General features: G+C 68.7%; 44 protein-coding genes, 3 tRNA genes and 2 pseudogenes (1 of these 49 running past the window's edge). 18 read left to right on the top strand and 31 right to left on the bottom strand.

Going from position 1 to position 57671, the window contains the following annotated elements; translation table 11 throughout:
- The 3 genes from ACFSNB_RS10495 to ACFSNB_RS10485 all read left to right on the top strand — a co-directional run.
- On the top strand, window positions 1-1116 hold the 3' portion of the coding sequence (locus ACFSNB_RS10495; protein ID WP_377316251.1) for a radical SAM protein. It extends 240 nt beyond the left edge of the window; the window shows 1116 of its 1356 coding nt (coding positions 241-1356); the start codon falls outside the window, past its left edge; the stop codon is at window positions 1114-1116.
- A gap of 92 nt (window positions 1117-1208) precedes the next feature.
- Complete coding sequence (locus ACFSNB_RS10490; protein WP_377316249.1) at window positions 1209-2873, top strand: S53 family peptidase; 1665 nt, start codon at window positions 1209-1211, stop codon at window positions 2871-2873.
- The gene (locus ACFSNB_RS10485) at window positions 2863-4659 is read left to right on the top strand and encodes a RiPP maturation radical SAM C-methyltransferase (protein ID WP_377316247.1); all 1797 of its coding nucleotides are present in this window, start codon (window positions 2863-2865) and stop codon (window positions 4657-4659) included. The genes ACFSNB_RS10490 and ACFSNB_RS10485 overlap by 11 nt, the downstream gene beginning before the upstream one ends.
- Window positions 4660-4746: 87 nt before the next feature.
- Here ACFSNB_RS10485 and ACFSNB_RS10480 read toward each other — a convergent pair whose 3' ends face one another.
- The 7 genes and pseudogenes from ACFSNB_RS10480 to ACFSNB_RS10450 all read right to left on the bottom strand — a co-directional run bounded on the left by ACFSNB_RS10480 (window position 4747) and on the right by ACFSNB_RS10450 (window position 10589).
- Entirely contained in the window at window positions 4747-5337 is a 591-nt protein-coding gene (locus ACFSNB_RS10480; RefSeq protein WP_377316245.1) for a hypothetical protein, read from the bottom strand.
- A gap of 114 nt (window positions 5338-5451) precedes the next feature.
- Window positions 5452-6162, bottom strand: coding sequence for a hypothetical protein (locus ACFSNB_RS10475; protein WP_377316243.1), 711 nt, complete (start codon window positions 6160-6162; stop codon window positions 5452-5454).
- 355 nt (window positions 6163-6517) lie between these two features.
- A pseudogene (locus ACFSNB_RS10470) lies at window positions 6518-6697 on the bottom strand (transposase); the annotation flags it as partial.
- Window positions 6698-6741: 44 nt separating this feature from the next.
- Window positions 6742-7509, bottom strand: a complete 768-nt coding sequence (locus tag ACFSNB_RS10465; RefSeq protein WP_377316241.1) for a reverse transcriptase domain-containing protein — start codon at window positions 7507-7509, stop codon at window positions 6742-6744.
- Window positions 7510-8257: 748 nt separating this feature from the next.
- Window positions 8258-9349, bottom strand: a complete 1092-nt coding sequence (locus ACFSNB_RS10460; RefSeq protein WP_377316239.1) for a toll/interleukin-1 receptor domain-containing protein — start codon at window positions 9347-9349, stop codon at window positions 8258-8260.
- A gap of 233 nt (window positions 9350-9582) precedes the next feature.
- Window positions 9583-9675 (bottom strand) — tRNA-Ser (locus tag ACFSNB_RS10455).
- Between the two features lie 107 nt (window positions 9676-9782).
- Complete coding sequence (locus ACFSNB_RS10450; protein WP_377316237.1) at window positions 9783-10589, bottom strand: NAD(P)H-dependent oxidoreductase; 807 nt, start codon at window positions 10587-10589, stop codon at window positions 9783-9785.
- Between the two features lie 105 nt (window positions 10590-10694).
- On the opposite strand from ACFSNB_RS10450, the gene ACFSNB_RS10445 reads away from it, so the two are divergent.
- A complete protein-coding gene (locus ACFSNB_RS10445) occupies window positions 10695-11594 on the top strand; it encodes a LysR family transcriptional regulator (protein WP_377316235.1) in 900 nt (299 codons plus the stop codon).
- A gap of 22 nt (window positions 11595-11616) precedes the next feature.
- Here ACFSNB_RS10445 and ACFSNB_RS10440 read toward each other — a convergent pair whose 3' ends face one another.
- The 6 genes from ACFSNB_RS10440 to ACFSNB_RS10415 form a co-directional block, all read right to left on the bottom strand.
- Window positions 11617-12405: an SPL family radical SAM protein gene (locus ACFSNB_RS10440; protein WP_377316233.1), complete on the bottom strand. Its 789-nt coding sequence runs from the start codon at window positions 12403-12405 to the stop codon at window positions 11617-11619.
- A gap of 213 nt (window positions 12406-12618) precedes the next feature.
- The gene (locus ACFSNB_RS10435; RefSeq protein WP_377316231.1) at window positions 12619-13023 is read right to left on the bottom strand and encodes a hypothetical protein; all 405 of its coding nucleotides are present in this window, start codon (window positions 13021-13023) and stop codon (window positions 12619-12621) included.
- A gap of 106 nt (window positions 13024-13129) precedes the next feature.
- On the bottom strand, window positions 13130-14548 hold the full coding sequence (locus tag ACFSNB_RS10430; RefSeq protein WP_377316229.1) for a hypothetical protein: 1419 nt from the start codon (window positions 14546-14548) through the stop codon (window positions 13130-13132).
- 4 nt (window positions 14549-14552) lie between these two features.
- A complete protein-coding gene (cysS, locus tag ACFSNB_RS10425) occupies window positions 14553-15932 on the bottom strand; it encodes a cysteine--tRNA ligase (RefSeq protein ID WP_377316227.1) in 1380 nt (459 codons plus the stop codon).
- A 42-nt stretch (window positions 15933-15974) separates the two neighbouring features.
- Window positions 15975-17315 carry a glutamate--tRNA ligase gene (locus ACFSNB_RS10420; RefSeq protein ID WP_377316225.1) on the bottom strand — a complete coding sequence of 447 codons (1341 nt, stop codon included), beginning with the start codon at window positions 17313-17315 and terminating at the stop codon, window positions 15975-15977.
- On the bottom strand, window positions 17312-18967 hold the full coding sequence (locus tag ACFSNB_RS10415) for an NAD+ synthase (RefSeq protein WP_377316223.1): 1656 nt from the start codon (window positions 18965-18967) through the stop codon (window positions 17312-17314). The genes ACFSNB_RS10420 and ACFSNB_RS10415 overlap by 4 nt, the downstream gene beginning before the upstream one ends.
- A 321-nt stretch (window positions 18968-19288) precedes the next feature.
- Between ACFSNB_RS10415 and ACFSNB_RS10410 the strand changes: the two genes are divergently transcribed.
- Entirely contained in the window at window positions 19289-20626 is a 1338-nt protein-coding gene (locus ACFSNB_RS10410; RefSeq protein ID WP_377316221.1) for a methyl-accepting chemotaxis protein, read from the top strand.
- Window positions 20627-20814: 188 nt separating this feature from the next.
- Here ACFSNB_RS10410 and glnA read toward each other — a convergent pair whose 3' ends face one another.
- A complete protein-coding gene (glnA, locus tag ACFSNB_RS10405; RefSeq protein WP_377316219.1) occupies window positions 20815-22227 on the bottom strand; it encodes a type I glutamate--ammonia ligase in 1413 nt (470 codons plus the stop codon).
- Between the two features lie 113 nt (window positions 22228-22340).
- Window positions 22341-22679: a P-II family nitrogen regulator gene (locus ACFSNB_RS10400; RefSeq protein WP_377316217.1), complete on the bottom strand. Its 339-nt coding sequence runs from the start codon at window positions 22677-22679 to the stop codon at window positions 22341-22343.
- Window positions 22680-23039: 360 nt separating this feature from the next.
- On the opposite strand from ACFSNB_RS10400, the gene ACFSNB_RS10395 reads away from it, so the two are divergent.
- The gene (locus ACFSNB_RS10395; RefSeq protein WP_377316215.1) at window positions 23040-25067 is read left to right on the top strand and encodes an elongation factor G; all 2028 of its coding nucleotides are present in this window, start codon (window positions 23040-23042) and stop codon (window positions 25065-25067) included.
- 194 nt (window positions 25068-25261) lie between these two features.
- Here the strand turns inward: ACFSNB_RS10395 and ACFSNB_RS10390 are convergent, their stop codons facing one another.
- From ACFSNB_RS10390 to ACFSNB_RS10380, 3 genes are read right to left on the bottom strand one after another with little or no spacing between them, the layout of a single operon-like run.
- Window positions 25262-27277, bottom strand: coding sequence for a putative bifunctional diguanylate cyclase/phosphodiesterase (locus tag ACFSNB_RS10390; RefSeq protein WP_377316213.1), 2016 nt, complete (start codon window positions 27275-27277; stop codon window positions 25262-25264).
- Window positions 27278-27287: 10 nt separating this feature from the next.
- Window positions 27288-28367: a phosphate/phosphite/phosphonate ABC transporter substrate-binding protein gene (gene phnD, locus ACFSNB_RS10385; protein ID WP_377316210.1), complete on the bottom strand. Its 1080-nt coding sequence runs from the start codon at window positions 28365-28367 to the stop codon at window positions 27288-27290.
- The gene (locus ACFSNB_RS10380; RefSeq protein WP_377316208.1) at window positions 28364-30112 is read right to left on the bottom strand and encodes a bifunctional diguanylate cyclase/phosphodiesterase; all 1749 of its coding nucleotides are present in this window, start codon (window positions 30110-30112) and stop codon (window positions 28364-28366) included. Before ACFSNB_RS10380 ends, phnD begins: the two co-directional genes overlap by 4 nt.
- Before the next feature lie 426 nt (window positions 30113-30538).
- Between ACFSNB_RS10380 and ACFSNB_RS10375 the strand changes: the two genes are divergently transcribed.
- The 6 genes from ACFSNB_RS10375 (at window position 30539) to ACFSNB_RS10350 (ending at window position 36621) form a co-directional block, all read left to right on the top strand.
- Entirely contained in the window at window positions 30539-31639 is a 1101-nt protein-coding gene (locus tag ACFSNB_RS10375; protein WP_377316206.1) for a sensor histidine kinase, read from the top strand.
- A 93-nt stretch (window positions 31640-31732) separates the two neighbouring features.
- Window positions 31733-32116: a hypothetical protein gene (locus ACFSNB_RS10370; protein ID WP_377316204.1), complete on the top strand. Its 384-nt coding sequence runs from the start codon at window positions 31733-31735 to the stop codon at window positions 32114-32116.
- A gap of 165 nt (window positions 32117-32281) precedes the next feature.
- Window positions 32282-33196 (top strand): transporter substrate-binding domain-containing protein, encoded by a 915-nt coding sequence (locus ACFSNB_RS10365; protein WP_377316202.1) that lies wholly within the window; start codon window positions 32282-32284, stop codon window positions 33194-33196.
- Window positions 33193-36132, top strand: a complete 2940-nt coding sequence (locus tag ACFSNB_RS10360) for a hybrid sensor histidine kinase/response regulator (RefSeq protein WP_377316200.1) — start codon at window positions 33193-33195, stop codon at window positions 36130-36132. Before ACFSNB_RS10365 ends, ACFSNB_RS10360 begins: the two co-directional genes overlap by 4 nt.
- Window positions 36133-36316: 184 nt before the next feature.
- Window positions 36317-36393: transfer RNA gene (locus ACFSNB_RS10355), tRNA-Pro, on the top strand.
- Between the two features lie 151 nt (window positions 36394-36544).
- A tRNA-Pro gene (locus tag ACFSNB_RS10350) sits at window positions 36545-36621 on the top strand.
- Between the two features lie 131 nt (window positions 36622-36752).
- Here the strand turns inward: ACFSNB_RS10350 and ACFSNB_RS10345 are convergent.
- The 3 genes from ACFSNB_RS10345 to aat all read right to left on the bottom strand — a co-directional run bounded on the left by ACFSNB_RS10345 (window position 36753) and on the right by aat (window position 39447).
- Window positions 36753-38111, bottom strand: coding sequence for a methyl-accepting chemotaxis protein (locus tag ACFSNB_RS10345; protein ID WP_377316198.1), 1359 nt, complete (start codon window positions 38109-38111; stop codon window positions 36753-36755).
- A complete protein-coding gene (locus ACFSNB_RS10340) occupies window positions 38086-38610 on the bottom strand; it encodes a PAS domain-containing protein (protein ID WP_377316196.1) in 525 nt (174 codons plus the stop codon). The genes ACFSNB_RS10345 and ACFSNB_RS10340 overlap by 26 nt, the downstream gene beginning before the upstream one ends.
- A gap of 162 nt (window positions 38611-38772) precedes the next feature.
- The gene (aat, locus tag ACFSNB_RS10335) at window positions 38773-39447 is read right to left on the bottom strand and encodes a leucyl/phenylalanyl-tRNA--protein transferase (RefSeq protein WP_377316194.1); all 675 of its coding nucleotides are present in this window, start codon (window positions 39445-39447) and stop codon (window positions 38773-38775) included.
- A 110-nt stretch (window positions 39448-39557) separates the two neighbouring features.
- Here aat and ACFSNB_RS10330 point away from each other — a divergent pair, with 110 nt between their 5' ends.
- The 4 genes from ACFSNB_RS10330 to ACFSNB_RS10315 all read left to right on the top strand — a co-directional run bounded on the left by ACFSNB_RS10330 (window position 39558) and on the right by ACFSNB_RS10315 (window position 44303).
- The gene (locus ACFSNB_RS10330) at window positions 39558-41039 is read left to right on the top strand and encodes a nicotinate phosphoribosyltransferase (RefSeq protein WP_377316192.1); all 1482 of its coding nucleotides are present in this window, start codon (window positions 39558-39560) and stop codon (window positions 41037-41039) included.
- Between the two features lie 186 nt (window positions 41040-41225).
- Window positions 41226-42545 (top strand): B12-binding domain-containing radical SAM protein, encoded by a 1320-nt coding sequence (locus ACFSNB_RS10325; protein WP_377316190.1) that lies wholly within the window; start codon window positions 41226-41228, stop codon window positions 42543-42545.
- A gap of 73 nt (window positions 42546-42618) precedes the next feature.
- Complete coding sequence (locus ACFSNB_RS10320) at window positions 42619-42903, top strand: hypothetical protein (RefSeq protein ID WP_377316188.1); 285 nt, start codon at window positions 42619-42621, stop codon at window positions 42901-42903.
- Between the two features lie 236 nt (window positions 42904-43139).
- Window positions 43140-44303, top strand: a complete 1164-nt coding sequence (locus ACFSNB_RS10315) for an OmpA family protein (protein WP_377316186.1) — start codon at window positions 43140-43142, stop codon at window positions 44301-44303.
- A 61-nt stretch (window positions 44304-44364) separates the two neighbouring features.
- Here ACFSNB_RS10315 and ACFSNB_RS10310 read toward each other — a convergent pair whose 3' ends face one another.
- The 10 genes from ACFSNB_RS10310 to ACFSNB_RS10265 form a co-directional block, all read right to left on the bottom strand.
- A complete protein-coding gene (locus ACFSNB_RS10310; protein ID WP_377316184.1) occupies window positions 44365-45192 on the bottom strand; it encodes an SDR family oxidoreductase in 828 nt (275 codons plus the stop codon).
- Window positions 45189-45734 (bottom strand): thioesterase family protein, encoded by a 546-nt coding sequence (locus ACFSNB_RS10305; RefSeq protein ID WP_377316182.1) that lies wholly within the window; start codon window positions 45732-45734, stop codon window positions 45189-45191. The genes ACFSNB_RS10310 and ACFSNB_RS10305 overlap by 4 nt, the downstream gene beginning before the upstream one ends.
- Window positions 45735-45924: 190 nt before the next feature.
- Complete coding sequence (locus tag ACFSNB_RS10300) at window positions 45925-47709, bottom strand: acyl-CoA dehydrogenase C-terminal domain-containing protein (RefSeq protein WP_377316180.1); 1785 nt, start codon at window positions 47707-47709, stop codon at window positions 45925-45927.
- A 101-nt stretch (window positions 47710-47810) separates the two neighbouring features.
- Window positions 47811-50189 carry a 3-hydroxyacyl-CoA dehydrogenase/enoyl-CoA hydratase family protein gene (locus tag ACFSNB_RS10295; protein WP_377316178.1) on the bottom strand — a complete coding sequence of 793 codons (2379 nt, stop codon included), beginning with the start codon at window positions 50187-50189 and terminating at the stop codon, window positions 47811-47813.
- Window positions 50189-51325 (bottom strand): thiolase family protein, encoded by a 1137-nt coding sequence (locus ACFSNB_RS10290; RefSeq protein WP_377316176.1) that lies wholly within the window; start codon window positions 51323-51325, stop codon window positions 50189-50191. The genes ACFSNB_RS10295 and ACFSNB_RS10290 overlap by 1 nt, the downstream gene beginning before the upstream one ends.
- Window positions 51326-51545: 220 nt before the next feature.
- Entirely contained in the window at window positions 51546-51932 is a 387-nt protein-coding gene (locus ACFSNB_RS10285; RefSeq protein WP_377316174.1) for a MerR family transcriptional regulator, read from the bottom strand.
- 125 nt (window positions 51933-52057) lie between these two features.
- Window positions 52058-53749, bottom strand: coding sequence for a long-chain-fatty-acid--CoA ligase (locus tag ACFSNB_RS10280; RefSeq protein WP_377316172.1), 1692 nt, complete (start codon window positions 53747-53749; stop codon window positions 52058-52060).
- Window positions 53750-53880: 131 nt separating this feature from the next.
- Window positions 53881-55176, bottom strand: a complete 1296-nt coding sequence (locus ACFSNB_RS10275) for an OmpP1/FadL family transporter (protein ID WP_377316170.1) — start codon at window positions 55174-55176, stop codon at window positions 53881-53883.
- Between the two features lie 186 nt (window positions 55177-55362).
- The gene (locus ACFSNB_RS10270) at window positions 55363-56010 is read right to left on the bottom strand and encodes a DUF6134 family protein (RefSeq protein ID WP_377316168.1); all 648 of its coding nucleotides are present in this window, start codon (window positions 56008-56010) and stop codon (window positions 55363-55365) included.
- 116 nt (window positions 56011-56126) lie between these two features.
- The gene (locus ACFSNB_RS10265) at window positions 56127-56432 is read right to left on the bottom strand and encodes an SCP2 sterol-binding domain-containing protein (protein WP_377316166.1); all 306 of its coding nucleotides are present in this window, start codon (window positions 56430-56432) and stop codon (window positions 56127-56129) included.
- Between the two features lie 415 nt (window positions 56433-56847).
- On the opposite strand from ACFSNB_RS10265, the gene slyA reads away from it, so the two are divergent.
- Window positions 56848-57306 carry a transcriptional regulator SlyA gene (gene slyA / locus ACFSNB_RS10260; protein ID WP_377316164.1) on the top strand — a complete coding sequence of 153 codons (459 nt, stop codon included), beginning with the start codon at window positions 56848-56850 and terminating at the stop codon, window positions 57304-57306.
- A pseudogene (locus ACFSNB_RS10255) lies at window positions 57303-57671 on the top strand (biotin/lipoyl-binding protein); the annotation flags it as partial. The gene slyA and the pseudogene ACFSNB_RS10255, both read left to right, overlap by 4 nt.

Raw genomic sequence — 57671 nt, 5'->3', positions numbered from 1 at the left:
ATCGCCAAATACGACCGCACCATCGCCGACACCGCGGCGGTGTCGCTGGTGATCGCGCCCAGCCTGCGCTGCAACATGAATTGCTATTACTGCTACGAGGGCAAGGACAGCGACAGCGCGCTGGGCGCGCACGACCTCGAATCCCTGCTGGCCTTCATCACCTCCCGCCTGACGGAGGGCGGCAGCCTGGGCATCACCTGGTTCGGCGGCGAACCGCTGCTGTCCAAATCCTTCATCGTCGCGGCCGCGAACCGGCTGCGCGAGATCTGTCACCGGATGGGGGTGACCTTCGCCTTCCGCATGGTCTCGAACTTCTATCTGCTCGACGAGAAGACGGCGGAGGAACTGGCCGCCTGCGGCATCACCTCGGTCCAGGTGACGTTCGACGGCAGCCGGGACGAGCATGACCGGGTCCGCCGCGCCAGCCAGGACGGGCAACCGCCGGCCGACTCGTTCGATCGCATCCTCGCCAACATCGCCGCCGCCGGCAAACATCTGCGCATCCTCGCGCGGGTCAACGTCAGCCAGCTCAACATCGATCGGGTGCCGACACTCCTGGCGCAGCTTGACGCGGCGGGGCTGCAGGATTGCCTGTCCGGCCTCTATTTCTACCCGGTCTTCAATTACAAGGCCTCGGATTCGGCCGCGAACTACCTGCCCAGGGCGAACCTCCACTTCTCGATGGAGGATTTCGCCCGCCGGGAACGCGCCTTGATCGACCTGGCCCGCGCGCACGGCTTCCCCCCCTTCACCCCGCTGATTTTCGAGGTCGGCTATCTGGGATGCTACGCGTCGGTCGCCAACGGCTTCGTCATCGACCACCGGGGCACCATCCTCAAGTGCGACCACGAATTGGGCGCCGGAGGCAGCGGACGCACCAGCATCCGCGACTTCTCGCGGATCGACGACGATCCGGACCTGTCCAAGTGGGGGGCCCAGCGGCCCGAAAGCAATCCCTCCTGCCGCGACTGCCCGTTTCTTCCGCTGTGCTACGCCCATTGTCCGCACAGCAATCTGGTGCTGACGGAGCAGGGCCCGAGATGCCCGAGCTACAAATACAATTGGCGGGATGTTTTCCCGATCTACCTGCGGGAGCGCCTCGGCGCGGAGGGCTGATGCCGGCCGCCCGGCGTGGGGGCGTCACCGTCTCGGCCGGTGCGGCCCCAACCCATCCCTTCATGCGCCGGGCAGGATGAGGAGCGTCGATCATGGAGAACCGAGTCCCACTCAACGGCAGCGAACCGCCCTCCCCTCCCGGCGCGGTCAGGATCGGCCCGGCGCCGGCCGACGAGCGGATCCGGCTCAACGTCTATGTGCGGCGTCCCGAGCCGGTGGGCGGGGCGCTCCCGGCCGACCGGTTCGCCTTTGCCGCCGTGGCCTGCCCCCCGCATCTGCGGCGGGAGGACTTTGCCCGCACCCATGCCGCCCCGCCGGCGAGCCTCGACCGGGTCGCCGCCTTTGCCCGGGACAACGGGCTCGCGGTGGACAAAATCGATGCCGGCAAGTGTCTGGTCACGCTGTCCGGCCCGGTCGCGGCGGTCAACCGGGCGTTCGGCGTCGAACTCACCCTGTTCGAGCGGCAGGGGGTGCGCTTCCGCAGCCATGTCGGCGCGGTGCAAATCCCCCGCGAGCTGACGGAGGTGATCACCGTGGTGATGGGGCTGGACAGCCACCCGATCGCCCGGCGGCAGGCCAGTCCGCGCCCCTCGGCCGACGCCGCGACGCCGCAGCCCGGGAGCCTCGCTTTGTACACCGCCCCCGAGCTGGCCCGGATTTACGACTTCCCCGCCGGCCAGGGCGAGGGCCGCTGCCTGGGCCTGATCCAGGGGGGAGCGGGCTTCCTGCAATCCGACCTCGACAGCTATTTCGCCGCGCTCGACCTCCCCCCGCCCCGGATCCTGGTGGTCGGCCCCAACAATCCCGGCACCATCGACAACCCGACCAAGGGCTACGGGGAAGTAGTGATGGACATCGAGGTCGCCGCCGCGATCGTCCCCAAGGCCACCACGGTGGTCTATTTCGCCACCGACGACACCCAATTGGGCTTCATGGAGGTCATCCAGGAAGCGATCCACGACAGCGTCAACCAGCCCGAGGTCCTCTCGATCAGTTGGGGCGAGCCGGAAACCGCCTGGTCCCAGGCGGCGGCCGACCAGATGCGACGGATCATCGCCGACGCCGCCCAGCTGGGCGTGACCGTCTGCGTCGCCTCGGGCGACGAAGGCGCCTCCGATGGCGCGCCAGACGGCAGGCTGGTGGCCGATTTCCCCGGATCGGTCCCGGAAGTGTTGTGCTGCGGCGGGACCCAGCTGGTCGCCCGGAACGGCCGGATCGAGCGCGAGACCGTCTGGAACAGCCCCTGCTGGTCTCTGGCGACCGGGGGCGGGGTCAGCGCCCGGTTCCCGATCCCGCCCTATCAGACCAGGGCCGGCATCGCGCCCGAACCGCCGCCCCCGCCCGGAACGCTGCCCCCGGGCTTCACCGGACGCGGCGTCCCCGATGTCGCGGCCAATGCCGATCCGCTCACCGGCTACCGCCTCTACATCCTCGGCGCCTGGCATGTCAGCGGCGGGACCAGCGCCGCCGCCCCGCTGTGGGCGGGCCTCGTCACCCGCCTCAATCAGGCGCTGGGCCAGCCGGTCGGCTTCCTCAACCCGTTCCTCTACGGCCTGCTGGGCACGCCGGACCAGGACGCCTGCCGCGACATCACCGAGGGCGACAACAATTACTACCGCGCCACCCCCGGTTGGGACGCCTGTACCGGGCTGGGAAGCCCGAACGGCACCGCTCTGCTGAAGGCCATGGCGGCGCGGCTGCGGCCAGCCGCCGCGATCGACCACGACCAAGAACAAAGGATCCCCGATGCACGGTGACACCGATAGCGCGGTCTTGCTGATCGTTCCCCCGTTCTATGCTTACGGCCATCCCAGCCTCGGCACGGCGGTGCTGAAGAGCGCCCTGAAGAAGAAGGGGATTTCCTCGGCGGTTCTTTATGCCAACGCGCTGTACGCCCGCCGGATCGGGGTGGAATTCTATCGTGACATCATGGCCGTGGTGTCGCCGGACGAGCTGTATCAGGAGCAGATCTTCTCGCCCAGCGCCCATGGCGTGGCGCCCGCCCCGGCCCCGGCCCCGGCCGCCCCGCGCGGCGAATCCTTCTACACCCGCTACTACGAATTGTTCGCCAACAAGCGGACCAGCCTGTCGGACCAGGAACTGGCCAGGGCGCGGGACGCCATCCCGGGCTTCCTCGCCGCCGTGGTCGAGGAGGTGCGCCGGGTCCGGCCCCGGATCGTCGGGCTGAGCAGCCTCTATTCCCAGGTCAACGCCTCGCTGGCGATCGCCCGGGCCGTCAAGCAGGCGTTGCCGGAGGTGACCGTGGTGATCGGCGGCACCAATTGCTACGGCGAGATGGGCCGGGAACTGGCACGGTTCGCCCATGTCGATTACCTGTTCGACGGCGAGGCCGACCTGACCTTTCCCGCCTTTTGCGAAAACCGGCTGGCCGGCGGCGAACCGCCCGCCGACAGGCTGATCCGCTGCGCCCCGGTCGAGTCCCTGGAAGATCAGGACCTCCCCGACTATGACGACTTCCTGGCGCAATACCCTCCCGACGAGCGCAAGGACATCTTCCTCTATCTGGAAACCTCGCGCGGCTGCTGGTGGGGGGTGAAGAACCGCTGCCAGTTCTGCGGCATCAGCTATGAGGGCATGTCCTTCCGCACCATGTCGCCCCGCAAGGCGGCGGCGCAGCTGTGCGCGATGCGCCGGCGTTATCCCGAATACAAGCTGTATTACGCCTGCGATTCGGTCTTCCCCGACGAATTTTTCGACGAATTCTTCGACGGGCTGACCGAGGGCGGATTTGACGGCAGCCTGTTCTATCAGATCAAGCCGATGTTCGACATCGACCGGCTCCGGAAGATGAAGGCGCACGGGGTCGACATGCTGGGGCCGGGCATCGAATCGCTGTCCACCCGCCATCTGAAGATGATGAAAAAGGGCACCACCGCCGCGACCAACATCGCCGTGCTGAGGAATTGCAAGGAACTCGGCATCGAGGCGAAATGGAACCATCTGGTCGCCCTGCCCAACGACGCGGCGGAGGATTACGACGAGATCTCCGACCGCCTGCCGCTGCTCCAGCACCTGGACCCGCCGATCATCACCCCGATCTACCTCCAGCGCTACAGCCCCTATTTCGATCGCCACGACGAGCACGGCATCACCGGCCTCCGGCCGATGGGCGGCTACGGCAAGTCGTTTCCCGGCGACATCGACCTGATGAAGCTGGCCTACAATTTCGATGGCGAGATGAACTCGGACGTCCGCAGCCACCCGGAGATCCTGGCCCGCTTCATGCTGGAGATCGGCAAATGGTACGACCGCTGGAGCGCGAATCCGGCCGAGCTGGTGGTCTTCCGGGAGGGGAAACGGCTGCTGGTCCGCGACACGCGCGACTGCGCCGTCGAGGAAGTCACCGAGATCGACGCGGCGGAGATGGAACAGCTCCGGGCCTGCCGCAGCTTCCGGCCGAGGACCCTGGTGGACGGCGACATGTCCGGGCTGGTCAAACGCGGTTTCGTCGCGGAAATCGACGGCGGCTTCCTGACCCTGGTCTGCGGTACCGGCGCCCTCGCCGAGCCGGCCGGCCGCTAACCCGGATCGGTCCCCGGGCCCCGCGTGCGGAGAGGCCCCCAGCCGCATGGCGGGAGGGGCCCCTCCGGGCCGCCTCCCGCCCTTTCCTCACAAAAGCGCCTCCGGCGCCGGCAGATCGGCGGCACGCCAGACCGCCCCCGACGCGCGCTCGTACAGCGGCACCGCCCCGGCCAGCAGATCGGGCATGGGCTGGAACGCCTCGAACACCTTGTTGAAGGGGATCGCGCCACAGCCGGGCGTCTCGCAGTCCCGCTTGCCTTTGGGGCATTGGGTGAACGCGCACAGCCGCCCGAGATAGCGGTCGCTGCCCGGCTCGAACAGGAACGTGTCCACCTCGTGGTTGGCCACCGAGATCCCGGTTCCGCTCTCGTAGGCCCGCCGCAGGGCCAGATCGCGGGCCCGGCGCAGTTGGCCGAGACACTCCTGATGATCAAGCCAGACGGCAAGATCCAGGTCGGTGCATTCATGCCACAGCTCGACCCCCTGACGGCGGAAGGGCTGAAAGCGCGGCACCTCCTTCCATAACGGCTTGGCCACCGAACCGATCAGGGCGATGGCCGAGACCTCGGGCAACCGGCACCATGCCTCGGCCACCACGTCGGCGGCGAGACGAAAATGAAGCTGGCGGTTGATCAGGAACGCGTTCTGCCGCTCGATCTCGGCACGCCGAATGCTCATTTTCCCTGCGGCTACCCTGAATTGTCGGTTGGCTTGATCGCTCAATCTAAAGACGAGCGACGTGGCAAGGGAACCGGAGGTCCCGCCGCCGTTGCCGTCCTCCCTTCCGTGCCCTCAATACTGGCTCGGCCAGAGCACGGGCTCGACATGAGTGTCCTTGCGGGCGAACGTGTTGACAAAGTAGTCGCCGCCGCGCTCGCCCAGCATCAGCGCCTCGTGCGAACTGGCGGGGAAGCCCCCCCACAGCATTAGCCCGCTGCTGGTGTTTTGCAGCGTCCAGGCGTTCAGCAGGGTGAAGCCGTTCTTCTCGTAGAATTTTTCATAGAAGACCGGACTGAAATTGTAGAACCCGTGATTCATCGAAAAAAGAGGATTGCCCTGAGAGAGGATGCCCCCGACTCGGACACACAAGGACATGTTGGCCATCACCTGGGCGATATTGAAGCAATGCTCGGCGGTGCCGCCATCGATCACGGCGTCGAACGCCTGATGAAATTCCGGGTCGATCGGTTGGTTCAGATCGATTTTCAGGGCCTGCGGGGCGGGATCGAAATAGTCGATGAAGGTCGTCTCGAAGCCAAACAGGGAATAGAATGACACCGGATCGAATTTCACGAACCGCTTGCCCTGGGCATCGGCCAGAATGGTGAACACGGCATCGCCGTTGACGACAATCCGGCTCTGTATCCTCGCCAGAGACTCTTCCGAAAGGATGATGTCGGTATAGCCAAGAGCGAGGAGCTTGACCCCGGTGTTCTTGCCGAGAAATTTGCGAATTTCTTCAAATATGATGATCGAGATGTCCAGATTGGCATCCGTTATCATTCCGGCAACCTTTCAGAGATCGAATCGAAAAGAGTGAGCGACATCAAAGGGGCGCGATGACGTTTTGCGGGAAGACAAAACAGAGAGATCGAAGCTCTTAACCGAAACCGATGGTCATGAGTATCAGCGGACGAGCCGCCGCCATGCAAGGGAATAGCCCGCCGCACCGCGTCGCCGGCGGATTCCGCCATCAGAATCCGGCGGCCAAGTTGAGCTTCGCCCACCCCACCAGACGCATCAGCACAGGTTGTTGGAGACGAAACGGGCCATTCCGATCGTGATCTTGGCTCGGTACAGCGCCAGAAACACAACGGCCTTAAAAGCGCCAACAAAACTACGTTTGGACGTATTTTCTTTAGCAGACCAAGGTGCAAGCGACAATCAGGAATGCACGGTGTATGTCAGGGCGCCGCTCGTAGTGAATGGCAAGACGGCGGAATTCAGAGAGCCATGACAGTGTGCGCTCGACAACCCAGCGATGGCGCCCCAGGTGATCATTGCGTTCAACGCCTTGGCGGGCGATGCGGTCCTTGATGCTGCAATGAAGACACCACCCGGCGAAGTGCATTCATGCCGAATTTACACGCCAATCAATTCTGCCAGAGCCTCGGACTGGTCCCGGTTCACCGTCGAGACATAAGCGATGATGGCACGGGACCTGGGGCCGTCCCCGGCTTCAAGGACTGCGGCTTCAAATTCCCGCATCCTGTGGTCTGTCACAGCCATCCGGCCTGTGCCAGCCTCAATGTTGAACGCGGACACCTCTGGCCCAGCTCGCTGGACCTTGGTGGCGTTGAGGGGGAAGCCCACCTCGCTGCCCACCCGTCCAATCAACTCCAAAGCTTCCTCAAGCTCGGCCCTGTCGTCACCGGACAGGATCACGTCATCAACGTAGACGGACAGTTTGATCCCCTTGCCCATCAATTCCCGGAAGGCAAGCCCTAGCTTGCTCTTGTCCAGGCAGATGGTGGCGAGGTAGGGGGACTCAACGAAGCCGAAGGGCAGGAAGTAGCGCCCCTTGTCGGCAACGGTCGCATTCACTGCGTACTCGTATGCGTCACTGTACCGGACCCCGATCCGCTTCAATGCTCGGACCACCTTGTTTCGGGTGACGTGCCAAAAGAACCGCTCCAGGTCTGCCCTGGCGAAGTATTGGCTTTTCAGGTGGATCTTGATGGCGGCGACGTGCCCACCATCCTGGTAATGGAAGTAATGCCCAGGTGGCTTCCAACGCCTCAGACACCATTGAATTAATTTTTGCCCATTATCCCGGCATTTGCCTTCCTGGACGTAGACAAACTTGCCGTTACCGAGCTGAAATTTCTGGGTGTAATTCAGAACACTCAACGGGGCGTCTCAAGTAGTTAGCGATCACGGTCACGAGCATAGCGATCCAGTAGGCCAGCTGTATTATAGCAGTAGCCACCTTGATCAACTCGTGAACCGGACCGAGATGATTGTTTTTCTGCATCTCGGTTCTCCTCACAGCTAATCCCTAGCAGGCCAGTACCCCGCCATAGCGGGATACCGTGACCACAACCAGGACGCCCCCATGAGCATGGAAAGCCAACAATCAGGGTGACCAGCAAGCGGACATCCTGGCATCGGAAATTCCGACACCACGGAGGACCGCCATCGCGGGAGCCTCATGCTAGGGAGGTACGACTATAGGTGTTGAGCATCCCGTAGGTCAATCCACCAGACCGAACAAGCTGGGTTGGTCCAGCCACCATTACCACAACCAAGGCTGCCGAAACACAGGACCTCTTCCGTGCAGAGGAAGCGGAGCCGAAGCTAAAAGTTATATTCTCCTGGCGAGGTTCTCTTTACGAGATTGAGGCGAAGAGACAACGGGCACATGCCTTCTACCTGGAGGAACGGGAGGCCCGCGATACGGCCCTTCGCTTCCTCCGTCGTCGCTGATGCCATGACCATGTTGCCCCCCGCTGGATCGCACCTCTAGCGGGGGCTGAGGTGGGACGGATAGGCAGGGCGTTCAGAGCAACGGTGAAGAGAGTTTCTTGATCCAGCTTCCACATTTGGCAACGTATTTTTCTGCATACAGAAGGCTCCGCAGAATGAACATGCCCCCAGATCAGAAAGGTATCAAATCGTCCTCAGTCTCAAATAACTGCGAAATCTTACGACCCTCTATCCTGAATTTCTTGCCTGTGGCTCGTTCGAGAAAATGCCGCAATCGTTCGTACTTGCTGGTGAGATATACGGCATTATGAAGCTGATCATTGCCTCGGAAACCCTCGATGATTTGCCGGAGTTCATCATCCGAGAGGCGGTCCACAACACCCGCCATACGGTCGAACCTATTCTTCGCCTCGGTGAAATCGGGGGCTGCTACAAAGGCCGTTAAGAGCGCCCCTTGAAGCCGCTCCCTGTTTCCAAGCCTTTCCGCAAGGACCTTGTATACCTCCGCAGCAGTGTAATCGGGGTCACTGAGACGCCCCTTCACGGCCTGGACATCGCCGATAAACCCCTTGGGGTCTTCGGTCGCCATCTTTAGCGAAATGACGGGCACGTTCCGCCCAAGGGCGTAGCCAACCTCCTGGTTGGTCCAGATGCTGTCGTGAAAGCCTTCGGTAAGGAAAGCGACCATCACCTCCATCGTCTCCAACCCCTTCAATATCTCGCTCCGCCAAGTGGTCATGGGCTGGATGGTGTCGTGAGCTACGAACGAGGAAATGCCGTAGTTGGCCAAGGCCTCCCCCAGTGCTTTGGCCTCTACTTTGTGAATGTCCCTGTGGCTGATGAAGAGCCGGATTTGGCCAGTCTGCCAGATCGAGAGAGAGTTTGGGTCAATGTTCGGGCGGCCTCCAAGCGGAACGGCCTGACGGGCCTCTGGGTCTGCCTCATCGTCCACCTCTATCATGACGGCCCTGTAGAACTCGTTTTGATAGGCTTGCGAACAAGCGTTCAGGTCCTCGCGTAACTTGTCGCAGAGTGCTTGCTGCTCCCGTGCTCTGATCTTTCCCAAGACATGCTCTGGCAGGAAAATCCTGACATCATGTCCGTAGGTTCCGCCGTTCCAATTGTCGTAATCAGTTTCTGGGACCACGAAGACGCGGCTGAAGTCGATGATTTCAACCAACAGCGCATTCCCCTCCGCGACATACTCGGCGCGAAGTCGGCGTAGAAAGGCTTGCGTCTTCGGAGGGAGGGCGAAGGTGTTCACGTCGGCACCTGGAGTTAGTGGCACTCAAGATGCTACAGCCAACTCGCGCATACGCAAAGACGGCCACTCAAGACCGCAACAGCTATCTGGCCTTCTCGATTGAATGGGGCGTCATCAGGACGCCGTAATCATGGCTGCCGGGGAAAGTCGTGTGGGGGAAACGTGTGGGGATCGGCAGATTGATCTTCGACTAACGGCTTGAAATCGTTGATATTTTCAGGCTCTAGAAAAGCTGGCGGAGGGAGAGGGATTCGAACCCTCGATACGGCTCAACACCGTATACACACTTTCCAGGCGTGCGCCTTCAACCACTCGGCCACCCCTCCGCGGCGTGACGGGGACAGGCCCCGGCTCACGGCGAGGGGGGAAGCTACACGAGAGGATGCGGCCATGCAAGCCCGGAAATCCATCCTCCCGCCGCCGCCAAAACCGGTCACGCCAACGGCGTCTGCGGCGGGTCGCCCGGCTGCACCAGATGCAGCCGCGCCCCCGACAGGCCCTGCCCCAGGTCGTCCCGCAACACCTGCTGGCCGTCGTAATGGCCGCCGTTCTGGCGGCGGAACGGAATCGGCGGATCGCGGAACAGCCCCTCCAGCCGTGCCCGGTAGCGGGCCGCGACCTCCGGCCAGTGTTCGCGGCTCAGCCGGTCGGCCTGGAACAGCGTGAACGGCTCCAGCACGGCGAGGCCGGGATAGAACAACGTCCCGTGTTGCAGCGGCCACAGCACGTCCTCCAGCGCGCCATTGACGCCGCGCCCGGAATAATGCGGCGCGCGGCCGCCGATGGTGACCGAAACCAGGGCCCGGCGGCCGCGCAGGCTGCCCTCGCCATAGCGGTCCCCCCAGCGCTCGCCGTCATGGACCCCGACCCCATAGGCGAAGCCGCAGGCGAACACCCGGTCGAACCAGCCCTTGAGGATCGCCGGCATCGAAAACCACCACAGCGGAAATTGCAGGATCACCGCGTCGGCCCACAGCAGCTTGCGCTGTTCGGCCACGACGTCGGCGGCCTGGGTGCCATCGGCAAAGGCGTGTTTCGATTCACGCGGATAATGCAGCCGGCCCGGTTCGACCGGGGCGCGGAAATCGGCGGAATCGGCCACCGCCTTCCACCCCATCGCGTACAGGTCGGACAGTTCGACCCGATGACCGAGATCGGTCAGGGTGGCGACGGCAAGGTCCTTGAGCGCGCCGTTGAGCGATTGCGGCTCGGGATGAGCGTAGACCAGAAAGACATTCACGGCCGTTTCTCCTGCGAAGGCGGGCGGCACGCCCGGCTGTCCCGATCCTGGCCCCGGCGCCGGCCATGGTTGAAATCGTCATTTCCCTGTGCTGCCATAAATCCCATGGATAGCCGGATCGACCTCAACCTGCTGGTGGCGCTGGAAGCCCTGCTGGCCGAGCGCAACGTCACCCGGGCCGCCCGCCGGCTGCATCTCAGCCAGCCGGCGCTGTCGGCGCAACTGGCGCGGCTGCGGGGGATGTTCGGCGATCCGCTGCTGCTGCCGACCGCGCGGGGGATGGTGCCGACCCGGCGGGCGCTGGAGTTGGAGGAGCCGTTGCGGCGGGCGCTGGAGGGGGTGCGGGGCGTCGTCGCGGCGGGCGCTTCGTTCGACCCGGCGGCGGCGCGGCTGACGGTGTCGATCGCCGGCAGCGATTACAGCCAGGTGGCGCTGCTGCTGCCGCTGCTCCGCGCCCTGGCGGTCGAGGCGCCGGGGATCACCCTGGCCTGGCGCACCCTCGACGCCGCCGCGCTGATGGCGCAGATGGAACGGGGCGAGATCGATCTGGCGCTGATGACGCCCGAAACCGCGCCGGAGCGGCTGCGGATCCGCCCGCTGTGCCAGGAACGTTATGTCGCCATCCTGCGGCGCGACCATCCGCTGGCGGCGGAGGGGCTCGACCTCGACCGCTATTGCGCCCTCGACCATGTGATGGTGTCACCCCAGGGCGGCGGCTTGGTCGGCCCGGCCGACGCCGCCCTCGCCGCCCATGGCCGCCGCCGCCGGGTCGCGCTGTCGGCGCCGGGCTTCCTGGTGGTGCCCGAGATCATCGCCGCCTCGGACATGGTGGCGCTGGTGCCGGAACGGATCGCCCGGCTCCAGGCCGGCCGGCTGGCCCTGTTCGAGCCGCCGGTGCCGGTGCCCGGCTTCACCATCGCCATGGTCTGGCACGACCGGGGCGACGCCCATCCGGCCCTGCGCTGGCTGCGGGCCCGGCTGCGGGCGCAGACCGACGCCCCCTGACCGCGCCCGGCCGAGGGCGGCATCAGGGCGCCGCCGCGCGGTTCCGATCGGCCTGATGATCGATCACGCCGCCAAGACGGATCTCGAAGCCGTATTTCCCGACCAGGTCCATCACCATCCCGGACAGGGCGCGGCGATGGTCGGCCTGTCGCGCCGTCCGGTACACCGCCCGCACCTCGGGCTCGGTCCGCGCCAGCAGCGGCTGAAGACGCTGCTGAATATGGGGCGAGGTGTTGAGATGCTCGACGAACAGCGCGCGGGTGCCGGTGTCGCGGATACGACGAAACAACTCGTCGAGCAGATCGCGGCGATGGCGGTAATGCGGCAGCAGCGGCCCGACGAAGGCGTAGGTCGGGATCCCGGCGGCATTCAGTTCGGCCAGGGTCCGCAGCCGGTCGGCGGCGGAAGGGGCCTGAACCTCCAGGAAGCGGCCGATCGCGTCGTCGGTCGCGGTGATCGTCACCCCCACTTCCTTGCGCGCCAGCGCGGCGATGACATCGAGGTCGCGCAGGACCAGCGGGCTCTTGGTCAGCATGGCAACGGTGCCGGGATAGCGATCCTCCCGCAACGTTTCCAGCACCCCGCGGGTCAACCGGTATTTCTTCTCCGGCCCCTGCCAGGCATCGGTGACGGAACTGAGCAGAATCGTCGCGTCGCGCCGCTTGGCGGACAGGCGGCCGAGATCACGACGAAAGACCTCGACCGCATTGACCTTGACCGACAGATAGCGGCCCCAGGACTCGATCGACTCGCCGCAAAACCGCCCCATGAAGGAGGCATAGCAATAGGCGCAGGCAAACGAGCACCCCATATACGGGTTTACCACATAATCACAGGCGGGCAACTTGCTTGCCACCAGCATCGATTTGCAGGAAACCTCGCTGATCCGCATTTTGCCCTCTTTTATCCTTCGCCTTCCGCCATTGAACCCCGCATCGATCGGGGGGGCAAGGCGAAGTCCGACAAAAAAGGGGGAGGTCCGGAGGCGCCAGCCTCCGGGCGGGGCCGGGGCGGCAGCCCCGGTTCAGCGGTGCAGGGTGGAACGTCCGGGCGCGCGCATCACCACCACCGCGCCGGCGGCGTAGAGGCGTTCGACGAAATCGGGCCGGTCGGAGCGGACCAGCAGCAGGCCGGGCAGCAGGCCGAACGCCATCACCTGGGTGGCGCCGGCCTCCCACGGGGCCATGATCTCGTCGGGAGCGGCGGTGGTGGGGAAGATCACCGCCAGGGGCTGGCCCGGCCGGGGCGACAGCACCCATTCGCCCCCCCACAGCAGGCCACCGCCCAGCAGCACCAGCAGCGGGGCGATCAGGCCCCAGGCGCGTTTCGGCCGCACCGGCGTTGGCGAAAGGTCGATGATGAACTCGGGCGGGACGTCGGTGCTCCGCTGGGAGCAGAACGCCGTCTCGACCAGATTACCGTCTTTCATGGCCCATTCCCGAGCGCTGTGGCGGCTCCGCTCTCGGGGGCCGACCCTATATACCCGGAGTATATACCAAAGGGCTAGGAATGCAACGACCAAAGACAGAAGCGGATCAGGGCACGACCTGATCCGGGGCGGGCAAAGACGGCGGCGGCGGGCGGCGGGCGAAGCGCTGATCGAGCCGGACCGCCCCGATCGACACCGCGAACAGCGCCAGCCACACCACCCGGTTCTGATAGCGATCGTGGGGATTGCTGATGGCGCCGCAGACGATGGCGTTGCCGAACAAGGCGAGCAGCACCACCAGGGCGAGGCCGCAGCTGGAGCGGTCGCGGCGGCGCCACGCCACCGCCAGCACCACGAACAACGCCAGTTCGGCGGCGACGTTGATCGGCACCTGGACGTCGTTCTGGGCGGTGAAATCGAGGGCGGGGCGGCGCTGCTGGCGGGCGAAGCGGAAGGCGCGGAACTCGGCGGGGAAGTGCGACAGCTCGGTCTTGACGAAGTGCCAGGTCATCGGCACCAGATCCTCGCCGCTTTCGATCGACTGGAACTGCTCGACGGTGTTTTCCAGCGCGGCCTGCAACACCATCAGCGGGAAGCGGCGGATGGCGTCCTTGACGATCGCGCCGGCCTCGTCATGCATCGCCCGCCAGCCGCCCATCTCGTCGAACGGGCTGTCGCCCCACAGGAACTCGTCAGCGGTGCGGGGCAGTTCCTCCTTGTGCTCGCACAGCTTGTAGGCGGCGCCCTCGGGGCAGACCTCGTCGAGATAGGCCTTGGCCACCCCGTTCTGGATGAACAGGGCAAGCTGGAGCACCTGACCGGATTCGCTGAAATAGAACCGGCCGGTCTGGGTCAGATGGGTGGTCGGCACGGCGAGGATGCCGGCCACCACCGCGCAGGTCGCCACCGTCAGGCGGGGACGCGGCATCCGCCGCAGCGGCCGCAGCCGGACCAGCCCGGCCACCGCCCACAGCGCGATCAGCAGCCCGGCCGCCACCGCGACATGGGACATGTGGACGCAGATCGCCAGCGCGGTGATCGCCGCCAGCAGCCAGCGCCGCCAGCGCGGCAGCCCCTCGCCGAACGACAGGGTGGCGACGCCGAGGATCGCCACCCCGGCGAACACGTCGGCCAGCACCTGCGACGCCACCCAGGGCAGCCCGGTCAGCCCGGCCAGGGCGATCCCGACCGCCGCCAGCACCACCGGGCGGGCGCGGCCGACGAAACCGGTCACCGCCTCATGCAGCACCCAGGCGGTCAGCACCGCCTGCATCACCGGCATCGCCCACAGGGTGCCGGTAACCTTGGCGAGGCTGCACAGCATGCCGTAGGTCATCACCCGCCAGATGATCGGCTGGTGGGTGAAGGCCATCTCGACATAATCCTCGCTGTCGAAATAGATCAGCGGGTAGCCGTTCCACAGCGCCGGGGCGAGCAGCAGCAGCACCACCAGCAGGACGGCCAAGGCGTGCCAGACGAAGGCCCGGCCGGGCGCGGCGATCGCGAAGGACGGGCGGAAACTCAAGACCTCAGGCCCTCTTCCAGCTGGTGCCGCCGGGGCCGTCCTCAAGCAGGATGCCGGCCTCGGCCAGTTCGCGGCGGATGCGGTCGGCCGCGGCGAAGTCGCGGCCCTGGCGGGCGGCGGCGCGGGCCTCGATCAGCGCCGCCACCGCCGCGTCGTCGAGCCCGTCGGCCGGGGCGGCGCCCTTGAACCACGCCTCGGGATCCTGGCCGAGCAGACCGAGCAACTGGCCCGAGGCCAGCAGCTTGGCCTTCAGCCGCGCCTGTTCGGCCGGCTGGGTCGCCTTGTTGAGGGCGCCGGCCAGTTCGTGCAGGGCGCTGATCGCCAAGGGGGTGTTGAGATCGTCCTCCAGCGCGGCGCGGACCTCGATCGGCGCCGCCTCGCCGCCTTCGGGCGGGGGCAGGTCGCGCACCGCCCGCAGCGCGGTGTAGAGCCGGTCGAGCGTCGCCCGCGCCCGGCGCAGCAGGTCGTCGGTCCAGTCGAGCGGCTGGTGGTAGTGGCAGGACAGCATCGCCAGCCGGACCGCCTCGCCCGGGGCTTGGTCGAGCAGGTCGCGCACGGTGATGAAGTTGCCGAGCGATTTCGACATCTTCTCGCCATTGACCATCAGCCAGCCATTGTGCAGCCAGAAACGGGCGAAGGGCTGGCCGTTGGCGCAGACGCTCTGGGCGATCTCGTTCTCATGGTGGGGGAACACCAGATCCTGGCCGCCGCCATGGATGTCGAAGCTGGCGCCGAGATGCTCGAGGCTCATCGCCGAGCATTCGATGTGCCAGCCCGGCCGGCCCCGGCCCCAGGGCGAGTCCCAGCCGGGCAGATCATCGGGCGAGGGCTTCCACAGCACGAAATCGCCGGGATCGCGCTTGTAGGGGGCGACCTCGACCCGGGCGCCGGCAATCATCTCGTCACGCGAGCGGCGCGACAGCGCGCCATAGCTCGGCATCGAGGCGACGCTGAACAGGACGTGGCCCTCGGCGACATAGGCATGGCCGCGCGCGACCAGCCGCTCGATCATCGCCACCATCTGCGGGATGTGGGCGGTGGCGCGCGGCTCGACGTCGGGCGGCAGGCAGTTCAGCGCGGCGATGTCGTCGTGGAACAGGGCGATGGTGCGGGCGGTGATCGCCCCGATCGGCTCGCCCGAGTCCTTGGCGCGCTGGTTGATCTTGTCATCGACGTCGGTGATGTTGCGGACGTAGCGCACCTTGGGATGGCTCGCCCGCAGCAGGCGGTAGAGCACGTCGAACACGATCACCGGGCGGGCGTTGCCGATATGGGCGCGGTCATAGACGGTGGGGCCGCAGACATACATGCCGACCTGGCCGGGCACCAGCGGTTCGAACGCGTCCTTGCGACGGGTGAGGGTGTTGTAAAGGACCAGCGGCACCGATCGGTCTCCGGCAGCTTGCACAGGGGGGAAGGTAACGAATCAGGCCTCGCGGCCATCGAGCCGGGCCAGCGCCCGCTGCCGCCCGATCAGGGGCAGCAGGGTCTTCAGTTCCGGCCCATTCTCGCGCCCGGTGAGGGCGAGGCGCAAGGGGTGGAACAAATCCCGGCCCTTGCGCCCGGTGGCCTGCTTGACCGCGCCGGTCCAGGCCGGCCAGGTCGCCGCGTCCCACGGCTCGGGCGGCAGCAGGTCGGCGGCGGCGCGGGTGAAGGCGGCGTCCTCGATCACCGGGGCCAGCGGGGCACGGCAGATCGCCCACCATTCGCGGGCGTCGGCCGCGTGGGTCAGGTTGGGCCGCACCGCCAGCCAGAACGCCTCGTCGGCGTCGGGCAGGCCGAGTTCGGCCAGACGCGGCCGCGCCTCGGCGAAGGCCAGGCCGTGCAGGCGGCGGGTGTCGAGCCGGTGCAGCGCGTCGAGGTCGAAGCGCGGGCTGGCGCGGCCGAACTTGTCCCAGGCGAACTCGGCGGCCAGGGCGGCGAGGTCGGGCTTCAGCGCGATCGCTTCCGAGGTGCCGAGCTGGGCCAGCAGCGAGGCCAGCGCCAGCGGCGCCACCCCCTGCCCTCTCAGCTCGTCGAGCGCGCCCGAGCCCAGCCGCTTCGACAGTTCGCCGCCATCGGCCCCGGTCAGCAGCGGCAGATGGGCGAAACGCGGCACCGGCCCGCCCAGCGCCTCGAACAACTGGATCTGGACCACGGTGTTGGTGACGTGATCCTCGCCCCGCACCACGTCGGTGACGGCGAAATCGAGGTCATCGACCACGCTGGGCAGGGTGTAGAGGAAGCTGCCGTCGGCGCGGATCAGCACCGGGTCGGACAGATGGGCGGCGTCGCCGTGGCTGGGGCCGCGCACCCGGTCGTCCCAGCGCACCTCGCCCGGCGCCAGCCGGAAGCGCCAGTGCGGCCGGCGGCCCTCGGCCTCGAAGGCGGCGATCGCGGCCGGGGTCAGCGCCAGCGCGGCGCGGTCATAGACCGGCGGCCGGCCGCGCGACAGCGCCAGCTTGCGGCGGAACTCGAGTTCCTCGGCGGTTTCCCAGCAGGGATAGAGCCGCCCCGCCGCCTTCAGCCGCTCCGCCGCCGCCTGATAACGCTCGATCCGGTCGGACTGGCGGGCGAACAGGTCCCAGTCCAGGCCGAGCCAGCGCAGATCGGCCTCGATCGCCTCGGCGTATTCGGGGCGGGACCGCTCGCGGTCGGTGTCGTCGAGCCGCAGCAGGAAGCGGCCGCCCGCGCGGCGGGCGAACAGCCAGTTGATCAGGGCGACCCGGGCGTTGCCGACATGGAGGCGGCCGGTCGGGCTGGGGGCGAAGCGGACGGTGACGGTCATTGCGGCGGAAAGGCGTTGGTGATCGGGTAGCGGCGTTCCTTGCCGAAGGCGCGCGGGGTGATCTTGACCCCGGGCGGGGCCTGCCGGCGCTTGTACTCGGCGCGGTCGAGCATCCGCCACACCCGGCGCACGGTGGCCTCGTCATGGCCGGCGGCGCAGATCTCGGTCAGCCCCATCTCGCCCTCGATCAGGCAGGCGAGGATGGCGTCGAGAACCTCATAGGGCGGCAGGCTGTCCTGGTCGGTCTGGTTGGGGCGCAGCTCGGCGCTGGGCGGCTTGGTGATCACCCGGTCGGGCATCACCCGGCCGTCGGGGCCGAGCCCGCCTTCGGGGCGGTGGCGGTTGCGCCAGTCGGACAAGGCGAACACCGTGGTCTTGTAGACGTCCTTCAGCACCGCATAGCCGCCGCACATGTCGCCATAGAGGGTGGCATAGCCGCAGGACATCTCGCTCTTGTTGCCGGTGGACAGCACCATCGGCCCGAACTTGTTCGACAGCGCCATCAGCAGCAGGCCGCGCGACCGCGACTGGAGGTTCTCCTCGGTGATGTCGGGGGGGGCGTCGCCGAACTGCGGCGCCAGCATCGCCGCGAAGGCGTCCATCGCCGGGCGGATGTCGATGCGGTCGAGGCGGATGCCGAGCAGGTCGGCCACCGCCGCCGCGTCGTCGAGGCTGTCCTGCGAGGTGTAGGGCGACGGCATCATCACCGCCCGCACCCGCTCGGGGCCGAGGGCATCGACCGCCACCGCCGCCGCCAGCGCGCTGTCGATGCCGCCGGACAGGCCGAGCACCACCCCGGGGAAGCCGTTCTTGCCGACATAGTCGCGCAGGCCGACCCGCAGCGCCTGATAGATCTCCTCCAGCGGCGCGGCCGGCGCGGCCAGCGGCCCGCCGCCGCGCCAGCCGCCGGGGCCGCGCCGCCATTCGGTGGTGACCACCCTCTCCTGCCACGCCGGCAGCCGGACCACCTCGCTCCCGTCGGGATCAAGGGCGAAGCTGGCGCCGTCGAACACCAGCTCATCCTGGCCGCCGACCTGATTGACATAGACCAGCGGCAGGCCGGTGGCGGCGACGCGGGCGCGGGCGCGCTCCAGCCGCTGCGCCGCCTTGTCGCCTTCGAACGGCGAGCCGTTGGGCACCAGCAGCAGCTCGGCCCCGGCGGCGGCCAGGGCATCGGCGACGTCGGGATACCACATGTCCTCGCAGATCATCACCCCGAGGCCGAGGCCACGGAACGGCACCGGCCGGGGCAGCGGGCCGGGCACGAACAGCCGGGCCTCGTCGAACACGCCGTAATTGGGCAGATGGGCCTTCAGCCGCACCGCCGCGACCTTGCCGCCGTCGAGCAGCAGCGCGGCATTGTGCAGCCGCCCGGCCTCGCGCCACGGCGTGCCGATCAGCAGCGCCGGACCGCCATCGGCGGTGTCGGCGGCCAGGGCGCGCACCGCCGCCTCGCAGGCATCGAGGAAGGCGCCCTTCAGCACCAGATCCTCGGGCGGATAGCCGGACAGGCCCAGCTCGCCGCACAGCACCAGATCGGCGCCCTGGGCGGCCGCCTCGGCACGGGCATGGCGGATGCGCCCGGCATTGCCGGCGACATCGCCCACCACCGGGTTGAGCTGAGCCAGCGAGAGGCGGAAATGATCGGTCATGGTCGGGAAGTTCCGGTTGCGGCAACCGCCCCGCACACTAGGGAGGGGCGCCGGACCTGTCAACGAAAGCCGGGCTCCGCCCGGACCCGCCAAGGGCCACAAGGCCCTTGGAACCCGGCGACGGTCGGGCACGGCAGCGCCAAGGGACAGGGATCCAAGGGCCCCCGGCCCTTGGCGGGCGTGGGCGGAGCCCACATCCCGTCCCCACCCCCGGCGTTCCCGACGCTAACGGATTGGAAACCGGGGGCCCCCTAAGCTCCGGTATTTCCCCGACCACCCGCCCCCGCCGCACCGGCCGGGGCGCCGAGGAGTTCCGACGCCATGGCCAGACCGCTCGACATCGACCGCGCCAACCGCCTCGCCGCCCTGGGCATCGACGACCGCACCCGCGACGTGCTGCGGGAATGCAAGCCGATCGTCGCCGCGATTCTCGATGACACCCTGCAGGAAAGCTATCGCAAGATCCTGGCCTTCCCCGAGGCGGCACGGGCCTATGAGGGGATGAAGATCGAGGATGCCTGCCGGGCCCAGCGCGCCCACTGGCTCGACGACGTGTTCGCCGCCACCTACAGCGAGGAGCAGATCCGCAACGGCATCGACATCTGCATCAAGCGCCAGCGCCAGGGTCTGGCGCTGCGCTGGTATTTCTGCTTCTACGCCAACATCCTGCGGCGGATGGTCCTGGCGGTGACGCCGCATTACAAGCGCAAGCCGGAGCGGATGCAGGAGGTGGTGGACGCCCTGACCCGGGTGACGATGTTCGAGGTCGAGATCGCCGCCGCCGCCTACATGCATTCGGCCCAGGAGCAGGTGTCGGTGGCGATCAACGACACCGCCGACCGGTTCGAGCACGAGATCGGCGGGGTGGTGGGCGAGGTGTCGGCCTCGGCCGGCCGGCTCGACGCCACCGCGGCGACGATGACGGCGATCGCCGGCCAGACCGCGCGGGAGGCGACCAACGCCGCCACCGCCGCCACGCAGACCAGCGAGAACATCGGCGCGGTCGCCGCCGCCACCGAGCAATTGACCGGCTCGATCCAGGAAATCTCCGGTCAGGTCGGCAAGGCGGCGCAGATCACCGAATCCGCCGTGGCCGAGGCCGACCGCACCAACAAGCTGGTGCAGGGCCTGTCGGAGGCGGTGGCCAAGATCGGTGACGTGGTGCGGCTGATCAACGACATCGCGGCGCAGACCAACCTGCTGGCCTTGAACGCGACGATCGAGGCGGCGCGGGCGGGCGAGGCCGGCAAGGGCTTCGCGGTGGTGGCCAACGAGGTCAAGAGCCTGGCCAACCAGACCGGCCGGGCCACCGACGAGATTTCGGCCCAGATCAGCGCGGTGCAGAGCGCGACGCGCGACGCGGTGGCGGCGATCCAGGGGATCGGCACGACCATCGTCGGCATCAACGAGATCTCGACGGCGTTGGCCTCGGCGGTGGAGGAGCAGCGCGCCGCGACCCAGGAGATCGCCCGCAGCGTCGAGGGCGCCTCGCGGGGGGGGGCCGAGGTCAGCGGCACCATCGCCACCGTCAACGACCTCGCCGGCCGCACCGATGCCACCGCCGGGGAATTGAGCGGGGCGGTGAAGACCCTGGCGCAGCAGGCCGACACCCTGGCGACCGAGCTGCGCCAGTTCCTGGCCCGGATTCGCGCCGCCTGATTTTTGACCAAAGGGGAGGTCCGGAGGCTCCGCCTCCGGGCGGGCCCGGGCGGCAGCCCGGCATTCCCCCTCCCGCAACGGAAAACCCCCGCCGGTTGCCCGGCGGGGGTTTCCTTTGCTCGGTCCACCGGGCGGCTCCCCCGCCCCGGAACCCCGGGACGGCGAAGCGCACGGTACCCCTGCTCGGCTTACACCGAGTAGTACATCGCGAATTCGACCGGATGCGGGGTGTGCTCGAAGCGGTAGACTTCCTCGTACTTCAGGCCGATGTAGCTCTCGATGAATTCCTTCGAGAACACGTCGCCCTTCAGCAGGAACTCGTGGTCGGCACGCAGGCTTTCGAGGGCCTCACGCAGCGAGCCGCACACGGTCGGGACCTGGGCCAGCTCGTCCGGCGGCAGGTCGTACAGGTTCTTGTCCATCGGATCGCCGGGGTGAATCTTGTTGGCGATACCGTCCAGACCCGCCATCAGCATCGCCGAGAAGGCGAGGTAGGGGTTCGCGCCCGGATCCGGGAAGCGGATCTCGATGCGCTTGCCCTTCGGCGAGGCCGAGTAGGGAATGCGGCAGGAGGCCGAACGGTTGCGGGCCGAGTAGGCCAGCAGAACCGGGGCTTCGAAGCCGGGGATCAGGCGCTTGTAGCTGTTGGTCAGCGGGTTGGTGAAGGCGTTGATCGCCTTGGCGTGCTTGATGATGCCGCCGATGTAGTACAGCGCGGTGTCCGACAGGTCGGCATAGCCCGAACCGGCGAACAGCGGCTTGCCCGCCTTCCAGATCGACTGGTGGACGTGCATGCCCGAGCCGTTGTCGCCATAGATCGGCTTCGGCATGAAGGTCGCGGTCTTGCCGTAGGAGGCGGCGACGTTGTGCACGACGTACTTGTAGATCTGGAGCCAGTCGGCGGCCTGGACCAGGCTGCCGTACTTGAAGCCCAGTTCGTGCTGCGACGAGGCCACTTCGTGGTGGTGCTTCTCGACCGGCAGGCCCATGTCGCCCATCACGGTCAGCATCTCGGCGCGGACGTCAACCTGGCTGTCCACCGGCGGAACCGGGAAGTAGCCGCCCTTGACGCCCGGACGGTGGCCGAGGTTGCCCTCGGGGAATTCCTTGCTCGAGGCTTCGACGCCGTCTTCCGACGACAGCTCGTAATAGCCCTTGTTCATGCCGACGCTGTACTTGACGTCGTCGAACAGGAAGAACTCGGCCTCGGGGCCGAAATAGGTCGCGTCGCCCACGCCCGACGACTTGACATAGGCCTCGGCGCGCTTGGCGATCGAGCGCGGGTCACGGTCGTAAAGCTGGCCGGTGGCGGGCTCGACGATGTCACAGTTGATGATCAGCTGGGTCTGGGCCGCGAACGGATCGAGCACCGCGGTCGACAGGTCCGGCTTCAGGATCATGTCGGATTCGTTGATGCTCTTCCAGCCGGCGATCGACGAACCGTCGAACATGATGCCTTCGTTCAGCAGATCGGCATCAACGGTGTCAACATGCTGAGCGGTATGCTGCCACTTCCCCCGGGGATCGGTAAAACGGAAATCGACGTACTTGACGTCGTTTTCCTTGATCAGTTCGAGGACCTTCTGGGCGTCGTCGGACATGGCCACTTTCCTGACTGTTGGAAACTGTTCAGATAACGGAAACGTATTCCCGAAAGAAACTCCCCGGCGGCTCGCCGCGGCACCGAAGCGCCCCGCCGCGCCGCCCCCCTGCTTCAGATGGCGTCGCTGCCACGTTCGCCGGTACGGATGCGGATCGCTTCCTCGACGGTGGAAATGAAGATCTTGCCGTCGCCGATCCGGCCGGTGTGGGCCGCCTGCTGAATGGCCTCGACCGCCCGTTCCACCAGCGATTCGTCGATCACCAGCTCGATCTTGACCTTGGGAAGGAAGTCCACCACGTATTCAGCGCCGCGATACAGCTCGGTATGCCCCTTCTGCCGGCCGAAGCCCTTGGCTTCGGTCACGGTAAGGCCCTGCAAACCGACTTCGTGAAGGGCGTCCTTCACCTCGTCGAGCTTGAAGGGCTTGATGATCGCTTCGATCTTCTTCATGTACCCGCCGTCTCAAGGAAGTAGGGCGCCGGGACGGTTCAAGGGAATCGAGCCGCGCGCCCACAGGGAACGAGCCATCCATTTAGCACGCCTCATGCCAGCTCTGCCACCCGGAAAAGCAAGGCTTTTTCGCGCTCTTGCCTGGGCTTTTCTGCCGTTTTATTGAGCAACGCCGCCTGTTTTCAAGGCAGGTCCGCGCCGGACGCAGGGCCGGGCCGCCCCTGTTGGCGATTGCCTGCCGCCCAAAGCGGTGCGACCGTACCCTTCAAGGGTGGCGGGGGGCGCCGCCCCAGCGGCGTGAGGGGGGGACGATCGACCGCCGCCGCGACGCCTCCGGCGTTTCCCCCCGAAGGAGGGACGATGACGGCAAGAACCCCATCCGCGCCGCGTGCGGCGGCCCTGGTCGGTCCGTTCGCCAGCGGCAAGACCACCCTGCTCGAAGCCCTGCTGTTCGCCTGCGGCGCCATCCCGCGCAAGGGGCGGGTGCGTGACGGCGCCACCGTCGGCGATGCCGGCCCCGAGGCGCGGGCCCGTCAGATCAGCGTCGAACCCAATTTCGCCACCGCCAGCTATCTGGGCGAAAGCTGGTGCTTCATCGACTGCCCCGGCTCGGTCGAGTTCCAGCAGGAGGCGATCAACATCCTCGGCGTGGTCGATGCGGCGGTGGTGGTGTGCGAGCCCGACCCCGCCCGCGCGGTGATGGTCGGGCCGATGCTGCGCCAGCTCCAGGAGCGCGGGATCCCCCATCTGCTGTTCATCAACAAGGTCGATGGCCCCGGCCCCCGGCTGGCCGAGACGCTGGAGGCGTTGCAGGCGGTGTCGGAACGCCCGCTGCTGCTGCGCGAGGTGCCGATCCGCGAGGGCGAGACCGTCACCGGCTATGTCGATCTGGTGTCGGAGCGCGCCTACCGCTACCGGCCGGGCCAGGCCTCCGACCTGATCCGCGTCCCCGACGCGATCGGCGGCGAAAAAGGCGTGGCGCGCCAGGACCTGCTCGAACATCTGGCCGATTTCGACGATGAGCTGATGGAGGCGCTGCTGGAGGACGTCCAGCCGCCGCCGGCCGACATCTACCAGGATCTCGCCCGCGATCTGGCCGACAATCTGATCGTGCCGGTGTTCTTCGGCTCGGCCGAGGCCGACGGCGGCATCCGCCGGCTGCTGAAGGCGCTGCGCCACGACGTGCCCGGCCCCGAGGCCACCGCCCGCCGGCTCGGCATCGCCGCCGAGGGACCGGCGCTGGCCCAGATCTGCAAGACCGTCCACGCCCCCCATACCGGCAAGCTGAGCTATGCCCGGGTCTGGCGCGGCAGCTTCGCCGACAACCAGAGCCTGGGCGGCGGGCGGCTGTCCGGGCTCTATCTGCCCGCCCCCACCGGCCCGGCCAAGACCGCGCGGGTCGGACTCGGCGAGCTGGCGGCGTTCGGCCGGCTGGAGACGCTGGCCACCGGCGGGCTGATCGCCCCCGAGCCGGTGCCGCCGCTGCCCTGGCCCGCCCCGCTCGGGCCGCTGTTCGCGCTGGCGCTGGCGGCGGAGAAGAAGGGCGACGACGTCAAGCTGGCCGGCGCCCTGACCAAGCTGTGCGAGGAGGATCCCTCGCTGGTGCTTGAACACAGCGATTTCGGCGAACTGGTGCTGCGCGGCCAGGGCGAGATCCACCTGATGGTGGCGATCGAGCGGCTGAAGAGCCGGTTCAATCTGGGGGTCACGGCGCGCAAGCCGACGGTGCCCTACCGCGAGACCATCCGCAAGGCCACCACCATCCACGGCCGCCACAAGAAGCAATCGGGCGGACATGGCCAGTTCGGCGACGTCACCCTCGACATCGCCCCGCGTCCGCGCGGCGCCGGGTTCGAATTCCGCGAGACCGTGGTCGGCGGCGTGGTGCCGCGCCACTACATCCCGGCGGTCGAACAGGGCGTGACCGATTATCTGGTGCGCGGCCCGCTCGGCTTCCCGGTGGTGGACCTCTCGGTGACGCTGACCCAGGGCAGCTATCACGCGGTGGACAGTTCGGACATGGCGTTCAAGACCGCCGCCCGCATCGCGATGACCGAAGGCATGCCGCAATGCGAGCCGGTGCTGCTCGAACCGGTGCTGCTGGTGGAGATCGCGGTCCCCAACGACTGTACCGCCAAGGCCCAGCGCATCGTCACCGGCCGGCGCGGCCAGTTGCTCGGCTACGACGCCAAGGCGGACTGGCGCGGCTGGGATCAGGTCAATGCCTACCTGCCGCAGGCGGAAATGGACGATCTGATCGTCGAGTTGCGCTCGCTGACGATGGGGGTCGGCACCTTCGCCTGGAAGTTCGACCATTTGCAGGAGGTCAACGGCCGCGTCGCCGAAAAGGTGATCGAGGCCCGCCGCGAGGCCCTCGCCGAGGATTGATGTGGGTTTCGGGGTGATGTTGTGGGCTCCGCCCACCCCCGCCAAGGGCCGCAAGGCCCTTGGAACCCCTTGATGGTCGGGCACGGAAAGGCCGGTCAGCTTGGGCGCGGGCGTTGGCCGCGCGAAGGGCAAAAAAAGGGGGAGGTCTGGAGGCGCAAGCCTCCAGGCGGGGCCGGGGCGGCAGCCCCGCACGTTCACACCGTGGCGAAGGCCGGCCCGGCGACGGCGACCGGCGGGGCCGGGGCGCGCAGCATCTGTTCGAACGCCTCGACCGGCAGCGGGCGGGAGAAATAGAACCCCTGCACCACCGCGCACTCCGCCTCGCGCAGGAAGCGGAACTGGGCTTCGGTCTCGACTCCCTCGGCGACCAGGCCGAGGCCGAGGGCGTTGGCCATGGCGATGATGGCGCGGACGATTTCGGCGCCGTCGCGGCCCTGTTCGATGTCGCCGACGAAGGTGCGGTCGATCTTGAGGGTGCGGATCGGCAGCCGGCGCAGATAGCCGAGATTGGAATAGCCGCTGCCGAAATCGTCGATGGCGATGCCGAAGCCGCGCTCGCGCAGCCGCCACAGCAGCGAGATCGCCAGTTCGGGATCGCGCATCACCGTCGATTCGGTCACCTCGATCTCGATCAGCGACGGCGCCACCCCGGCGGCCTCGACCAGGGCGATCACCCGCTCGATGTCGCGCTCGCGCTGGAAATGGCGCGGCGACAGGTTGACCGCCACCGCGATGTCGCCGAAGCCGCGATCGCGCCACGAGCGGATCTGGGCGCAGGCCCGCCGCACCACCCACTCGCCCAGGGCGACGATCAGGTCGCTTTCCTCGGCCTGGGGGATGAACTCGCCGGGGGGGATCAGTCCCTCGCCGGGGCGGCGCCAGCGCACCAGCGCCTCGGCCCCGACGACGGCGCCGTCGCGGGTCCGCACCTTCGGCTGGTAATGCAGTTCGAGCTGGTCCTGGGCGATGGCGTGGCGCAGCGCCACCGCGATGTCGAGCCGGCGCAGCGCCCGGCTGTTCATCGCCTGATCGAAGAAATGATAGGTGTTGCGGCCGCGCCCCTTGGCCTCGAACAGGGCCATGTCGGCGTTCTTGATCAGGGCGGTGACGTCGCGGCCGTCCTGGGGATAGAGGCTGATGCCGATCGAGACGCCGATGCGGATCAGGGTGGTGTTGAGCGCCACCGGGGCGCCGATCACCTCGATCAGCTTCTCGGCGACATTGGCGGCCTCGCCCGGGCTGGCGATGGTTTCCAGCACCAGCACGAACTCGTCGCCGCCCCAGCGCGCCACCGTGTCCATGCTGCGCACCGCCCCGCCGATCCGCTCGGCCACGGTCCTCAGCAGCCGGTCGCCCTGTTTGTGGCCGAGGGTGTCGTTGACCACCTTGAAATTGTCGATGTCGGCGAACAGCAGCGCGATCTGGCGGCCGTGGCGCTCGGCGACGGCGATGGCGTGGCCGAGCCGGTCCTCCAGCAATTGCCGGTTGGGCAGGCCGGTCAGCGAATCATGGTAGGCCAGATGGTGGATGTCGCGGCTGTGCTGGTCGATCTCGGCCAGCAGCTGGTTGTAGGCATCGACCACCTCGCCGACCTCGTCATGGCCGCGCCACACCAGCGGCTCGCGCCCCTGGGTCGAGGCGTTGCGGTAGAGCGAGTCGCGCAGCCGGCGCAGCGGCCGCGCCACCACCCGCCGCACCGCCAGCAGGGTGGCCCCCCCCAGCAGCAGCAACGCGCCGAGCAGCACCAGCAGCCCGGCGGTGCGCTGGTCGCCGATCTGGGCCCGCACCTGCTGGTCGTCGAACACCACCTCAAGCCGGCCGAGATCGATCGGATTGCCGACCGATTGGTGGCTGAGCGGCACCACCCGGCGCAGCAGCACCGCGTCGGGGGCGACGGCATGGTGGCCGCGCGTCTCGGCGACCAGGGCGTTGTCGGCGTTGTAGAGCCGGGCCTCGGTCAGTTCGGCCACCTCGCCGGTGGCGGAAAACAGCCGTTCGACCGTGACGTCGTCGAATTCCCACAGCGGCTTGGTCAGCGCCGCCGACAGGGTCAGGGCGAAGGTGTCGAGCCGGAGCTGGAGCGCGGCCATCCGCCCGCGCGCGTCGATCCGCTCGAAGGCAAGGAACATCGCCACGCTGCCGATCAGCATTCCGGGCAGGATCAGCAACAGCAGCTTGGTGGCGATGTCGCGGCGGAGGGAGAAGGTCACGGCGGCATCCTCATTCACGGCGGCGGCCGCCGGCCGGATCGGCCCCGGCCGGGAGGGAGTCGAGGTCGGCAAGGCGGCGGTCGATCTCGGCCAGACGGGTGTCCACCGCCTCGGCCGCGCCGACGGCCGGACCGTGGGTCAGCCGCCAGCGGCTTTCCAGCAGGTCGAGCCGCCGCACCGGCAGCAGATAGCGGTCGTCGGCGGCGATGAAGCCGCCCTGGTCGGGATGGTCGGACTCGGCCAGATCGAGCCGGGCCAGTTCGGCCCGTTCCGCCGCCAGGGTCGCCGGGCTCTTGCCCGGGGCCGGCCGGCCGAGCTGAAGGAAGAAGGCGCGGACACTGCTTTTCAGCGGCGACGCCAGATCGTCGCGCCACAGCAGCGGATCGGCCGGAATCGGCGGCGAGCGCCACAGCTCGCGCAGCGCGGCGGCCCGCTCGGGCCGGGCGCGGGCCAGCGCCTCGACCGCCTTGCTCGACACCAGCGCCGCATCGACCCGTCCGGCCTCGACCGCGGCGAGATTGTCGGGATGGGTGCCGGCGGTGACCCGCAGGAAACGCTCGCGCGGCTCGATCCCGCGCGGATGGAACAGGGTCTGGCGCGGCACCACCGTGCCCGAGGTCGAATTGGGGTCGCCCAGCGCCAGCGTCACCCCCCCGGCCCCCGCCAGCAGCGCCTCCAGGCTGGCGAAGCGGGCGTCGCGCCGCACCACCAGCACCGAATGATAGACGCTCGGCCCGCGCGGGCCGGCCGGCGCGGCGAACACCCGGCCGCCGGCCTTGTCCACCGCCTCGATCGCCGCCTTGTTGCCGAAATGGCCGAACTGGTCGCGGCCGGTGCGCATCGCCCACACCGCCCCGGCATAATCGGAATACCAATGCGGCTCGACCGCCACCCCCAGCCAGGCCGACAGCCGGACCAGCAGCGGCCGCCACGCCTGTTCGGCCTCGGCCTGGCTGCGCACCACCAGCAGGGCGAAGCCGAGCCCGCCCTCCCCCGCCGGGCCGGCCAGGGCCAAGCCGGGCCACAGCGCCAGCGCCAGCAGCAGCGCCGCCGCCAGTGCCCGCGCGCCGCGCCGCCGGGGCGGGCTCACGCCGGCTCCAGCGTGGCCGGGGCCGACGGCGCCGCCAGCGGCACCACCACCATCTTGTCGGGCGACAGCTTGGCCGGCTTCTTGTAGCGGGCGATCGCGGCGGAAATCTCGTCGGTGCTGACCCCGTCGCTGCCGGGCGCCAGCACCGCCAGCACCGCGCTGGCCGACAGCAGGGGAAAACGCTTGGTGTTGCCGTCGCGGTCCTGGGCGACGATGCAGCGCCGCGCCCGCGCCTCGTGGTCGTAGAAGCTTTCGGCGTCGGAGGCGAAGCGGCCGATCAGCCCGCCGATCGCCGCCACCGCCGTCTCGGCGTCGCCGCCCTTGATGGCGATGAAGAAATCGTCGCCGCCGATATGGCCGACGAACCAGCGCCCCGGCACCGCGCTCTTGCGGCACAATTCGGCGAACAGCAGGATGGCGCGGTCGCCCTGGCGGAAGCCGTAGGTGTCGTTGAACGGCTTGAAATTATCGAAATCGATATAGGCCAGCACCGCCCCCTCGCCCGAGGCGACACAATCGGCGACATATTCCTCGATCAGCACGTTGCCGGGCAGCTTGGTCAGCGGGTTCTCGTCGCGGGCGCGGGCCAGGGTCTTCTCGTGCATCGCCCGGATCAGCGAACGGGCGGTGAGGAAGCCGTGATAGATCATGTGCTCGGTGATCAGGATCCCCTCGGCGTCCTCGACCGCGGCGTAGATCGCCAGCATCTGGTCGAGCGGGGTGGCGATGTCGGCGATCGGGCAGCGCACCAGGAAATCCTGCAATTTGCGCCCCAGCGCCTTGTTGGCGATCAGGTCCTTGCCGAAGGCCGAATAGGCGTAGTTCTTGAGGTCGCTCTCGCGGATGATCCCGAGCGGCCGGCCCGAGCGGTCAACCACCGGGACATGGGTGGTGTTGCGGTCGCGGGCGAAGCGGTCGAACATGTCGCGCACCGGGGCATCGACCATGATCGCCGGCACCGGGTTCATCTGCTGCGACACCCAGCGCTGGTCGATCTGGCGGCGGCGGCGCTCGTGCTGGGCCAGGGCGTCGATCCGGGCATAGACCGGGGCCAGCGCGGCCAGATCGCCGGTGGGGGGGGCGATGTGGAAGCCCTGGACCAGATCGAGCCCGAGTTCGCGGCAGACGGTCAGCTCGCGCCCGGTCTCGACCCCGACCGCGATCACCTCGATGCCGAGGGTGCGGGCCATCCCGACCAGTTGGGCCAGCACCACCCGCTTGCGGGCGTCGGCGTCGATGCCGCGGATGAAGGCGCGGTCGATCTTGATGAAATCGGGGTCGCAGCCGATCAGCAGGTTGAAGGAATCGGCCGAGGCGCCGAAGCGGTCAACCGCGACCATCCCCCCCTGGCGCCGCATCGTCGCCGGGGGATAGAGCGCCGGCCCGGCGGTGCCGTCGAGCCCGACGATCTCGGTGACGATATGGGCGAAGCCGACCTGGAGCAGGCCGCGCGTCGCCGCCATCACCGTGTCGAGCGCCTCGGCGGCGCGGGGATCGAGATTGACGAACAGGGCGCCGCCGGTCAGCACCGGCGAATCCGGCGCCCGCGCCACCACCCGGTGGCGGATCGCCACCTCCAGGTCGATCAGGCTGCCGTCGGCGGCGGCGGCGGCGAACAGGGCCTCGGCCGACTCGGCCCCCACCGTCTCCCAGCCGCGCACCAGCACCTCGTGACCGAAGCACTGCCCGGAATGGATGTTGACGATGGCCTGAAACGCCACATCGAGATCGCGGTAGCTGACCATCTGACCGATACAAACCCATCCGAGCGGATCGCCCCGACGGACCGGCGCGGCATGGCATCCGGGGCCTCCCCATCAGGCGAACGCATTATAGCGGCCGCGCCGGCCCTGACCAGGAATGCCCTCGACGGTCACAAATAAATCATCTGGCCCGGCGGCTTCGGTCGGTTTTTTGCCGCCGACTTGGGGCGTGATCGCCTTGATCTGGCGGCGGAACGGTTTGTCTGGGCCGGCAGGGCGGCGGAATTGCCCCCGCCCCGCCCCCGCCGGCGCCGCCACGGTGGCGCGGCGGCGCGGCGATCGGCACGCAACCGATCTATGACCTTTAACCTATTCTCGGATTAGGCTATCGTCATGGCGACTTCGTCCGAAAGGGCGGGGGCGCGGCCTCCCCCACCCCGCCATCCCGTTGGAACGGAGAACGGCGCGATGATCCTGACCTCATCCGGCTGGCCCGATTTTCAGCTGCTCGCAGCGGCGCCGATCCTGATCTGGCGGGCCGGGTCCGACGGGCTGTGCGACTGGTTCAACCCGTCCTGGCTGGCCTATACCGGGCGGACGCTCGAACAGGAACTGGGCAACGGCTGGACCGAGGGGCTGCATCCCGACGATTTCGACCGTTGTCTGGCGGTCTATCTCGACGCCTTCGCCCGCCGCGCCGCGTTCAAGATGGAATACCGCATCATGCGCGCCAGCGGCCGCTACGGCTGGATCGTCGATTACGGCATTCCCACCCGCGACGACCGCCACGTCTTTCTCGGCTATGTCGGCTATTGCTTCGACATCACCGACCGGCGCGAGGCCGAGGCCAAGCTCGATGCCTCCTGCCGCGATCTGGCCCGTTCCAACGGCGACCTCGAGGAATTCGCCTATGCCGTCTCGCACGATCTGCGCGAGCCGGTGCGGATGATGACCAGCTACGCCACCCTGCTGCTGCGGCGCCATGGCGAGCGGCTCGACCCCGAGGGGCGGGAATTCCTCGGCTTCATCCATGACGGGGCGCAGCGGATGGACGCGATGATCCGCGACCTGCTGGCCTATTCGCGGGTCGAGCGCCAGGGCGACCCGATGCGGCCGTTCGCGCTGGGCGAGGCGCTCGGGCTGGCTTTGTCCAATCTGGCCGAGGCGGCGCGCGACAGCGGCGCGACGATCGAGGCCGGGCTCGACCGGGCGCCGGCGGTGCGCGGCGACCCGCAGCAGATCGCCCGGCTGTTCCAGAACCTGATCGCCAACGCGATCAAATACTGCGCCCCCGGGGTGGCGCCACGGATCCGCATCGCCGTCGAGGCCGCCGACGACGAGGGCCGGGTCGCGGTGACCGTCGCCGACAACGGGATCGGCATCCCCGAGGATTCGCGCGAGGCGGTGTTCAAGCTGTTCCACCGCCTCAACGGTCTGGCCGACCGCGACGGCACCGGGGTCGGGCTGTCGATCGCCCGCAAGATCGTCGAGCGCCATGGCGGCACCATCGCCGTCACCCCGGCCGAGGGCGGCGGCTCGGTGTTCCGCTTCACCCTGCCCGCCGCCTGACCCCGGGGCCGCGCCACCAAGCCTCTTGCCAGCGCGGCGGCGGCCGGGTTGACTGGGGCCGCCATCGCCGCCGTCACGCCAGGAAACAGCCCCATGACCCACCCCGCCTCCGCCCTTCCCCTTGGCGAGGACCAGCGCGCCCTGGTGGCGATGCTGCGCTTCGTCGCCCGCAAGACCGCCGCCGGCGACGCCGATCCGCGCACCCGGGCGATGGCCGCGATCCTCGACCGCGCCGCCGCCGGGCTGGAGCGCGACGGCCGGTTCGACGAGGGCCAGGACCCGCCCGAACTGGCGGCGCGGGCCTTCGCCGGCTTCGCCGCCTTCCTCCAGCGCCAGATCCTGCCCGAGGCGGTCGCCCACGCCAATGAAGGCGGCGAACGGCAGGTGCGGTTCGCCATCGACCTCGCGATGGAAAAGGTCCACCACCTGCTGACCGCCGCCGCCGCCGGCGTCAAGGGGGATATGACCCCGTCATAGCTTCCCGTCCCCTGCCGTTGGGGCTAATCTCTATGCTACAGCGGATAGAGAGCCCCTTTCCTCCCGGCCGACAGGGCCGAACGGCAGACAGAAGACGATGACGGCCCAGCAAAGCGGTATCGGCATCCCCCCGCCGCCGGCCCGACAGGACGGCGGGAGGCGGGCATGAACCGGCGGCGGGCGCTGGCCTGGGCGGCGGCGCTGCTGGCCCTGGTGGCCGGTCTGGTCGCGCTCGGCCACGACTGGTCCTCCGACGATTCGCTGCGGCGGTTCCAGGCCGGGGCGCCGTTCCGCATCGGCTATGCGGTCGAGCCGCCCTACGCCTTCCTGCAGAATGACGGCACCGTCACCGGCGAGGCGCCGGAAATCGCCCGCCGCATCGCCGAGCGGCTGGGCATCCGCGCCATCGAATGGCGCCAGATGGATTTCGCCGAGCTGCTCGACGCGCTCGAGGCCCATCGCATCGACCTGATCGCCGCCGGGATGTTCATCACCCCCGAGCGCGAGGCCCGCGCCCTGTTCTCGCTGCCGACCATCCATGTCCGCCCCGGCCTGCTGGTGGCGCGCGGCAATCCGCGCCGGATCATCGCCTACCAGCGCGCGGCCGGCCGGGCCGAGCTGACCCTGGCGGTGCTGTCGGGCTCGGTCGAGGAACAGATCATGCGCCGGCTGGGGGTGGCCGAGCCGCGCCTGCTGGTGGTGCCCGACGCCCTGTCGGGGCGGCAGGCGGTCGAATCCCGGCTGGCCGACGCCCTGCTGCTGTCCGAGCCGACGGTGCGCTGGATGGCGCGCAACGGTCAGCTCGGCCAGACCGAGATGGTGCTGCCCCCGGTTGAGGCCGATCAGGCCTATGGCGCCACCGCCTTCGTCTTCGCCCCCGACGCCGGCCGGCTGCGCGACGCCTGGAACGCCGCGCTCGGCCGTTATCTCGGCAGCCCGGGCCATCGCCGCCTGCTGGCCGGGCTGGGACTGGCCGACCCCACCCTGCCCGCCCCCGCGCCCCCTGCCCCTGCCCTTGCCCCTGCCCCTGCCCCTGCCCCTGCCCCCTCCCCGCCGCCGCAACCGGACCCGCCCCGATGAGCCTGCCCAGCGATCCGCTTCCCGCCCCCGCGCCGCGCCCGCCGGCCCCGACCCTGCTCGGCCGCTGGATCCTGCTGGCGGTGCTGCTGGGGGCGGTGGTGGTGGGGCTGCTGTCCTGGCTGCATTTCGAACAGCGCGCCTCGCTCCAGCAGGCGGCGCGGCGGCTGGGCGAGCTGCGTCAGGCCCGGCTCGACCTCAGCCGCGGCTTCCTCCAGGCCAGCCTCGATGACGGCCATGGCGCCACCCCCTTCAGCCGCGAGGCCGGGCTGGCCCTGCTGATGCAGGCGGTCGGCTCGTTCGAGCGGGCGGTCGATCCCGCACCGGGCGGCGCCGCCGATGCCGAGGGCTTCCGCCGCAGCCTGGGCGAGTTCCAGCGCCAGCTCGAAACCTGGCGCCACCTGCCCCCGGGCGACACCCGCAGCGCCGTCGCGCTGCGGGTCGCCTTCGCCGACCTCGAACGCCGCACCGGCCGGGTCGATGCCGAGGGCCAGCGCGACATCGAGGTCCTGGGCGCCACCGCCGACCGGGTGTTCGCCTGGAGCCTCGCCGGCTCGCTGCTGGCGCTCGGGCTGATCATCGCCATCGTGCTGATGCTGGCCCGCCGCACCAGCCAGGCCTTCACCGAGCGGGTCCGCCTCGACGCCAGCCGTCAGGCCAGCGAACACCGCTTCCGCCGCCTGTTCGAGGCCGCCCCGGTCGCGCTCGGCTTCGTCGCCGCCGACGGCACCTTCCTGCTGCGCAACCACCGCTTCCTCCAGACCTTCGGCTATGGCCCGGACGAAATCCCCACCCTCGACGAATGGTGGCGGCGGGCCTATCCCGATCCCGCCTACCGCGGCGAGATCATGGAAGCGTGGAACACGGCGATGGCAGCCGCCGCCCGCACCGGCGGCGACATCGAGCCGATGGAATGCCGCGTCACCTGCCGCGACGGACGGGTGCGCACCATGCTGCATTCGGCCATCGCCCTCGACACCGGCCATCTCGGGGTGTTCCTCGACGTCACCGACCGGATCGAGGCCGAAAACGCCCTGCGCGACAGCGAGGCCCGCTTCCGCTCGATCGGCGCCTGCGCCCAGGACGGGGTGGTGATCATCAACGAGCGCGACGAGATCGCCTTCTGGAACGCCGCGTCGGAACGGATCTTCGGCTACCGCGCCGACGAGATCCTCGGCCGCCGCACCTGCGACCTGCTGGTGCCGGCCCGCTACCGCCGGCTCTACCGGCGCGGCCTCGCCAGCTTCCGCGCCGCCGGCGAGGGCAATCCGCTCGGCCGCACCATCGAGTTCATCGGGCTGCGCAAGGACGCCACCCCGTTCCCGATCGAACTGTCGCTGTCGGCGGTGCGCCAGAACGGGCAATGGATCGGCATCGGTCTGGTGCGCGACATTTCCGACCGCAAGCGGCAGGCGGCCGAACTCGACCGCCACCGCCACCGGCTGGAGGAGATCGTGCGCGAGCGCACCCGCGAGCTGGCCCAGGCCAAGGAGCAGGCCGAGGCGGCGACCGAGGCCAAGAGCGCCTTCCTCGCCAACATGAGCCACGAGATCCGCACCCCCCTCAACGCCATCCTCGGCCTCGCCCAGATCGGCCGGCGCGAACAGGCCGGCCGCTCCGGCCATGAGCTGTTCAACCGCATCGTCGAGGCCAGCCACGGCCTCAGCCAGGTGATCGACGACATCCTCGATTTCTCCAAGGTCGAATCCGGCAAGATGGCGGTGGAATGCATCCCGCTCGACCTCGGCGCGGTGATCGACGGCGCGGTCGAGATGCTGGCGCCGCGCGCCCGCGGCAAGGGGCTGCGCCTGACCGTGCGCGAGGCGGCCGAGCTGCCCGCCCGCTGCCTGGGCGACCCCAACCGGCTGCGGCAGGTGCTGGTCAACCTGCTCGGCAACGCGATCAAGTTCACCCCCTCGGGCGGCTCGGTCACCCTGACCGCCGTCACCGACGGCGCCCGGCTGCTGCTGGCGGTGGCCGACAGCGGCATCGGCATCGCCCCCGAGATGGTCGAGCGCCTGTTCAAGCCGTTCGAGCAGGCCGACGGCTCGACCACCCGCCGCTTCGGCGGCACCGGGCTCGGCCTGTCGATCTGCCGCGATCTGGTCGGGCTGATGGGCGGCCGCATCGCCGTCAGCAGCGTCCCTGGCGGCGGCAGCACCTTCACCGTCACCCTGCCGCTGGTCGGGGCCGAGCCGCCGCCGCCCTGGCCGGCGGAAGAGATCGCCCTGCTCGGCCTGCCCGAGGACGAGGCCGATCTGATCGCCGGCGCCGCCCCCCGGGTCCGCCGCGGCCCGGCCCCCGCCACCGCCGATTCCGCCGCCCTGCTGGTCACCGACGCCGCCGCCCTGGTCAATCCGGCGCTGCGGGCCCGGATCGAGGCCCGCCTCGCCCAGGGCGGCCAGGTCGCCGTGCTGACCGATCCCGGCCAGCCGCCTCCGCCGCTGGCCGGGGCGATCCCGCTGGAACGGCCGCTGCGCCCGCGCCTGCTGCGCCGCCTGCTGACCGAACCGCCGCCCGCGCCGCCGCCCGCACCGGGCCGCCGCCTCGCCGGGCTGCGGGTGCTGGGGGCCGAGGACAACCCGGTCAACCGGCTGGTGCTGGAGGACATGCTGAGCGGCGAAGGCGCCCGGCTGAGCTGCTTCGAGAACGGCCGCCTCGCCCTCGACGCGCTGCGCGAAACCGGGGCCGGCGGATTCGATCTGGTGCTGACCGACGTGCAGATGCCGGAAATGGACGGCTACGACCTCGCCCGCGCCGTCGGCCGGGTCGCCCCCACCCTGCCGGTGATCGGGCTGACCGCCCATGCGATGGACGAGGAACGCCGCCGCTGCGCCGCCGCCGGCATGGTCGAACGGGTGGTCAAGCCGGTAATGGTCGATGATCTGGTCGCCGCCATCCTCCGCCACCTGCCGCCCCGCCCGCCGCGCCCGAGCTGACCCGCGCCATCGGCACGACACCGTCAGGTGACACGGGCTCCCGCCCGTGGGCCCGGCCGGGGCGATGCCCCGGACCCCCTTCTTTTCGGGCCGGGCCGGACCGGGCGGACGGGAAGGTGATTTTTTACAAAATTTCGTTTGCCTGGGCCGGGGGATACGGCTATAAGACGGGCCTCGCCGCTGACGGAGTGTAGCTCAGCCTGGTAGAGCACTGTCTTCGGGAGGCAGGGGCCGGAGGTTCGAATCCTCTCACTCCGACCATCCAACGCGGTTCGCCGCGGCGAGACGCAAAAAGCCCTGGTTCGCAAGGACCAGGGCTTTTTCATATGCCGGCGGCGCCTTTTTTCATTTCGGCGATCTCGGCGGTTGGCAAAGCCCACGGATCGGACTATAAGACGCCCCTCCCCGGTGACGGAGTGTAGCTCAGCCTGGTAGAGCACTGTCTTCGGGAGGCAGGGGCCGGAGGTTCGAATCCTCTCACTCCGACCATCCCCGGGAGAACGAATAACCCGCCCAGTCCTCGACTCGGCGGGTTTTTCGTGTCTGCGCGCCGGCCCGAAAAAAGGAGGCCGGGCGTTGCCGCCCGGCCCAAGGTGGGGGGACCTCGCAGGGACAGAACCTCAGATCACCTTGCGCAGCTCGGACAGGAAGCCGGCCACCGCCTGACCAAGCTGTTCCGACTGGCGCGACAGGTCGCCGGCGGCGGCCAGCACCTCTCCGGCGGCATGGCCGGTTTCCTCCGCCCCCGCCGACAGGCGGTGGACGTTGGCGGTCACCTCGCTGGTGCCCTGGGCCGCGCGCTCGACATTGAGCGCGATTTCATGGGTGGCGGCGCCCTGCTGCTCGACCGCCGCCGAGATCGCCGCCGCATATTCGCCGACCTTGCCGATGGTGTCGGCGATCGAGCGGATCGCCGTGGCGGACTCGCCGCTGGCCGACTGCACCGCCGCGATCTGGGTGCCGATCTCGCCGGTGGCGCGGCCGGTCTGGTTGGCCAGCCCCTTGACCTCGCCCGCCACCACCGCGAAGCCCTTGCCCGCCTCGCCGGCCCGCGCCGCCTCGATCGTCGCGTTCAGCGCCAGCAGGTTGGTCTGGGCGGCGATGTCGGTGATCAGGCCGACCACCTCGCCGATCCGGGTCGAGGCCTCGGACAGGCCCTGGACCAGATCGTTGGTCCGGCCGGCCTGGGCCACCGCCTCGCCGGCCACGGTCGAGGATTTGGCCACCTGGGCGCTGATCTCGCGCACCGAGGCCGAAAGCTGCTCGGCGGCGGCGGAAACCGTCTCGACATTGTGCGACGCCTCCTCGGCGGCGGCGGCGACCTTGGCGGCGATGCTGCTGGTGGCGGTGGCGGTGCGCGCCATCCCCTCGGCGGTGGCGTGCAGTTCGGCGGCGGCGGCGGAGGTCAGCCGCACCACCTCGCCGACCGAGGCCTCGAACCCGGCGGTCACCTTGGCGAAATTGTCCACCTTGCGCTCGATCGCCTCGGTGGCGGCGTTGATCTGGCGGGCGCTGACCAGGAACTGGCCCAGCATGCCGCGCTCGACGATGCGGCGGAAATACTGGCCCCGGCTGACCGCCCCCATCGAGGCGGAAGCCTCGCGCACGAAGGAATCGGTGCGGTCGATCAAATCGTTGGTGGCGTCGATCAGGCTGCCGACCGCGCCGGTCTCGCGATAGCCGACCAGCCGCGCCTCGAAATCGCCCGCCGCCACCGCTTCCATCGTCGCCGCCGCCTGCACCATCAGCCGGCGCAGCCGCCGCAGCATCACCAGCGTCGCCACCGACAGGGTCAGCGCCAGCGCCGCAATCCCGAGCGACAGCAGCGAGGTTTCCCCCACCAGCGCGTCCTCCAGCACGATCGCCAGCGCGGTCAGCACCGTGCCGCCCGCCGCCCAGCGGGCCAGACGCAGCGAGGAGAAGCGGGCATTTCCGGCCGAACCGGGCTTCAGGCTAGAGCGAGAAGATGAAGCGGTCATAGCCGACTCCCAATTGCTCGAGGTGGGCGCGCAGATGGGCCTCGCCGGCGGCGACCGCCGCCTCGGGATCGCCCTCGGCCTGTTCCCGTTCCCGCAGCGCGCGGTAGAGCGGGATGATCACCCGCTCGAGCGGCGCGCGCTCCGGCACGCGGCGGTTGGAATGGAAGCCGATGATCCGCTGCTCGGCGTCGAAGCTGGGAGTGACGTGGGCCAGCACCCAGTAATGGTTGCCATGGTGGGTGCGGTTGACGACGTAGGCGAACATCTCCTTGCCCGCCTTGATCCGCCGCCACAGCTTGCGGAACAGACAGCGCGGCATGTCGGGATGGCGGATGATGTTGTGCGGCTTGCCGATCACCTCGGCCTCGGTGAACTCGCTGACCTCGAGGAAGGCGCGATTGGCATAGGTGATCGTCCCGGCCGGGTTGGTCTTGCTGACGATCACCTGATCGGCGTCGAAGAAACGTTCCTGTCCGGTCAAGGGTAAGGCTGGCTTCATCGCAGACCCCCGGTTTGGGTCACATCCGGCGGATCAGCGATCCGCGGCAACCGTTCTCTGGACGCATTCTGCCATGATGCATAAACCAAACGCCATAGAGTTATGCCCCTATTCGGCGCATTTTTTCAGCCACATATCATTTATGGGTCATTTACCATTACGTTAAGGATGGGGGCTCGGCCCCTCCGCCGGCAGCGGCGCCAGCGCCGCCGCCAGCACCGCCGCCCCGCCCCAGCCCGGCGCCGGATCGAACCGGGCCGGACAGGCCAGCGCGGCGGCGAGACGGCGGCGATAGGCGGCGCGCGGGATCTCGATCGCGCCGAACTGGCGCAGATGGTCGGTGACGAACTGGGTGTCGAGCAGCCGGAAGCCGCCTTGCTTCAGCCGCGCCACCAGATGGACCAGCGCCAGCTTCGAGGCGTCGGTGGCGCGCGAGAACATGCTCTCGCCGAAAAAGGCGCCGCCGAGCGCCAGCCCGTACAGCCCGCCGACCAGATGGCCGTCCTGCCAGCTTTCGACCGAATGGGCCAGCCCGACCCGATGCAGCGCCCCGAACAGCCGGACGATCTCGCCATTGATCCAGCTGTCGGGCCGGTCGGGTGTCGGGGCGCCGCAGGCCCGGATCACCGCGTCGAAGGCGGTGTCGCAGCGCACCTCGATCCCGCCCCGGCGCAGGGTGCGGCCCAGCCGGTGCGGCACATGGAAGGTTTCGAGCGGCAGGATGCCGCGCCATTCGGGATCGACCCAGTACAGCCGGGTGTCGTCGCGCTCGCGCGCCATCGGGAACACCCCGCAGGCATAGGCCTCGACCAGCCGCTCCAGACTCAGCCGTGTCATGCTCGCCTCCGGTTGCGGCGGCGCGTCGGGCGGTTGCCCGAGCCCGTCCTTTCGTCCATAGTCGAGGCAGGTTTTCCTTCCTGCCCAAAAATTGATCGAGTTCGCGCGTCATGGAGGTCGAGTTCAACCCGATTCTGGCGGTCGACAGCTACAAGACCAGCCACAAATGGCAGTATCCCGACGGTACCAGCCATGTCTCCTCCTACGTCGAGGCCCGCGCCGACCACAGCGGACTGGCGGTGCCCGGGGTGGTGACCTTCGGGCTCCAGGCCTATCTGCGCCGGCTTGCCGCCGCCCCGGTCACCGCCGCCTTCATCGACCAGGCCCGGACCCTGTTCGCCGCCCACGGCGTGCCGTTCTACGAGGAAGGCTGGCGCCACATCCTCGCCCGCCACGGCGGCCGCCTGCCGGTCGAGATCCGCGCCGTCGCCGAGGGCAGCGTGGTGCCGCCCGGCCATGCCCTGGTCCAGCTGGTCAACACCGACCCGGCGGCGTTCTGGCTGACATCCTACCTCGAAACCGCCCTGCTGCGCGCGGTATGGTATCCCTCGACGGTGGCGACCCTGTCCTGGGCGGTCAAGCGCCTGTTGCGCGAGGCGTGGGAACAGACCTCCGACGCCCCCGAGGCCAGCCTCGATTTCAAGCTGCACGATTTCGGCGCGCGCGGCGCCTCCTCGGCCGAAACCGCCGCGCTGGGCGGCATGGCCCATCTGGTCAATTTCCAGGGCACCGACACCGTCGAGGCCCTGCTCGCCGCCGCCCGCTTCTATGACGAGCCGATGGCCGGCTTCTCGATCCCCGCCGCCGAACATTCCACCATCACCAGCTGGGGCCGCGCCGGCGAGGCCGACGCCTACGCCAACATGCTGCGCCAGTTCGGCGGCCCCGGCCGGGTCGTCGCGGTGGTGTCGGATTCCTACGACGTGTTCCACGCGGTCGAATCGCTGTGGGGCGGCCGGCTGCGCCAGCAGGTGCTCGACATGGGCGGCACCCTGGTGATCCGCCCGGATTCCGGCGACCCGGTCGAGGTGGTGGCGCTGGTGCTGCGCCTCGCCGCCAACGCCTTCGGCACCAGCCGCAACAGCAAGGGCTACGAGGTGCTCCACCCCGCCGTGCGGGTGATCCAGGGCGACGGCATCAATCCCGCCACCATCCGCGCCATCCTCGCGCGGATGCAGGCCGACCGCTTCGCCATCGACAACATCGCCTTCGGCATGGGCGGCGCCCTGTTGCAGAAGGTCGATCGCGACACCTTCTCCTGGGCGATGAAGGCCTCGGCGATCCAGTGTCACGGCGTCTGGCGCGACGTGTTCAAGCAGCCGGTCACCGACCGGGGCAAGGGCTCGAAACGCGGCCGCCTCGCCCTCTGCCGCGACGCCGCCGGGGACTGGCACACCGTCCCCGCCGGCAGTTGCGCCGAGGCCGACGACCTGTTGCGGCCGGTGTTCCGCGACGGCGCCCTGCTGGTGTCGCACCGCTTCGCCGAGGTGCGCGCCCGCGCCGCCGCCGCCCTGCGCGACGCCGCCCCGCGCCACAGCGGCGACGGACCCGCCGCCCCGGCCCCGGTTCTGGCCTCGGCCGAGGCCGGCTGAGGCCGCCGGGCCCAGAGTCGCGCCCCGGGCGGACCTGTCATCGATGCACTTGAAGAACGCGGATCGTCTGCGGCATTCTCCCTGCTTTCGCAGAAATCGGGGGAGGCTGCTAAACCCGCGCGTTCATGGAGCGGGAGAGCGCCTTCCCCTTTCTTCCTCTCCCGGCCAAAGTTCGCAGCGAGTCTGATGCGCCTTCTGATCATCCAACCGTCCCACTACCGCTCGCCCACCGAGCGGGTCGTGTTCAAAAGCAAACGCCGCTCGGTGGTGCCGCTGACCCTGCCCTATCTCGCCGCGCTGACCCCGCCCGAATGGACGGTGCGGCTGATCGACGAGCAGTTGGAGGAGATCGACGACACCGCCCCGGTCGATCTGGTGGCGATCTCGTGCTGGACGCTGCATTCGGTGCGCGCCTACGACATCGCCGCCCGCTTCCGCGCCCGTGGCGTCAAGGTGGTGATCGGCGGGCCGCACGCGTTCTTCTACAACGAGGAGGCGCTCGATCATTGCGACGCGGTGGCGATCGGCGAGGCCGAGCCGATCTGGGCCACCCTCCTCGCCGACGCCGCCGCCGGCCGGTTGCAGAAAATCTATCGCGCCGAGCCGCTCGAAAACCTCGCCGGGCTGCCGATGCCGCGCTACGACCTGCTCGACATGCGCCGCTACGGGCCGTTCCGCACCTTCACCCTGCAATCCTCGCGCGGCTGTCCGTTCCAGTGCGATTTCTGTAGCGAGCGGCTCTACCTGGGCGGCCGCTACCGCTGGCGCCCCGCCGCCGAGGTCGCCGAGGAGATCCGCCGCTGCGGCGGCCGCAACCTGTTCTTCGGCGAAAGCAATTTCGGCGGCAACAAGCCCCGCGCCCTCGAACTGATGGAAGCGATGATCCCGCTCAAGGTGCGCTGGTCCACCCTGTGGTCATCGCATCTCTGCCTCGACGAGAATTTCCTCGACCTCGCGGTGCGCAGCGGGGTGCTGCACGTCAATATCGGCATCGAAAGCATCGATTCCGCCACCCTCAAGGCGATGCGCAAGACCGCCAACAAGGCCAATCGCTACGACGAGATGGTCGCCAACCTGCGCAAGCGCGGCATCAGCTTCTCGCTCAATTTCATCTTCGGCTGGGACGGCGAAAGCCCGACCGTGTTCGAGTCCACCCTTGAATTCCTTGAGCGCAACAAGGTGCCGGCCGCCTATTTCAACATCCTGACCCCGACCAAGGGCACCAAGCTGTACGAGGAGTACCTCGCCGCCGGCCGCATCCTCGATCCCGACTCGATCGACCGCTGGCCCGGCCAGCTCTGTCAGATCCGGCCCGAACAGGGCAGTCCGGCCGAGCTGGAAGGCCACATCCAGCAGATGTATCGCCGCTTCTACAGCCTGCCCTCGATGCTGCGCCGCCTGCCGCCGCCGCTCACCCAGGCCAACATCGCCTCGTGGGTGATCAACTGGTCGGAACGCCGCATGCACGGCTCGGCCCAGGGCAACAACGATTTCGACGGCTATTGAGAGATCTTCCGCCGCGCCCCACATCGAGGGCGAGGCCGCCCCGTCCCGGGCGCGGCGGGAGAAGCCCGACGAGATGACCGTCCGTGACCGCCTCGCCGCCCTGCGGCCCGGCCCCAGCGCCACCATCGCCCTGTGGCTGGTCGCCACCGTGCTGCTGTTCCTGCTGGTGCCCAACGGGCCGGAAAAGCGGTTCGCTTTCGGCTTCGGCAGCCTGCTCTATCTGCTCGCTCTGCCGCTCGGCCTCGCCCGCCCCGCCGCGATCCTGCCCTGGCGCGCCGAACCCCGCCGCTGGCAGGCCGCCATGACCTGTGGCGCGCTCGCCGCCTATACCGCGCTGCTCGCCCTTCTCAGCCGCTGAACGCGGGGCGCCGCCCCGCACCCCGCCAAGGGCCGCAAGGCCCTTGGAACCCATGACTTTTTCGCACAGCCTCAGCCCCGAGCCATGCGCGGGGGCGGTCAAGCCGTTGATGATCCTGCACTACGCGCATTAGGGGATAATTATCGGAATATTGCTTATAAAAGATATTTGGCGCAATGTTTTGGTTGATTTTTACGATGTGAAATTTCCAAAAAAATACCAAGAGGGGGATCATCATGACCGTCCGATCGTTTTCGGCCCTCCGGCACGCCGGGCCGCCCGCCCTGCTCGCCCTCCTCCTGCTCTCCGGCTGCGTGATGTTCGAGGACAATGTCAGCCAGGGCTATGCCACCAACAAAGATTTCGATGGCAGCAAAATCTCCTTCACCACCGCCGATGTCCGCACGGTGATTTCCCGGAACCGGTTCGGCGATGACCCCCAGAACAACCAGAACAAAAAGATCATATGCAGCGAGCCCAGCCCGGACATCGCGATGGCCATCGCGATGGTCAGCAAGTTGAGCGCCGACCGTAGTCAAGAAGTCAGCACCACCGTCAAGGAATTCAGCGGGAGTGCCAAGGAAACGATGGGGGTCACCGCCGAGCACAACCTTACCCAGACCCTGACCCAACTGGTCGGCCGTTCGGTCGCGGTTCAGGCCCTGCGCGACGGCACCTTCCGCGCCTGCGAGGCCTACGCCAACGGTGCCATCGACAAGGACGAATATGCCCTGATCCTCAGCCAGTATGGCGATGTGCTCTCGACCCTGATCCTGGCCGAAAACGCCGAAAAGAGCAAAATCGACGCCGTCGCCGGCAATTACGTCGCCTATTCCCTGCCCCGCCTCACCCACGCGATGTTTGTCGCCTGCGTGCAGAACAAGAAGATAGCGACGAAAGGACAAGTCAACCCAAACAATGAAGGAAACCCATTTCTTGACAGGTTCTGCGAGAGTTTCGCCAGTCAGGACGGCCTGAAAACAATCATGGCCGACATGCAGCCGACGCCCTATTCCGCCCCCGCCGCCGACAAGGCCGCGAAGGACGACAAGGCCGCGACGGCCGCCGTCAAATCCTGGACGGTGGAGTTCACCAGGACCTACGAGCTGAACGCGGTGGAAGCGGCCAAGATCAAGGACGCCGCCACGGCCCTGACCACCGCGCTGAAGACCGACAAGACCGCCACCCTCAAGATCGTCGGCCACGCCACCGAAACCCCGCCACCGCCGGCCGGCACGACCAACGAGGGCGTCGCCCTGAAACGGGCCGAAACCGTGATGAACATCCTCGTCAACGCGCACCAGATCGACTCGGACAAGATCGACCCCAGCGGCGACGCCAAGAGCGAACCGAAACGGAAGGTCGCGGTCATCACCCTGAAAACCGCGCCCCCCAAATAGCGCCGGCCCGCGCCATCGCGGCGATGCCGGGGACAGCGCCGCCGTCCCCGGCATTGTTGTGTCAGTCCGGCGCGACGAACAGATCGGGCAGCGGGATCCGGCCCGGCACCACCGCGTAGCGGGCGAAATCGGTGACGCCGCTTTCGGCCAGCGCCTCCTCGTCGAGATAGAACCGGCCGGTATGGGTGCGCGACGGCCGGGTCAGGATCGCGTGGGCGGCGTCGGCGACGATTTCCGGCCGGCGGCAATGTTCCGGCCGGATCGGCGCGCCGACCACCCGCATCGCCGCCGTGTCGATCAGGGTGCGCGGCCACAGCGCGTTGGCGGCGATGCCGAGCGGGCGGAATTCCTCGGCCCAGCCCAGCACCAGCAGGCTCATCCCCATCTTGCTCAGCGTGTAGGCCGGATGGGGGCCGTACCAGCGCGGATCGAGGCTGGGCGGCGGCGACAGGGTCAGGATGTGGGGATTGTCGGCCCGTTTCAGCGCCGGCAGGCAGGCCCGGGTCAGCGCGAAGGTGGCCCGCACATTGACCCCGACCATCAGGTCGAACCGCTTCATCTCGGTCTCGGCGGTGCCGGTCAGGCTGATCGCCCCGGCATTGTTGATAACGATGTCGATCCCGCCGAACCGCTCCAGCGCCGCCGCCACCGCGCGTTCGATCTGGCTTTCGTCGCGCACATCGACCTTCAGCGCCAGCGCCTGCCCGCCCGCCGCGACGATCTCCTCGGCCGCTTCGTGGATGGTGCCGGGCAGGGTCGGATGCGGCGTCTCGGTCTTGGCGGCGAGGACGATGTTGGCGCCGTCCTGCGCCGCCCGCAGCGCGATCGCCTTGCCGATGCCCCGGCTGGCGCCGGTGATCAGCAGGGTCTTGCCGGCCAGCCCGCTCATGCCGCCACCTCGGCGCGCGGCGCCGCCGGCTCCAGGCTGCGGTCAAGCTCGCGCCACGCCCCGGCCCAGGCCGGCGGCGGCGGCGGGGTGCCGTTCCAGCCGGCCTCCGCCACCACCTCGGCCGGCGCCACCACCCCGGTCGGACCGACGAAGGCGGCGCGCATCAGGGCATGGCAGGCCAGCCCGTCCGGCCCCTCGATGCGATGGTCGAGATACAGCCAGCGTTCATCCCACCCGACCAGCCGGGTCTTCAGCGTGAAGGGCTGGAACGGCCGCAATTGGCGGCGGAAGCGCACCACGCTGCCGGCCAGCACCGCCTGCCAGCGCCGCCGCAGCACCGCCCGCCACAGCCCGCCCCGCACGACCAGATCAAGCCGGCCGAGATCCATCACCGCCAGATAGCGGGCGTTGTTCATGTGCAGGTTGAAGTCGAGATCGCTCGGCCACACCCGGAAATTCAGTTCCGACTCATCCAGCAGGCCCAGTTTCGGCCGCCGCCCCGTCGTCGCCAGCACCCGGGCCATGCGAAACCACAGGCTCATTGTCTGATCCTCCCAAAGAACGCGGGGCGCCGCCCCGCACCCCGCCAAGGGCCGGAGGGCCCTTGGAACCCAGTCCTTGTCCTTCACGCGACCGGCGCCCAGGGTTGCAACCGCGCCGGTCGGACGACCTCCAAGTGATGGGATCCAAGGGCCTTGTGGCCCTTGGCGGGTCGAGGGCAGCGCCCTCGTCTTAAAACGCCGCCTCCTCGAACCCGAGGATGCTTTCCCCCCCGGCCATGATGATCGAGAACAGCGCCCCGGTCTGCGGCAGCAGCCGGTCCATGTAGAACCGGGCGGTCGCCAGCTTGGCGCGGTGGAAGCCGTCGGGATCGTCGTCGAGCTTGCCCCGGCTGATTTCGGCCATCCGCGCCCACAGGTAGCCGAGCGCCACCAGCCCGAACAGGCGGAGATACTCGGTCGCCGCCGCCGCCGCCTCGTCCGGCTTGGCGAGGCCGACCCGGGCGATGTGGGCGGTCGCCTGCTGGAGGCGGACGAACGCCTTGGCCAGCGGCTGGATCAGCGCCGCCTGGGATTCGTCCTCGATCCGGGCGTTGATGAAGTCCGACACCGGATGGAAGAAGCGGCGCAGGTTGCGCCCGGCCTGGGCCGGCAGCTTGCGCCCGATCAGGTCGAGCGCCTGCACCCCGTTGGTGCCTTCGTAGATCTGGGCGATGCGGCAATCGCGCACATATTGCTCCATCCCGTGTTCGCGGATGTAGCCGTGCCCGCCGAACACCTGGAGGCCGAGATTGGTCGATTCGAAGCCAAGGTCGGTCAGCAGCGCCTTGACCACCGGGGTCAGCAGGGCGACGAACTCGCCCGCCGCCGCCCGTTCGGCCGGATCGGCGGCGCGTTCCTCGTCATCGACCGCGCGGGCCACCCACAGCGCCAAAGCGCGGCTGCCCTCGATATAGGCGCGCTGGGTCAGCAGCATGCGGCGGACGTCGGGATGGACGATGATCGGGTCGGCCGCCAGTTCGGGATGGGCCGGCGCCGACAGGGCGCGGCCCTGGATCCGTTCGCGGGCATAGGCGACCGAACCCTGATAGGCCGCCTCGGCCAGCCCCAGCCCCTGGACGCCGACCGACAGCCGTTCGGTGTTCATCATCGCGAACATCGCCCGCATCCCCTTGTGCGGCTCGCCGATCAGCCAGCCAGTGGACTCGTCGAAGTTCAGCACGCAGGTGGCCGAGGCCTTGATCCCCATCTTGTGTTCCAGCGCCCCGCACGACACGCCGTTGGCCGGGCCGGGATTGCCCTCGGCATCGACCAGCCGCTTGGGGACCAGGAACAGGCTGATCCCCTTGACCCCCTTGGGGGCGTCAGGCAGCCGGGCCAGCACCAGATGGATGATGTTGTCGGTCAGGTCATGGTCGCCGGCCGAGATGAAGATCTTGGTGCCGGTGATCTTGTAGCTGCCGTCTTCCTGCGGCACCGCCTTGGTGCGCAGCAGGCCGAGATCGGTGCCGCAATGCGGCTCGGTCAGGCACATCGTCCCGGCCCAGGTGCCATCGACCAGCCTGGGCAGATAGAGATCCTTCAACTCGGCGCTGCCATGGGCGTGCAGCGAGACATAGGCGCCGTGCGACAGGCCGGGATACATCCCGAACGACAGGTTGGAAGAGCAGATCATCTCCTCGACCAGGGTGGCGACGCTCTTCGGCCAGCCCTGGCCGCCATAGGCCGGATCGCAGCCGATCGAGGTCCAGCCGCCCTCGCGGAACAGCCGGTAAGCCTCGGGAAAGCCCTGCGGCGTCCGCACCACCCCGTTTTCCAGCCGGCAGCCTTCCTCGTCGCCCGAGCGGTTGAGCGGGTGCAAGACCTGCTCGCACAGCTTGGCCGCCTCGTCGAGCACCGGGTCGATCAGGTCGCGGGTGAAATCCTCGCAGCCGGGCAGCCGCGCCAGCGACTCCCCGTCGAGCAGGTCGAACAACACATAACGCATGTCGCGCAACGGCGCGGAATAGCTGGCCATCGTGAAGTCCCTTCCCTTGCCAGCGCGGGCACCACCCCCCCAAGGGGATCCAAGGGCCCCCGGCCCTTGGCGGGTGCGGGCAGCGCCCGCGCTTTTTTTGTTCAGTTGCGCAACGGCTTGCCGGTCAGCAGCATCGCCTCGATCCGGTCGAGGGTGCCGGGATGGCGCACCAGCCGGTTGAAGGTCGTCCGCTCCAGTTCCAACACCGCATCCTCGCTCAACGGCGCCAGGATGTCGGCGTCGGCGCCGCCCGACAGCACCTCGGCCAGGGCGCCGCACACCACCATGTCGTGGGCGGTGGCCTTGCCCTGCTGACCCAGGCCGCGCAGGGCCATTTCCAGCGCCACCCGTCCGCTCGGCCCCGGCAGGGTCAGCACCGGCGGGGTCGGCGGGGTGTAGCCCTCGACCAGCGACAGCGCCTTGGCCTTGGCGTCGGCCAGCAGCCGGGCGCGGTTCATGGTGATGCCGTCGGTGGGACGCAGGAACAGCAGTTCCTTGGCCTCGGCCGCCGATTTGGCGACGGTGGCGGTGCCGAGGATCTCGAACGCCCGCGCCACCGGCGGCATCGGCCCGTGCGGCAACCCGCCCAGGGTGCTCCAGCGGTGCAGCATCTCCTTGCAGCCGCCCCAGGCCGGGATCAGGCCGACCCCGACCTCGACCAGACCGATATAGCTCTCGGCGTGGGCCTGGACCGCGTCGCAATGGAGCAGGATTTCGCAGCCGCCGCCGACCGCCATCCCCGACGGGGCGCCGACCACCGGGAACGGCGCGTATTTGAGGGCGCGGTAGGTCTGCTGGCCGGCGGCGACCAGTTGCTCGATCTCGGTCCAGGCGGCGATGTTGGCGGCGAACAGGGCCAGACCGAGATTGGCCCCGGCCGAGAAGTGGGTGCCCTCGTTGTAGATCACCAGCGCCTTGAACTCTTTCTTGACCAGACGGATGGTCTTGCCGAGCAGGTCCATGATGTCGGGATCGAGCGAGTTCATCTTGCTGGTGAACTCGAAGCAGGCAACGCCGTCGCCGATGTCCCACACCGCCGCCGAGCCGTTCTTCAGGCGCGGCGGGCCGGCCAGCTTGACGTCCTCCAGCAGCAGCACCCCGGGCGGGCGCGGCAGGCGGCGATAGGCGCCGTCGAGGCCGACCACCTCGCGATGGGCCGCCTCGACCCGGTAGAAGGTCCGGCCGCCGGCCAGTTGCAGCGCCGCCGGCACCGCCCAGCCGCTGGCGGCGATCCGTTCGGCCAGCCACTCGGCGCCGAGCCGGTCGATCAGCTCGAACGGACCGAACTTCCAGTTGTAGCCAAGCCGCATCGCCTCGTCGATCGCCTCGACCGTGTCGGCGGCGTCGCCGAGCAGGGCGGCGGCATAGGTCAGGGTGCGGCCCATCACCGCCCAGGCATAGCGGCCATGGACGCTGTCATGGCTCAGCAGCTTGCGCAGGTCGCGGCCGGCGACGGACAGCGCGTCGATCTCCGGCTTGCGGGTCGGGCGGAATTCGCCGCTGGCAAGATCGACCGCCTCCTTGCGCTTGCCGGCCTCGCGGTTGATCCGGTAGAAGCCGCCCTTGCCCTTGCGCCCGGTATAGCCGGTGGCGATCAGCTGCTCGACCAGCGGCAGCGGCCGGTTCATTTCATGGAACGGGTCCTCGGCCGGCAGCGCGGCGGCGAGGCTGGCATTGACATGCGGCATCAGATCGAGCCCGACCAGATCGAGCAGGCCGAACACCCCGGTCTTGGGGATGCCGAACGGCCTTCCGATGATCGCGTCGGCCGCCTCGATGTCGAGGCCGAGTTCGAACGCCTCGACCACCGCCGCCTGGAGCCAGTAGACCCCGAGCCGGTTGGCGATGAAGCCGGGACGGTCCTTGGCCGCCACCACGCTCTTGCCCAGGGCGAGGTCGGCGAAGCGGCGCACCCGCTCCAGCGCCACCGGGCTGGTGGCCGGGCCGCCGACCAGTTCCAGCAGCCGCATGTAGCGCGGCGGGTTGAAGAAGTGGGTGACGCAGAAATCGGCGGCGAAGGCGGCCGACTGGCCCTCGACCAGATGGGCCAGCGGAATGGTCGAGGTGTTGGACGACACCACGCTGCCGGGGCGGCGCACCGCGTCGATCCGGGCGTAGAGGGCGCGCTTGATGTCGATCCGCTCGATCACCGCCTCGATGATCCAGTCGCAGCCGGCGATGCGGTCGAGATGGTCCTCGATGTTGCCGGGGCTGATCAGCCGGGCGGCGGCGCGGCTCATCAGCGCCGCCGGCTCGGCCTTCTTCAGCCGCTCCAGCGCCCCCTTGGCGATGGCGTCGCGGTCGGCGGCGCCGTCGGGAACGATGTCGAGCAGCAGCACCGGAATGCCGGCATTGGCGACCTGGGCGGCGATCCCCGCCCCCATCGTGCCGGCGCCGATCACCGCGACCCGGGCGATCGGCGGCAGATCGCCCGCCGCCGCCGCTGCCACGTCGGGCACCACCGTGCCGAGCGCGCTCATCACGCCGCCTCCAGCACGGTGGCGATGCCCTGGCCGCCGCCGATGCACTGGGTCGCCAGCGCGTAGCGGCCCTTCTCACGCGCCAGCAGCGCCGCCGCCTTGCCGACGATGCGGGCGCCGGTGGCGCCGAGCGGATGGCCCAGCGCGATCGCGCCGCCGTCGAGATTGACCTTGGCCCGGTCGAGGCCGAGTTCGCCGATGCAGGCCAGCGCCTGACTGGCGAAGGCCTCGTTCAGCTCGATCACGTCGAGGTCGGACGCGGAGATCCCGGCCCGCTCCAGCGCCTTGCGGCTGGCCCCGATCGGGCCGAGCCCCATCACCTCGGGGGCGCAGCCCGACACCGCGAAGCTCTTCAGCCGGGCCAGCACCGGCAGGCCGTGGCGCAGGGCGTAGGCCTCGGAGCAGATCAGCACCGCGGCGGCGCCGTCGGTCAAGGGCGAGGCGGTGCCGGCGGTGACCACCCCGTCGGCGGAGAAGGCCGGCTTCAGCTCGGCCAGCCCTTCGAGGGTGGTGTCGGGACGGATGCAGCCATCGGCGGCGACATGGCCCTTCGGCCCGGTCACCGGGATGATCTCGGCCGACAGCGCGCCCTGGTCGCGGGCGGCGGCGGCGCGGCGGTGGGATTCGACCGCGAATTCCTCCTGGGCCCGGCGCGAGATGCCGCAGCGGGCGGCGACGGTCTCGGCGGTCTCGCCCATGCTGACATAGGCCGCCGGCAGCCGCTCGGCCAGCGCCGGGTTGGGCAGCGGGTTGAAGCCCATCATCGGCACCCGGCTCATGCTCTCGACCCCGGCGCAGACGAACGCCTCGCCCGCCCCGGCCAGGATCGAGCCGGCGGCGACATGGATCGCGCTCATCGACGAGCCGCAGAAGCGGTTGAGCGTCGCCGCCCCGACCGCCTGGGGCAGATCGGCGATGAAGCCGACCAGCCGGGCGAGGTTGAAGCCCTGCTCGCCCTCGGGGAAGGCGCAGCCGAGCAGCAGATCCTCGATGTCGGCGGCCGGGATCCCGGCGCGGGCGACCAGGGCGCGCACCACCTGGCCGGCGAGGTCATCGGGACGGACCGGGGCGAGATCCCCCTTCTTGGCCGGGGTAAAGGGCGAGCGCGCGTACCCGGCGACAACCACCTTGCTCATCGACGTGTCTCCACTGGAAAGGAAGGAACGGGGCCCGTGCAAAAACGCAGGGCTCTGCCCTGCACCCGCCAAGGGCCGCAAGGCCCTTGGAACCCCTGGGTCTGGATCGGGGCCGAGGAAAGGCGCCCGCCCCGAACGACAGACCGGAGAGGTCCAGGAGCCGACGGCTCCTGGCGGGTGCAGGGCAGAGCCCTGCGCAAAAACGACGAGGGGAAAAGGCCTAGGACTCGATGCCCTTGCCGCGCAGCGTTTCGAGGCTGATCCGCTCGATGTCGCGCAATTCGGACAGCGAGGTCTGCACCGCCTGCAACTGGTCCTCGAGCAGGGCGATCCGCCCCCGCACCTTGGTCACCAGCAGCCGGAGTTGCTCGACCTGGGTGGTGTCCACCACGTACAGGTCGAGAAATTCCTTGATGTCCTTGAGGCTGAAGCCCAGCCGCTTGCCGCGCAGGATCAGGATCATCCGCGCCCGGTCGCGATGGGTGTAGATCCGGGCATTGCCGGCGCGCTGGGGCCGGATCAGCCCCTGATCCTCGTAAAAACGGATGGTGCGCGGGGTGATCCCCAGCTCGCGGGCGAGCTCGGTCACCGAATAAAGTTTGTCCATGTCGGCAGGCTGTCCATCGGGCGAGAAAGTGACGTGGAGGGAGGGAAGCTTCCCTATACGTCGGTGTGATAGCATGCGGAACCGCCATGGTCATAGTCCTGTTCACAAGGCTGGGCTGGAAGCGGTCAGACCGCGTCGCGGCGGGCGGGATCGGCGCGGCGTTCGGCCCGCGCCATTTCCTCGGCCACCAGTTCGCGTTTCGACAGCTTGCCGATCATCGTCTTGGGCAATTGCTCGCGGAATTCGATGCTTTTCGGCAGTTCGATCCGCGAGACATGGGAGGCGAGGAACGTGCGCAGTTCCTCGGGCTCGACGCTCATCCCCTCGCGCAGGCGGACGAAGGCCTTGGGCGCCTGACCGCGATAGGAGTCGGGGATGCCGATCACCACCGCCTCGGCCACCGCCGGGTGCTGGTACAGCGCCTCCTCGATCACCCGGGGATAGACGTTGAAGCCGCCGCACAGGATCACGTCCTTGATCCGGTCGGTCAGATAATAATAGCCGTCCTCGTCGCGCTGGCCGATGTCGCCGGTGCGCAGCGCGCCATCGACGAAGGCGGCCGCCGTGTCGCCGGGACGGTTCCAGTAGCCGGCCATCACCTGCGGCCCGCGCACGCAGATCTCGCCGCGCTCGCCCGGGGGGACCAGTTCGGTCGGATCGTGCGGCGCCCGCAATTCGATGGTGGTGCCGGGCAGCGGCAGGCCGATCGCCCCGTCGCGGCGCTCGCCCACCAGCGGGTTGCAGGTCACCACCGGCGAGGTCTCGGACAGGCCGTAGCCCTCGACCAGCCGGCAGCCGGTCAGCTGCTCGAAGCGGTGGGCGACCTCGACCGGCAGCGGCGCGCCGCCCGAGATGCAGATCTTCAGCGAGGACAGGTCAAGGTCGGTCCGCTTCTCCGCCGCGCCATTGATCGCGGTGTAGATCGTCGGCACCCCGGGGAACACCGTCGGCCGGCGCCGGGCGATCAGCTTCAGCACCTGGTCGAGGTCGAAGCGCGGCAGCAGGATCAGCTCGCAGCCGAGGCTGACCCCCAGATTCATCACCACCGTCATCGCGAAGACGTGAAACAGCGGCAACACCCCCAGCATCCGCTCCTGCCCGGCATTGAGCCCGGTGCCGGCGACCCAGGCTTCGAGCTGGGCGGTGTTGGCGGTCAGGTTGGCGTGGGTCAGCATCGCCCCCTTTGGCACCCCGGTGGTGCCGCCGGTATATTGCAGCACCGCGACGTCGCGGGCGGGGTCGATCGCCACCGGGCGCGGCCCGCCGGCATTGCCGATCAGCCGGGCGAACGAGACGTGGCGCAGGTCGTCGGGCACCTCGGCGCATTCCGAGCGGCGCAGCACCGAGAACAGCACCCCCTTGACCGCCGGCAGGATCCCGCTCATCGGGCAGACCACCACCCGCTCCAGGCAGGTCTGTTCCAGCATCGCCGCGACCTTGGGATAGATCTGCTTGAGGTCGAGCGTCACCATCAGGGTGGTGCCGGAATCCTCGATCTGGTGCTTCATCTCCCGCTCGACATAGAGCGGGTTGAAATTGACCACGATCCCGCCGGCCTTCAGCACCGCGTAGTAACAGATCACGAAATAGGGCGTGTTGGGCAGACAGAGGCCGACCCGCACCCCCTTGCGCACGCCGAGATGCTGGAAGCCGCGCGCGGCGCGCTCGACCAGCGCGCCCAGCTCGGCATAACTGGTGCGGCGGCCGAAGAAATCGAGCGCGGGACGGCCGGGGAAACGGGCCACCGCCCGATCGAGCAGATCGGCGACCGGGCCGAGGGCAAGACTGGCCGAAGCCGGATTGAATGCGTTGGTCACCTGAAGGAACCCTCCCTGTCCTGTGGGCGGCGCTCGTGCTGATCTCGCGATCACTTGCCGGCGCTTCTTGCCTTCTGGTTGAGAACCCGGGCGCAAGGACCCCGGTCCGGCAGGACCGGGGTCGCGCGGGGTCAGAATTTCATGTTGAAGCCAAGGCTGACGATATCGACGCTGCTGTCGTACTGGCCGGTCAAGGTGTTGGTGGCCAGCGAGGTCTTCGACACGTCATTGATGTTGGCCTTGTCGGCAAACAGGTGGGCATAGCCGAAATTGAGCTGATTACCCGGGCTGAAATCGTAGCTGTAGCCGAATGACAGCCAGTAGCGGTTGGAGTCGGGGATTCGGGCGGTGCGATGGGCATCCTTGACCGCCGACTGGTCGTAGGCGGTACCGAAATGGAACTTGCCCCAATCCTCGGTGCTGTAGGTGGCGCCAACCGAGAAGAACCAGGTGTCGCGCCAATGTTCCTCGACCACCGACGGATTGCGGCCGTTGGCATATTCGATCCGCAGGGTGCGGAAGGTCGACCATTGCGTCCATTGCAGGTCGCTCATCACCGCCCAGCGCGGGGTGATGTCCTGGTAATAGCCGAGCGAGACGGTGTCCGGCGTGGTCAGCGTCGCCTCGGCGGTGCCATAGGCGAAGGCCGGGTTGGTCGACAGGCCGCCGACGGTGGGAATGCCCTCGAACCGGGCCTTGCCCTGGATGGTGTGATGGACCTGCGAGCGGTAATTGAGGCCGACCCGCGCCGTGGGATCGAATTCCCACAACAGGCCGAGGTCGCCGCCGAAACCGATCGAGTCGCCCTGCACCGTCATCTTGCCGTCATTGGCACCCACCGCGCGGAAGTCGATCGCCTGCGACAGGGTGACCGAGGTATAGTCGATCTGCGGCCCGCCGCCGATCGAGAGATGCTCGTTGATGCGGTAGGACAGCGACGGGCTGACGTTGATGTTGGTGATGTTGCTGGTCAGAGCGTTGTAGCGGCCGACCCAATCGCTTTTGTAGTGCGAACGCAGGCCGAACGGCGCGGTGACCGCCACCCCGAGCTTCCAGTCGGGATTGATGTCCCACAGCGCGTAGGTCGCCCCCACCGCCGCGTCCATGATGGCATCGCCACCGGTGCCGCCGCCGTTGCGGGCGCCGTTGCCCCGGGTCGACACGCCATCGAACTCGGCCGTCGGCATGATCCAGGTGACGCTGCCGCCGGTCTGCGACCCTTCCAGCCGGGCCATGCCGGCCGGGTTGTAATAAATGGTGCTGATGTCGTAGGCCTTGGCGGTCGAACCGGCATAGGCGTTGCCCAACGCTTCCGCGCTCTGCTCGCGCAGGGCGAAGCCGGCGGCTTCGGCCTGACCGCTGGCCGACATGGCGGCCAACAGGCCAAACACCCCCAAAGACGCCGGATGGCGAATGATCTGAGACATGGTGTGGTTTCCTCCCGCGGCGATCTTAGCGTCGCCATTGCTCTTACGCTAACCGTCCATTCTCGTTTCGTCAATAGGTTTACGTTTACGTAATGGGCATGCCCTCCCCTTCCCCTCGGAACGACGATGTTCCCGTTTTGGACGGACGCCCCGCCCGGCGCCGCCCCGGGCGCCGGGCGGACGGGATCACTTGCGGCCGAGCCGGACCATCTCGATCGGATAGCCGGCCCGGGTGAAGGTGGCCCGCAGCAACAACCCGTCCGGGCCGTACCACAGGTCGCGCTCGATGTCGCCCGACACCCGGACATGGTCGGCGCGGGCGCTGCCGCCGTCGGGCAGCGGGATGGTCTCGGTCCCGAGCGTCACCACCTCGACCGCATAGGGCTTGGCGTCGATCACCCCGAACAATTGGCCATGGCCGACGATCGCCCGGCTCCACAGCGTCAGCGGCAGCGCCTCGGCCGGGCGCTGGCCGGCCTCGCCGTTGACCCGCACCGCCCAGGCCCCGCCGCCGCGCTCGGCCTCGGTGTGGGTGCGGGTGCCGTCATCGTCGGTATCGGCCACCATCCGCACCAGCCGGCCGTCCTGCCAGCGTTCCTCGCGGCGGTGGTCGTAGTGGAAATCCATGAACAGCACCCGGGCCTTGGTGTGGGTTTCGACCTGGACCCGGGCGGACTCGCCCTCGCGGTCGAGGCTGACCCGCTCGCGGCCGATCGGCTCGCCCTCCTTGCGGATCTCGTAGGTCAGCACGGTCGGTTCGCCCGCCGCCCGGACGGCGGGCGACAGCAGCAGGCCGACCGCCAACACGGCAGCCGTCGCAACGAAACGGTTCATCGGGATCCTCTCCTCGGAGTTCGTGCAGCGATCGAACCTGGAAAGACAACGCCCGGGGCAAACGCGGGCGTCGTTCCGTCAGGTTCGGGCCGAAGGGGGGGCGGTCCACCAACGCTTCAGGCGATGGCGCCGACCAGCTTCATCGCCACCCCGATCGAGCCGACCACCTTGAGCTTGCCGAGGGCATAGCCGAGCATCGGGTCCATCCGCCCCTCCATCATCCGAATCAGATTGTCGGAGGAGCAGCGGATCACGCAAGCCGCGTCGGCCTCGTCGTCGGGATCGGCCTCGGTCAGCGTCGCCGGGACCGAGCGGGCATCGATCACCCACGATCCGTCGGAGTCGAGATCGAACCGGACCACCGCGCCAATTTGGGTCAGACGGGGCAAGGCTTCGCGTAAATGCTGTTCGACGTCGGCCATTTTTTTTCCTCTCCTGTTCGACCAACGGGATTTTTCCCATTGTTTTTTATAACGTTTACGTAAACGTAATCGGCAACTCAAGCTTCTTCGCCGGGACGTTTTAGGATTTTAATCAGTAAGGGACTCAGCCTATGGCGGGGGGAACAGAAGCGACTAAAGCTTCATTAACAATGCTTTGATTATGGCCACCTTTCGGCGGCGCGCATTGGGCGAGAAAGCCTTGCGGCTTTTGGTCCTATAGTCCTATACGTCAGAGATATCCCCAAAGCGAAATATGGCAAAGGGCCAAGCGCGGCCGCCCGCACCGGGGGGAAGCCTTGATTCGATTGCCTTTCCCCCCGCCCCGCCCTTTCCCCTTGCCGCGATTTCGATAGATGCCTATTTAATAGCAACCAATCAAATTGCGGAGGGTGCGATGCCGCTGGCGGAACGGGAGCGGATCGGTCTCGATCTCGGGCGGCTGGCCCGACTGTGGCGGGCGCGGCTGGACGAGCGGCTGGCCCCGCTCGGCCTGACCCAGGCCAAATGGGTGATCCTGCTCCATCTCGACCGCTGCGGCGGCACGCTCCCCCAGCGCGAGCTGGTGATCCGGGTCGGGGTCGAGGGGCCGACCCTGGTCCGCGTCCTCGACGGGCTGGAACGGCGCGGCCTGATCGAGCGGCGCGACTGCCCGAGCGACCGCCGCAGCAAGATCGTCACCCTGACCCCCGCCGCCGCCCCGCTGATCGCCCGGATCGCCGCGATCGCCGGCACCCTGCGCGAGGAGGCGCTGGCCGGGCTCGATGACGAGGCGCTGGCCGCCTGTCACGCCGCGCTGCGGCGGATGACCCTGAATCTCGAGTCGGGCCCCCTCGAACCGGGCGGGCCGTCATGATCGCCCCGCCCCGCCCGCTGCTGCTGGGGCTCGGCCTGCTGCTGACCGCCGGCGGGGCCGCCGCCTGGGGCTATGGCCGGCTCGGCCACGTCACCGAGACCGACGCCCGGGTGATGGCCGACATGATCACCATCAGCAGCCGGATCGACGGCTGGGTGGTCGAACGCCCGGTCACCGACGGCCAGACCGTCGCCGCCGGCGCGGTGCTGGCGGCGATCGACCGGCGCGAGGCCGACCAGCGGCTCGACGCGCTGGCCGCCCGCGCCGAGGCGCTGCGGCTGGAACGCGAGCGGGTCGAGACCCAGCGCGCGGTCGCCGACGGCGCCAGCCGGGGCGCGCTGGCCGCCGCCACCGCCAGCCGCGCC

Source organism: Phaeospirillum tilakii (assembly GCF_042683125.1).
In the GTDB taxonomy this organism is placed as follows: domain Bacteria; phylum Pseudomonadota; class Alphaproteobacteria; order Rhodospirillales; family Magnetospirillaceae; genus Phaeospirillum; species Phaeospirillum tilakii.
Note: the sequence above shows the minus strand (reverse complement) of the source record. Positions and strands in the feature narration are given on the sequence as shown.

What these genes read in the sequence shown, in the direction of transcription:
- ACFSNB_RS10490 (WP_377316249.1), top strand. Translation starts at nt 1,209, where the DNA reads ATGGAGAACCGAGTCCCACTCAACGGCAGCGAACCGCCCTCCCCTCCC.
- ACFSNB_RS10485 (WP_377316247.1), top strand. Translation starts at nt 2,863, where the DNA reads ATGCACGGTGACACCGATAGCGCGGTCTTGCTGATCGTTCCCCCGTTC.
- ACFSNB_RS10480 (WP_377316245.1), bottom strand. Translation starts at nt 5,337, where the DNA reads ATGAGCATTCGGCGTGCCGAGATCGAGCGGCAGAACGCGTTCCTGATC.
- ACFSNB_RS10475 (WP_377316243.1), bottom strand. Translation starts at nt 6,162, where the DNA reads ATGATAACGGATGCCAATCTGGACATCTCGATCATCATATTTGAAGAA.
- ACFSNB_RS10445 (WP_377316235.1), top strand. Translation starts at nt 10,695, where the DNA reads ATGGATAGCCGGATCGACCTCAACCTGCTGGTGGCGCTGGAAGCCCTG.
- ACFSNB_RS10440 (WP_377316233.1), bottom strand. Translation starts at nt 12,405, where the DNA reads ATGGGGTGCTCGTTTGCCTGCGCCTATTGCTATGCCTCCTTCATGGGG.
- ACFSNB_RS10435 (WP_377316231.1), bottom strand. Translation starts at nt 13,023, where the DNA reads ATGAAAGACGGTAATCTGGTCGAGACGGCGTTCTGCTCCCAGCGGAGC.
- ACFSNB_RS10420 (WP_377316225.1), bottom strand. Translation starts at nt 17,315, where the DNA reads ATGACCGTCACCGTCCGCTTCGCCCCCAGCCCGACCGGCCGCCTCCAT.
- ACFSNB_RS10415 (WP_377316223.1), bottom strand. Translation starts at nt 18,967, where the DNA reads ATGACCGATCATTTCCGCCTCTCGCTGGCTCAGCTCAACCCGGTGGTG.
- ACFSNB_RS10410 (WP_377316221.1), top strand. Translation starts at nt 19,289, where the DNA reads ATGGCCAGACCGCTCGACATCGACCGCGCCAACCGCCTCGCCGCCCTG.
- glnA (WP_377316219.1), bottom strand. Translation starts at nt 22,227, where the DNA reads ATGTCCGACGACGCCCAGAAGGTCCTCGAACTGATCAAGGAAAACGAC.
- ACFSNB_RS10400 (WP_377316217.1), bottom strand. Translation starts at nt 22,679, where the DNA reads ATGAAGAAGATCGAAGCGATCATCAAGCCCTTCAAGCTCGACGAGGTG.
- ACFSNB_RS10395 (WP_377316215.1), top strand. Translation starts at nt 23,040, where the DNA reads ATGACGGCAAGAACCCCATCCGCGCCGCGTGCGGCGGCCCTGGTCGGT.
- ACFSNB_RS10380 (WP_377316208.1), bottom strand. Translation starts at nt 30,112, where the DNA reads ATGGTCAGCTACCGCGATCTCGATGTGGCGTTTCAGGCCATCGTCAAC.
- ACFSNB_RS10375 (WP_377316206.1), top strand. Translation starts at nt 30,539, where the DNA reads ATGATCCTGACCTCATCCGGCTGGCCCGATTTTCAGCTGCTCGCAGCG.
- ACFSNB_RS10370 (WP_377316204.1), top strand. Translation starts at nt 31,733, where the DNA reads ATGACCCACCCCGCCTCCGCCCTTCCCCTTGGCGAGGACCAGCGCGCC.
- ACFSNB_RS10365 (WP_377316202.1), top strand. Translation starts at nt 32,282, where the DNA reads ATGAACCGGCGGCGGGCGCTGGCCTGGGCGGCGGCGCTGCTGGCCCTG.
- ACFSNB_RS10360 (WP_377316200.1), top strand. Translation starts at nt 33,193, where the DNA reads ATGAGCCTGCCCAGCGATCCGCTTCCCGCCCCCGCGCCGCGCCCGCCG.
- ACFSNB_RS10345 (WP_377316198.1), bottom strand. Translation starts at nt 38,111, where the DNA reads ATGACCGCTTCATCTTCTCGCTCTAGCCTGAAGCCCGGTTCGGCCGGA.
- ACFSNB_RS10340 (WP_377316196.1), bottom strand. Translation starts at nt 38,610, where the DNA reads ATGAAGCCAGCCTTACCCTTGACCGGACAGGAACGTTTCTTCGACGCC.
- aat (WP_377316194.1), bottom strand. Translation starts at nt 39,447, where the DNA reads ATGACACGGCTGAGTCTGGAGCGGCTGGTCGAGGCCTATGCCTGCGGG.
- ACFSNB_RS10330 (WP_377316192.1), top strand. Translation starts at nt 39,558, where the DNA reads ATGGAGGTCGAGTTCAACCCGATTCTGGCGGTCGACAGCTACAAGACC.
- ACFSNB_RS10325 (WP_377316190.1), top strand. Translation starts at nt 41,226, where the DNA reads ATGCGCCTTCTGATCATCCAACCGTCCCACTACCGCTCGCCCACCGAG.
- ACFSNB_RS10320 (WP_377316188.1), top strand. Translation starts at nt 42,619, where the DNA reads ATGACCGTCCGTGACCGCCTCGCCGCCCTGCGGCCCGGCCCCAGCGCC.
- ACFSNB_RS10315 (WP_377316186.1), top strand. Translation starts at nt 43,140, where the DNA reads ATGACCGTCCGATCGTTTTCGGCCCTCCGGCACGCCGGGCCGCCCGCC.
- ACFSNB_RS10310 (WP_377316184.1), bottom strand. Translation starts at nt 45,192, where the DNA reads ATGAGCGGGCTGGCCGGCAAGACCCTGCTGATCACCGGCGCCAGCCGG.
- ACFSNB_RS10305 (WP_377316182.1), bottom strand. Translation starts at nt 45,734, where the DNA reads ATGAGCCTGTGGTTTCGCATGGCCCGGGTGCTGGCGACGACGGGGCGG.
- ACFSNB_RS10300 (WP_377316180.1), bottom strand. Translation starts at nt 47,709, where the DNA reads ATGGCCAGCTATTCCGCGCCGTTGCGCGACATGCGTTATGTGTTGTTC.
- ACFSNB_RS10295 (WP_377316178.1), bottom strand. Translation starts at nt 50,189, where the DNA reads ATGAGCGCGCTCGGCACGGTGGTGCCCGACGTGGCAGCGGCGGCGGCG.
- ACFSNB_RS10290 (WP_377316176.1), bottom strand. Translation starts at nt 51,325, where the DNA reads ATGAGCAAGGTGGTTGTCGCCGGGTACGCGCGCTCGCCCTTTACCCCG.
- ACFSNB_RS10285 (WP_377316174.1), bottom strand. Translation starts at nt 51,932, where the DNA reads ATGGACAAACTTTATTCGGTGACCGAGCTCGCCCGCGAGCTGGGGATC.
- ACFSNB_RS10275 (WP_377316170.1), bottom strand. Translation starts at nt 55,176, where the DNA reads ATGTCTCAGATCATTCGCCATCCGGCGTCTTTGGGGGTGTTTGGCCTG.
- ACFSNB_RS10270 (WP_377316168.1), bottom strand. Translation starts at nt 56,010, where the DNA reads ATGAACCGTTTCGTTGCGACGGCTGCCGTGTTGGCGGTCGGCCTGCTG.
- ACFSNB_RS10265 (WP_377316166.1), bottom strand. Translation starts at nt 56,432, where the DNA reads ATGGCCGACGTCGAACAGCATTTACGCGAAGCCTTGCCCCGTCTGACC.
- slyA (WP_377316164.1), top strand. Translation starts at nt 56,848, where the DNA reads ATGCCGCTGGCGGAACGGGAGCGGATCGGTCTCGATCTCGGGCGGCTG.